Source organism: Nocardioides ginkgobilobae (assembly GCF_054781275.1).
This window is the reverse complement of the sequence record NZ_BAAGUS010000001.1, coordinates 276,520-334,190: the sequence shown is the minus strand read 5'-3', so window position 1 is coordinate 334,190 and position 57,671 is coordinate 276,520. Positions and strand designations below refer to the sequence as shown.

Sequence of the window (57,671 nt, the reverse complement as noted above, 5' to 3'; positions counted from 1 at the left end):
CTCTGCCCAGGACGTGGTGGTGGAGGGGTTGCGCCGGCTGGAGTACCGCGGGTACGACTCCGCGGGGGTCGCGCTGGTGGCCGGGGACCGGGTGGAGTGGCGCAAGCGCGCCGGCAAGCTGGCCAACCTGGAGAAGCTGATCGGCGAGGAGCCGCTGCCCGAGGTCACGATCGGGATCGGTCACACGCGGTGGGCCACCCACGGTGCGCCGAACGACGTCAACGCGCACCCGCACCTGGGCAACCGGCGGCGGGTGGCGGTGGTGCACAACGGGATCATCGAGAACTTCGACGACCTGCGTGCCCGGCTGGAGGAGGACGACCACCAGCTGTCCTCGGAGACCGACACCGAGGTGGCGGCCCACCTGCTGGAGCTGCAGGTGGAGTCGGGGGTGGACCTGACGACGGCGATGCAGCGGGTGTGCCAGGCGCTGGAGGGTGCGTTCACCCTGGTGGCGGTCGACGCCGAGGACCCGGACCGGGTGGTCGCCGCGCGTCGGAACTCGCCGTTGGTGGTGGGTGTGGGCGAGGGGGAGAACTTCCTCGGCTCGGACGTGGCGGCGTTCATCGAGCACACCCGTGAGGCGTTGGAGCTGGGTCAGGACCAGGTCGTGACGATCACCCGTGACGGGGTCGAGGTGACCGACTTCCACGGTGCGCCAGTGACCCCGAAGGCCTACCACGTGGACTGGGACCTGTCGGCGGCGGAGAAGGACGGCCACGACTGGTTCATGCGCAAGGAGATCTTCGAGCAGCCGCACGCGGTGGCGGACTCGCTGCTGGGGCGTCGTACCCGCACGGGGGCGTTGCAGCTGGACGAGATGCGCCTGTCGGACCAGGAGCTGCGCGACATCGACAAGATCATCATCATCGCGGCCGGGACGTCGTTCTACGCCGGGATGGTGGCCAAGTACGCCATCGAGCACTGGACCCGGATCCCGGTCGAGGTCGAGCTCTCCTCGGAGTTCCGCTACCGCGACCCGATCCTGGACTACTCCACGCTGGTGGTCGCGATCAGCCAGTCCGGGGAGACCGCCGACACCCTCCAGGCGATCCGCCACGCGCGGACCCAGCGCTCCAAGGTGCTGGCGATCTGCAACACCAACGGCTCGACCATCCCGCGTGAGTCGGATGCGGTGATCTACACCCACGCCGGTCCCGAGATCGGGGTCGCCTCGACTAAGGGGTTCGTGACCCAGCTGGTGGCCTGCTACCTGCTCGCGCTCTACCTCGCGCAGGTCAAGGGCACCAGGTACGGCGACGAGATCGCCGATGTCCTGCACCAGCTCGAGGCCATCCCCGCCCACATCGAGACCGTCCTGTCCCGCGCCGATGCGGTCTACGACCTCGCACGCGCGCACGTGGACGAGCCCACCGTGCTGTTCCTGGGCCGCCACGCCGGCTACCCCGTGGCACTGGAGGGGGCGTTGAAGCTCAAGGAGCTGGCCTACATCCACGCCGAGGGCTTCGCCGGCGGCGAGCTCAAGCACGGCCCGATCGCGCTGATCGACGAGGGTCAACCGGTGCTGTGCGTCGTCCCGCCGCGCGGGCGTGACCAGCTGCACGGGAAGATGCTCTCTGCGATCCAGGAGGTCCGCGCCCGCGGCGCCCGCACCATCTGCCTGGCAGAAGAGGGCGACACCGCCGTCGCCGCGATCGCCGACACCGTCATCGAGCTGCCCCGCGTCCCGGTGCTGCTGCAGCCCCTGCTCGCCGTCGTACCCCTGCAGCTGTTCGCCTGCGAGCTCGCCACCGCCAAGGGCCACGACGTTGACCAGCCCCGCAACCTCGCCAAGTCCGTCACCGTCGAGTAGCTGCCCCCGCGCCGCCCCGGCCGGTCGCGCGCGGTCGTCGTCCCGAGGAGGAGTGAGCGTGCCGGTCATCGGCGTCGGCATCGACGTGTGCGACATCGAGCGCTTCGGGCTGTCCCTCGAGCGCACCCCCGGGCTGCGCGACCGTCTCTTCACCGAGAGCGAGGCGACCCGGCCCCTCGCCTCCCTGGCTGCTCGGTTCGCCGCCAAGGAGGCCCTGGCCAAGGCGCTGGGTGCCCCGAACGGCATGTCGTGGCACGACGCCGAGATCGTCTCCGAGTCCAGCGGGCGACCGCGCTTCGAGCTGCGCGGCACCGTCGCTGCCCAGGTCGAGGCGGTCGGGGCCACGTCGGTGCACGTGTCCCTCTCCCACGATGCCGGGATCGCCTCGGCCGTGGTGGTCCTCGAGTCGTGACCGACCAGGTGTGCCCCGCCGGCAGCGGATTCGGGGTCGAGGCCCGAGTTGAGGTGCGGGTCGAGGCCTGAGCACGCGCTATGCCGCGCGATCCGGACCACGACTCGCACCTCGAGCCACACCTCGACCCGGGAGGGTCGGGACCCCGAGCCGGGCCAGGTCCTGGGCGAGCTGCTCCGGCTCGTGGCGCAGCTCCCACGACGTGCAGCTGACGACGTGACGGCCGCGCGTCGTGAGCCGGCGCGTCCGCTTCTTGTCCGCTGCCCAGTGCTGGACGTCCATGTGGAACGTGCCCTCCACCTCGAGCACCAGCACCTCGTCGACAGGTAGGTCCCACTCGCAGTCGGTGTAGCGCTGCTGGCCACGGGAGTCGAGCCGAGGTGTCTGGCGACGCGGCAGCTGCAGGCCGCCGAGTCGACACATCCGGGCCACGTCCGCCTCGCTCACGGAGCGGACACCGCCCGCGATCTCGGCCACCGCGGCGCGGAAGTGCGCCGCACGCCGGAGCGGCCGCAGCTGGTCGACCCACTGCAGCAGTCGCTCTGGTGTCGTACGACCTTGCTGCACCGCAGCGGCGAGACACCCGAACGCGTGCCGCCACGGCGCCTCGTAGGCGCCCCACAGCAGAAGGGCGGGCTCCAACCTGGCGGTCGGGGGGTCGCCCGGCCCCTGGAGCAGGTCGAGGGGCCGACGCGTGCGGAAGAACCGGATGCCGTCGACGGGCTCGTCGTGGAGGGGGTCGGTGACCCAGATCGTCACGTCGTCGCGGTCCCATCCGCGCAGGCCGAGGTCGCGTGCCGCGGTCAGGGACCCGACCATGGCGCCGGGCCCTGCGTGGAGGACTCCGAGCCAGCGGCGCTGCTGCGCGTCCATCCCGCCCGTGAAGGTGCTGACGACCCGCGATGAGCGATGAGCCCAGCGGCGGGCCTGCACCTGGTTGCGGACCCGGTCCGCGTCGATGCCGAAGGTCAGGAGCTGCCGCCGCGCGAGCATGCCGTGCTGTCGCGCTGCCAGTTCCTCGAGGTCCATGCGGAGCAGGGTGGTCCAGATGAGCCGGCCGGTCGAACGTCTCTCCACAGGCACCTGGCTGTCTTGCGTGTCCGCCCGAGTCGAGGTGTGGGTCGAGGCCTGAGCACGCGGTGGGGCGCGTCCTCGGGCCTCGACCCGGGCCTCGACCCGGGCCTCGACTCGCACCTCGACCCGGGCCTCGATCCCGGCCTGGACCAGGACAGCCAGAGGACCACGGCGTCTAGGGTCGGCGCATGAGGCGGGCGCACACGGTCGAGCAGGTGCGGGCGGCGGAGGCGGCGCTGATGGCGCGGCTGCCGGAGGGCACGCTGATGCAGCGGGCGGCCCAGGGGCTGGGCGTCGCGGTGGCGGACCTGCTCGGCTCGACGTACGGCAGGCGGGTCCTGCTGCTGGTGGGCTCGGGCGACAACGGCGGCGACGCGTTGTACGCCGGCGCCTGGCTTGCCCGTCGGGGCGCCGGTGTCGAGGCGTGGCTGGTCAGCGGGTCGGCGCACGAGGGCGGGCTGGCGGCGCTCGCGGCCGCCGGTGGCCGTGCCGGTGCGCCGCGGGTGCTGCGCGAGCGCCCGGATGTGGTGGTCGACGGCATCGTCGGGATCGGCGGCAAGCCGGGGCTCCGCGAGGAGGCAGCGCGCGCCCTAGCCCTGGCCGCGGCCGAGGACGTGCCGGTCGTCGCGGTCGACACCCCGAGCGGCGTCGACGTCGACACCGGCGAGACGCCCGAGCCGCACGTGCGCGCGGCGCTCACCGTCACCTTCGGCACCCACAAGCCCTGCCACCTCGTCGACCCCGCTGCCCAGGCGTGCGGCGCCGTGCACCTGGTCGACATCGGCCTGGACCCGGACCTGCCGGACGCGCCGGTCGAGAGCCTGCGACCGGGCGACGTCGCGGCGCTGCTGCGCCCGCCGGGGCCGGACGACCACAAGTACACCCGGGGCGTCGTCGGGGTGCGGGCCGGCTCCGCGACGTACCCGGGCGCCGGCCTGCTCTCCGTCGCCGGCGCCGCGTGCGGGCTGGCAGGGATGGTCCGGTACGTGGGTGACACCGCGGTCGCGGACCGGGTCCGCGAGGCGCACCCCGAGGTCGTCGGAGCCGGTCGGGTGCAGGCCTGGGTGGTCGGGTCCGGGGGCGGTGACGCCGCGGGGGAGGAGCTGGCGGCGGCGCTGGCCGACGGCGTACCCACCGTCGTGGACGCCGACGCCCTCGCCCACCTCGACCCCGACCAGGGACGCCCCGACCTGGTCCTGACGCCGCACGCCGGCGAGCTGGCCGCGATGCTCGGGGTGGACCGCGCCGAGGTGGAGGCGCGCCAGCTGCACCACGCCCGGATGGCGGCGCAGCGTTGGGGTTGCGTCGTCGTGCTCAAGGGGCGGCACACGCTCGTGACCCGACCCGACGGGCGCACCCGCGTCACCACGACCGGCACACCCTGGCTCGGGACCGCAGGTGCCGGTGACGTGCTCGGCGGGGTCATCGGCGCGGTGCTGGCCACCGGGCTGGACCCCTGGGACGCCGCCGCGGTGGGGTCCTGGCTGCACGGCGCCGCCGCGACACTGGTCGCCGGGGGTGGGCCGATCGTCGCCGGGCAGGTCGCGGGCGGGGTCGCTGAGGTCGTGCGGGACCTGCTTGCCGCCGACTCCTGAGGGTCTCCGACCGGGGCGGTCCGAGCGCGGGGCGTCCTGCAGCAGGGGTCGAGGCCGGAGTCGAGGTGCGGGTCGAGGCCCGAGGACGCGCTGGGACGCGCCTCCAGGCCTCGACTCGCAGCTCGACCCGCACCTCGACCCGCACCTCGACCCGCACCTCGACCCGCACCTCGACCCGCACCTCGACCCGCACCTCGACCCCGGCGCGAGCGCGGCCACAGCCGACCCCCGGCGCGGGTCGACCCGGGGGTGGGGATGCGGGGTGGGAGGATGGCGCCGATGTCCCCCGAGCCGGCGGTGCGTGCGGAGATCGTCGTCGACCTGGCGGCGGTCCGGCACAACGTGCGCGCACTGGCCGCTCACACCGGGACCGCCGTGATGGTGGTGGTCAAGGCCGACGGCTACGGCCACGGGATGCTCCCGGTCGCCCGGGCCGCCCGCGAGGCAGGCGCCCAGTGGCTCGGAGCCGCCACGCTGGAGGAGGCGTTGGCGCTGCGGGAGGCCGGGGACACCGGCCGCATCCTGACCTGGCTCTCGGTGCCCGGCGAGGCCGGTCTGACCGAGGCGGTCGCCGCGGGGATCGACGTGACTGCGCACGGCGAGGACGGCCTGGCCGCGGTCGCGGACGCCGTACGACGGTGCGGGACCCCGGCCCGCCTCCAGCTCAAGGTCGACACCGGCCTGCACCGCAACGGCTGCCTCCCGGCGGACTGGCCGGGGCTGGTCGCAGCCGCCCGGCGCGGCGAGGTCGAGGGGCTCTGGACCGTCACGGGGGTCTGGTCGCACCTCGCGTGCGCCGACGAGCCCGGTCACCCGGCGACCCCTGCCCAGCAGGCGGCGTTCGAGCTCGCGCTGGCGCAGGCGGCCGACGCAGGGCTGCACCCGGAGGTGCGGCACCTGGCCAACTCCGCCGGCGCGATCCTGCACCCCGGGACCCACCACGACCTCGTGCGCGTCGGCCTCGCGGCGTACGGCCTGCACCCCGCGCCCGGCCACGGCCCCGCCCTGGACCTGCGCCCGGCCATGACGGCGCGCGCGAGGCTCGCGATGGTCAAGCGGGTCGAGCCGGGAGCGGGGGTGTCCTACGGCCACACCTGGATCGCCGAGCGGCCGACGACCCTGGGGCTGGTGCCGGTCGGCTACGGCGACGGGGTCCCGCGGCACGCCGGCAACCGTGCCGAGGTCTCGGTCGCGGGCGTGCGCGCGCCGGTCCGCGGCCGCGTCTGCATGGACCAGGTCGTCGCGGAGGTGCCCGACCACGCACGGGCCGGCGACGAGGTGGTGCTGTTCGGCGCAGCCCCGCACCCCACCGCGCAGGACTGGGCCGAGGCGTGCGAGACCATCAGCTACGAGATCGTGACCCGGGTCGGTGGCCGCTTCGCGCGCCGCTGGGTGGGCGAGCAGCACGAGCAGGAGGACACGTGAGCCGGGGCAGGGACTGGGGCCGGGTCTGGGGCCAGGACAGGGGCAGGCTGTGGCAGGCCGCCGGCGCGGCGGCCGGGGTGCTGGCGCTGGGCGCCGGCTTCGAGGTGGCGCGCCGCCGCCGGGTCGTGGCCGCCCGCACGGGCGCGGGCGACCTCAGCCCGTTCGGGTCCCTGCGCTCCTCTCCCCGCACGGTCGTCACCCCCGACGGCGTGCCGCTGCACGTCGAGGTCGACGAGCGCGAGGAGCCGGCCGGCGGCCCGCGGCCGAAGGGGCCGGAGCTGACGGTCGTCTTCGTGCACGGCTACGCCCTCAACCTCGACTGCTGGCACTTCCAGCGCGCCGGCTACCGCGGCCTGGTGCGCACGGTCTTCTACGACCAGCGCTCCCACGGCCGCTCCGGCCGTGCGCACCACCACCACGCCACCATCGACCAGCTCGGCCTCGACCTGGCGCAGGTCATCGAGGAGGTCGCCCCCGACGGTCCCGTCGTGGTGGTGGGCCACTCCATGGGCGGGATGACGATCGTCGCGCTGGCCGAGCAGCGCCCGCACCTGTTCGGCGAGAAGATCGTCGGCGTCGGGCTGGTCTCCACCACCGCGGGCGGCCTCGACATCGGCCGGATCCTGCTGCCGGTGGCGCCCGCCAAGCTGGGCGGCCCGCTGACCGCCCGGGCCATGCGGACCCTGCGACCCGGGCACCGCGGCGTCGACGCCGTGCGCCGGATGGGCGCCCACGTGGCGGAGGTCCTCACCGACCTCTTCGCCTTCGGCGACGACGTGCCGGCCTCCTACATCCGCTTCGTCGACTCGATGCTCTCCCAGACCCCGTTCGAGGTGCTCTCGGAGTTCTTCCCGAGCCTGCACGGACTCGACAAGTTCCACGCCGTCGAGGCCCTCTCCCAGGTGCCGACGGCCATCATCTGCGGCACCGCCGACCGGCTCACCTCGATCGGGCACTCCCGCAAGCTGCACAGCCGGATCGACGGCTCGGTCCTCACCGAGGCCGAGGGCGCCGGGCACATGGTGATCATGGAGCGGCACGAGCAGGTCAACGCCGCGCTCGACCAGTTGCTGGCCGCGGCCGCGGAGCGGGTGGCGCGCCGATGACCCAGGCCGAGGACCAGCAGGTCGAGACCCAGGAGCGCCCGCGCGTCGTCGTACGCCGGATCGGGCCGGAGTCCGCGGCCGCGGTGCTGTCCGTGGTGCAGGCGGCGTTCGGGGCCCGGCCCGACATGGACCCGCGGCCCGCCGCGCTCGACGAGACCGAGGAGTCGATCGCGGCGAAGCTGGCCGCCGGCGGCGGGCTGCTCGCCGAGCTCGACGGGGAGCCCGTGGGCACGCTTGTCCTCGACCCGATCGGCTCCACCACCTACCTCCGTCGTTTCGGCGTCGTCCCCGGCCACCAGGGCCACGGCATCGCGGGCGCGCTGATCGAGGCGACGGTCGACGCGGTCCTGGAGTCCGGCACCGGCACCGACGACCTCACCGTCGTCGCGCGCGAGGAGCTGCCGGCGACCATCCGCTTCTGGGACCGGCAGGGCTTCCGCGAGATCTCCCGCAGCTCGCCGCTGGTGGAGATGCGGCGGCCCCTGCGCACGGCGGTCTTCCACGCCCCGACGGCCGAGGCGATGCGCGGCATCGGACGCTCGCTGGCCGGTCAGCTGACCCGGGGCGACCTGATCGTCCTCACCGGCGACCTTGGTGCAGGCAAGACGACCTTCACGCAGGGCCTCGGGGCCGGGCTGGGCGTGCGCGGGCAGGTCACCTCGCCGACCTTCGTCATCGCCCGCGTGCACCCCTCGACCGTCGACGGTCCCGAGCTGGTGCACGTCGACGCCTACCGCCTCGACGGGCTCGAGGAGCTCGACGACCTCGACCTCGACACCTCGCTCGACGACGCCGTCACCGTCGTGGAGTGGGGTGAGGACCTCGCCGAGGGGCTCGCGGAGTCGCGGCTGGAGGTGCGGATCGTGCGCGAGGCCGAGGTCGGTCCCGACGCCTCCCTCGACCCCCGGCGGGTCGAGATCACGCCCGTCGGGCCGCGCTGGCACGCGCTGTCCTTCCGCGGGCTGGGGTAGCGCCCGTGGACGACCCTGCGCCCGACCCCGGGCCCGGTGCGGAGACCAGTGCGCGACGCGAGCCGCGCACCCGGTTGGTCCTGGTCGTCGCCGGCACGCTCGTCCTCGTCGGGCTGCTCCTGGCCTGGGTCGACCAACAGGCGCGCAGCCGCGAGGACCGCGACCTCGCTGCCTGCGGGGACCAGGCGTACGCCGCGGCCGTCCGCGCCGACCAGGTGCTCGGCTCGATGGCGGAGTACATCCGGCCCTCCCTCGCGGTGCGCACCGGCCTCTGGGACCTCATGTCCGGGGCCGCCGAGCGCGCGCGGCCCGGCATCGACGCCGCGCTCGCCCGCTGCCGCGACGTCGAGGTGCTGGGCCTGCACCGCACCCACGTGCGCGAGCGGGCGGCGTACGTCGACTACCTCGCCGCCCGGGCCGCCCAGCTCGACGCGATCGAGGCCGACGGGCGCGCGGCAGGGGAGTCCGACCCCGATCTCGGTCGGCTGCGGGAGGCGGCCTTCGGCGACCGCCCCTGAGCCGGCCCCTCACGCCGCCCGCGACCGCCCCGAGCCTGGCCCCGACCGCCCCGAGCCTCCTCCCGACGCCCCTCGGGGCACGCCCCGCACAGCGACGGACCTCACCCGCCCGCACGGGGTTGCTGTCGGCGGGCGGACGTACGATCGAGCCCGCACCCCCCGTCGCACGCCGACAGGGGGCTGCCGTGCTGTTCCGCTGTGCCCGTGCCGTGCCCCAGGAGTGAGATGTCCACCGACCTCGCCGGTCCCGTCCTCGCCGCCCCGACCCTCGCCGCGGCGCTGGAGGACGCGCACGACGGACGGCTGCGCGCCCTGGACCTCACCGGGCCCGAGGCGCTGCGGCCCTTCGTGGTGGCCGGTCTCGTGCGGGCGGGACGCAGCGTCCTGGCGGTGACGGCGACGGCGCGGGAGGCGGAGGACCTCGTCGAGCACCTCGGCGACCTGCTCGACCGCGACCGCGTGGCCTACTACCCGAGCTGGGAGACGTTGCCGCACGAGCGGCTGAGCCCGCGCAGCGACACCGTGGGTCGCCGGCTGGCGGTGCTGCGGCGGCTGCTCCACCCCGGGGTCTCGACGGGCTCGACCAACAGTGGGGCCAACGGGCCGCTCGACGTCGTCGTCGCCCCGGTCCGCTCGGTCCTGCAGCCGCAGGTCAAGGGCCTGGGCGACCTGGCGCCGGTCGAGCTGGTCGCCGGTGACAGCGCGCCGCTCGACGACCTGGTCCAGCGCCTGGCCGACGCCGCCTACAGCCGGGTCGACCTGGTGGAGAAGCGCGGTGAGTTCGCGGTCCGCGGTGGCATCGTCGACGTCTTCCCGCCCACCGAGGAGCACCCCCTGCGCGTGGAGCTGTGGGGCGACGAGGTCGAGGAGATCCGGGCCTTCTCGGTCGCCGACCAGCGCACGCTGGAGCCGGTCGAGCGGCTCTGGGCGCCGCCGTGCCGCGAGCTGCTGCTGACCCCCGAGGTCCGCGCCCGGGCCGCCGAGCTCGGCCGCCAGCACCCCCAGCTGCTCGAGCTCACCGACAAGATCAGCAACGGCATCGCCGTCGAGGGCATGGAGTCCCTCGCGCCGGTGCTCGTCGACGAGATGGAGCTGCTCCTCGACCTGATGCCCGCCAGCACCCACGTGCTGGTGCTCGACCCCGAGCGCGTCCGCGCCCGGGCCCACGACCTGGTGGCGACGAGCGAGGAGTTCCTGGGCGCCTCCTGGGCGGCCGCGGCGGGCGGCGGCACCGCCCCCATCGACCTCGGCGCGGCGTCGTACCGCAGCCTGGCGGAGGTGCGCGAGCACGCCCTCGACGGCCACCGGCCCTGGTGGACGGTCAGCCCCTTCGGGCTCGACCCCGGCGCCCGCGAGGAGACCGGTGCCGCTGCGATCGACCTCGACGTGAGCGTCGGCGCGGTGCCCACCCGGGCGCTGCCCGCGGTCCCGGTCGACGCCTACCGCGGCGACGTCGAGCGGGCGATGAAGGACCTGGAGTCCTGGCGCTCCGACGGCTACCGCGTCGTGGTCGTCCACGCCGGTCACGGCCCGGCGCAGCGGATGGTCGAGGCGCTGGGCGAGGCCGAGGTGCCCGCGCGCCTGGTCGAGCCGCAGGACGGCGACCTGTGGCAGGTCGGCGTCGTCACCGTCACCTGCGGCGCCCTGACCCAGGGCTTCGTCGACGAGGCCAACAAGCTGGTCCTGCTCACCGGCGAGGACGTCTCCGGGCAGAAGTCCTCCACCCGCGACATGCGCAAGATGCCCGCGCGCCGCAAGAAGCAGATCGACCCGCTCGAGCTCAAGACCGGCGACTACGTCGTGCACGAGCAGCACGGCGTCGGTCGCTTCATCGAGATGAAGCAGCGTGAGGTCGGCGGGGCGACCCGGGAGTACCTCGTCCTGGAGTACGGCGCGTCCAAGCGCGGCGCCCCGCCGGACCGGCTCTACGTCCCGGCCGACGCGCTCGACCAGGTCACGCGGTACGTCGGTGGCGAGCAGCCCAGCCTCGACCGGCTCGGCGGCGCCGACTGGGCCAAGCGCAAGGGCCGTGCCCGCAAGGCGGTGCGGGAGATCGCCGCCGAGCTGATCAAGCTGTACGCCGCCCGGCAGGCCACCAAGGGCTACGCCTTCGGCCCCGACACCCCCTGGCAGCGCGAGCTCGAGGACGCCTTCCCGTTCACCGAGACCCCCGACCAGCTCTCGACGGTCGAGGAGGTCAAGGCCGACATGCGCCAGGTCGTGCCGATGGACCGGCTGGTGTGCGGCGACGTCGGCTACGGCAAGACCGAGATCGCGGTCCGCGCGGCCTTCAAGGCCGTGCAGGACGGCAAGCAGGTAGCGGTGCTGGTGCCGACCACGCTGCTCGTGACCCAGCACCTCTCGACCTTCGCCGAGCGGATGAGCGGCTTCCCGGTCGTCCTCAAGGCCCTGAGCCGCTTCCAGACCGACAAGGAGGCGGCCGAGGTGATGCGGATGATGGCCGAGGGCTCGGTCGACATCGTGGTGGGTACCCACCGCCTGCTCAACCCCGACGTCCGGTTCAAGGACCTCGGGCTGATCATCGTCGACGAGGAGCAGCGCTTCGGCGTCGAGCACAAGGAGCAGCTCAAGCGGATGCGCACGGCCGTCGACGTGCTGTCGATGTCGGCCACCCCGATCCCGCGCACGCTGGAGATGGCGATCACCGGCATCCGCGAGATGTCCACGATCACCACCCCGCCCGAGGAGCGGCACCCGGTGCTGACCTACGTCGGTGCCTATGAGGACCGCCAGGTCGTCGCCGCGGTCCGCCGCGAGCTGCTGCGCGAGGGCCAGGTCTTCTACATCCACAACCGGGTGCAGTCGATCGAGAAGGCCGCGGCGAAGATCCGTGAGCTGGTGCCGGAGGCGCGCGTGGCCACGGCGCACGGGCAGATGAACGAGAAGCAGCTCGAGCAGGTGATGCTCGACTTCTGGGAGAAGCGCTTCGACGTGCTGGTGTGCACGACGCTGGTCGAGTCGGGCCTGGACGTCTCCAACGCCAACACGATGATCATCGAGCGCGCCGACACTCTCGGCCTCTCCCAGCTGCACCAGCTGCGCGGCCGCGTGGGCCGCTCGCGCGAGCGGGCCTACGCCTACTTCCTCTACCCCGGCGAGAAGCCGCTGACCGAGACCGCCCACGAGCGGCTCGCGACGCTGGCCCAGCACTCCGACCTGGGCGGCGGCATGGCGATCGCGATGAAGGACCTGGAGATCCGCGGCGCGGGCAACCTGCTCGGCGGCGAGCAGTCCGGCCACATCGCCGACGTCGGCTTCGACCTCTACGTCCGGCTGGTCGGCGAGGCCGTCTCGGAGTTCAAGGGCGAGGGCGAGCCGGAGCTCCAGGAGGTCCGCATCGAGCTGCCCGTCGACGCGCACCTGCCGCACGACTACATCGGCTCCGAGCGGCTGCGCCTGGAGATCTACAAGCGGCTCGCCGAGGTGCGCTCCGACGAGGACGTCGACGCGATCGAGGAGGAGCTCAAGGACCGGTACGGCGACCCGCCGATCGTCGTGGTCTCGCTGCTGCTCGTGGCGCGGTTCCGTGCGCGGGCGCGGGCCGCGGGCATCGGCGAGGTCACCATCGCGGGCAGGAACGTCCGGTTCGCGCCGGTGTCCCTGCCCGACTCCAAGGTGGTGCGCCTGCAGCGGCTCTACCCCAAGTCGCTGGTCAAGCCGCAGACCGACACCATCCTCGTGCCGCGCCCTCAGACCGCCGTGGTCGGCGGGCGTCCGCTGGACGGGATCGCGCTGCTGGAGTGGGCCAAGGGCGTCATCGACCAGGTGGTCGACCCGCCGACCTGATCGCGTGCGCGCGGCTGGTTCAATGGGCGGCGCAGGTCACACCACCCCACAGGAGCTCCCCGTGCGCCTCTCCCGTCCCCTCGCCGGTCTCGCCGCGGTTGCCGTGCTCGCCACGGGCGCCCTCAGCGGGTGCGGTGTCTCCGACGCCGAGATCCGGCCCGGTGTGGCCGCCGACGTCGAGGGCGCCGAGATCAGCCTCGACCAGGTCGCCGAGGCGGTGGCCGACACCTGCGAGGTGCTGCAGGGCTCGCCCGAGCTGCTCCAGGGTGGCTTCACCGGCGCCGAGCTGCGCGGCATCGTGGTCCAGCAGCTGGTCGTCACCGAGGTCGCCACCGCGATCGCGGAGGAGAACGGCCTGGACGCCGACGTGCTGCGCCGTGAGGCCGAGCGCCAGGCCCGCAACAGCTTCGGCTTCACCGCCGACGAGGCCGACGACGCCTCCATCCCGGTCTTTGCCGCCAGCGCCTACCTCAGCAGCGTGATCAGCGAGGTCGTGGACCCGACGCTGAGCGAGGAGGAGCTGGTCGAGCCGGGTCCGGCCTACCAGGCCTACCTGGAGCAGTGGCAGGCCGAGAACGACATCGACGTCAACCCGCTCTTCGACCAGGTCGACTTCACCGAGGCCGCCTCTGGCGCCCTCCTCTCCGACACCTCCACCGCCGTCTCCGAGGCCGCGACGCTGCGCGCGCAGGCCGACGAGCTGCGCAACCGCGCCGCCCAGGGCGACCCGGCGGCCCAGGCCGAGCTCACGACGCTGGTCTCCTCGCTGCCGCAGTCGCAGGCGTGCGCCGCGGAGGAGGACGCTCCCGAGCCGGCCCAGGCGCCCCCGATCCCGCTGGAGAACCCGAACGGCGGCCAGGGCTGAGCCCATGACCCCCGAGCAGCCCCCGCAGCCCGAGCCGCTGCTGGAGCTGCGCGCGGTGATGGCCAGGCTCCGCGCGGAGTGCGCCTGGAAGCGCGGCCAGACCCACACCTCGCTGCTGCCCTACCTGGCCGAGGAGGCGGCGGAGGTCGCCGAGGCGGTGCACGAGGGGGACCCCGCCCACCTGTGCGAGGAGCTGGGAGACCTGCTGCTCCAGGTCTACTTCCACGCCGCGGTCGCCGCGGAGGCCGGTCAGTTCACGATCGACGACGTCGCCGACGGCATCGTGGCCAAGATGCGCCGACGCAACCCGCACGTCTTCGGCACCCCGGAGCAGCGTGCCGAGGCCGCCGGGCTCAGCGCCGAGGAGATCGACCGGCGCTGGGAGCAGATCAAGCGCGCCGGCGGCTGACCCGGCGTACGCCGCCGCGCCGACGGTCCCCGGGGTGCGGACCTGGCGGGTCGATGGTTCGGAACTGACGGGTCGGCGGTTCGAAACTGACGGCTCGGCGGGGCCGGCGCGTCGGCGGGGGCGGGTGGGTCAGAGCGGCGGGCGGCGGTCCCACCAGGGGGCGGCCTGCTCGAGCTGGGCGGCCACCCGCAGCAGCAGCCCGTCGCTGCCCAGCCGACCCACGAGCTGCGAGCCGATCGGCAGGCCCTCAGGGGTCCAGTGCAGCGGCACGCTCATCGCCGGGCGGCCGGTGAGGTTGGCGAGCTGGGTGTAGGGCACCCACCCGAGGTTCTGGCTGATCATCTGGTCCACGAGCGGGGTGAAGCGCAGCACCCCGCCGGCCTTGGCCGTCAGCAGCGCCCGCTGGACGAGCGCGACGGGCGCGGGCAGGTCGAAGGCGCCGATGCGCGGCGGCGGCGTGGCCGTGGTCGGGGTCAGCAGCAGGTCGTGGTCGGCGTGGAAGGCCGCGAGGCGTCGTACGTGCTGGTGCCGGCCCTCGACCGCGCGGACGTAGTCGAGCGCGCTGGTCGCGCGGCCCAGGGCCGCCATGACGCGGGTGTCGGGCTCGAAGTGGTCCTCGCCGACGCCGGCGGCCTCCATGGCCTCGGCGACCGAGGCCGCGCAGTGGACGAACCACGTGGTGAGGAAGTCCTTGGCCAGCTGGGCGTCGTCGACCGGCGTCGGCACCTCCACCACCTCGTGCCCCAGGTCGCTGAGCAGGTCGGCGGCCCGGCGCGCGGCCGCGACCGCCTCGGGGTGGGGGTCGGCGTTGATGGAGCTGGCCCAGGTGACCCCGATCCGCAGCCGGCCGGGGTCCTGCCCGACCTCCGCGGCGAACCCGCCCTGCGGCAGCCCGCCGGGGAGGTACGCCGAGGTGTCGCTGGGTCCGGCCAGCACGTCGAGCATCGCGGCGGAGTCGCGGACGCTGCGGGAGATCACGCCGTCGGTGGCGGTGCCGCCGATCGGCTCGCCGTGGGCGGGGCCGTGGGGCAGGGTGCCGCGGCTGGGCTTGAGGCCGAAGAGGCCGCAGGCCGAGGCCGGGATACGGATCGAGCCACCACCGTCGCTGGCGGCCGCGCAGGGGACGACACCGGCCGCGACCGCGGCGGCGCTGCCGCCCGAGGAGCCGCCCGGGGTGTGGTCGGTGTCCCAGGGGTTGCGGGCGGGTCCGAAGACGTGCGGCTCGGTGAGGGCCTTCGCGCCGAACTCCGGGGTGTTGGTCTTGCCGAAGACGACCAGCCCTGCCTCGATCCAGCGCTCGACCGTGGTGGCGGTCTCGGCCGCCGGCACGTCGCGCAGGGCCCGGCTGCCGTTGCTGGTCGGCACCCCGGCCAGGTCCTGGTGCAGGTCCTTGAGCAGGAACGGGACCCCGGCGAACGGCCGGCCGCCCTCGGGCTCGGGGCCGGTCGGCGCCGGCGGGTGGACGTCGCGCACGACGGCGTTGAGGACGGGGTTGACCTCCGCCAGGCGGGCGCGGGCCGTGGCGAGCAGCTCGGCGGAGGTGGTCCCACCGGTGCGCACCAGCTCGGCGAGGGAGACGGCGTCGTGGTCGCGGTAGTCCTGCACGTCCTCCACCGTAGTGGGGCCGGAAGCGGGACCGGACGCACGACGGGCGGCGCTGCGCGTGGCTCGCGCAGCGCCGCCCGTGACGGTGGTCGGCCGGTCAGGCCGTGGTGGGGCGGGTCAGCGCCGGCGCACCCGGACGACCACGGGCTCGGACTCCGAGGCCCCGGCGGTGGGCCCGCCGGTGAAGCGGGCCACCAGCTCGTGGCGCCCGGCCTCGCGGATCCGCAGGCTGAGCGCGGTGCGCCGGCCGGTGACGTCCGTGGAGGCCGCGCGCTCACCGTCGACCAGCACGACGACGCGACCCCGGGCGGCAGCGCCGGGGGCGACGGTCACCACGACCCGGAACGGCTGGTCGGCCGAGCGCGTGCGGCCCTTGACCCGCAGCCGGGTGGTGGTGCCGGTGGCGTCGTCGAAGACGTCGGTGACGCGACCGAGCGAGAGCAGCTGGGTCTCACCGGTGGCGTCGTCGACCCCGTCGTTGTCGGTGACGGCGTACACCTCGCCGCGGGTCGTGACGCCGAGGCCCTCGAGCTTCTCCTGGGTCCAGCCGTTGCGCTCCTTGAGCAGCGGCAGCACGTCCAGGGCGAGGCTCTTCTCCACCGGGGTCACGGCCGTGGCCGAGCCGGCGGGCAGGTCGACGGTGTAGACGCGCTTCACCGCGGCTCGGGTGCCGACCTGCTTGTCCCGCTCGATGACCGCGAGGGTGTCGTGGTCGACGACGGTGATCTCCGAGAGGCCGATCCAGTCGTTCTCGGTCGTGGTGGTCTCCAGCGGGTAGCCGAACCAGGTCCAGGTGCCGCTGGCGACGTCCAGGCGGCCGATCCGTGCGGTCGCCTCCCCGGTCAGCTCGCGCTGCAGCGCGACGTACACCGTCTCCGCGGCGCCGGAGCCGCGGACGGCCACGCCCTCCAGGCCCCACTGCTTGAGCCCGGCGGCCACCTCGGCCGGGAGCGCCACCCGCTCCTGCACCGCGCCGTCGTCGTCGACGCGCACCAGCGCGTTCTCCGGACCCGTGGCGCCCTCGGCGGCGAGCCAGAAGCCGCCCTGGGCGCGGGCGGCGATGCCCTCGACGTCCAGGTCGACCGGTGTGCCGTCCTCGGTGACCTCGACGACCCGGTCGATCACGGCCGGCTGCGAGGAGACGTCCACGCGGTAGAGCCGGGCCGGCGAGTACGCCGCGTCGCTGGCGGTCCACAGGGCCTGCGGGTCCGACAGGTCGCCGGTCAGCGCACCGAGGGCACCCCAGCCGATCGGGCGGGTGCGGCCGTCGGCGGGCAGCGAGACCAGGTCGGGCCACACGTGGCCCTCGGCGCCGAGCTCGAAGAGCGCCACGGTCGCGCGGACCCCGGCCTCGGCGTCGTCCTCCTCCGAGGAGACGACGAGCAGGTCGCGCGAGGGCACCGGCAGCAGGCCCTCGGGGCCGTTGGTCGTCGGCAGCGCCTGGACGAAGGCGGGCTCGGTGGGGTCGGTCATGTCGTAGACGGCGACCAGGTTGGAACGCTCGGACCCGACGAAGGCGTACGGCGTGCCGCCGACCTCCGCGAAGGCCAGCCCCTCCGGCTCGGCTCCCTTGTTGTCGGCCCGGCCGTCGTTGAAGCTGCCGTGGGCGACCACGAGGTCCTCGAAGGAGGTCCCGGCGTCCCAGACGACCTCGCCCGTGGTGGTGTCGAAGACGCTCCAGCCCCGGCTGCCGCCCTTCCAGTCGCCCTCGTTGGCGGTGGCGACCAGGTCCTCGCCGACCCACTGGACCGAGTCCGGCTCGCGCGGCACCTCGATGGTGTCGGTGGCGTTGAAGACGCCGTCGTCGGTGGTGTCGACGCCCTCGAGGCGCGCGGACCCGGCGCCGAACGCACGGACGACCTCGCGGGTGGCGAGGTCGATGACGACCAGACCGTTGTTCTCCTGCAGCGTGAGGATCAGCTCGTCGTCCTCGTTGATGTCGACGTACTCCGGCTCGGCGTCCTCGGGGGTGTCGAGCCCGGCGAGGTCCGCGGCGTCCAGGACGACCGGCTCCGGGACCCAGGTGGTCGGGTCTCCGGCCAGGTCCAGGACCTGCACGAAGCCGGCCGGAGCCTGCGGGAGGTCGCCCTCCTCGGCGTCCGGGCCGGCGCCGTCGGGGAGGACGTCCTCGTCGCGCTGGTTCTCGATCGCGATCGCGGCCACCTCGCCCGAGGGGCTGACGGCGATGGAGTCCGGCTGGCCGCCGAGGTCGTGGCTGGCGACGCGGGTGCGGGTGGCGAGGTCGATGACGTCGAGGCGGCCCGAGGGGTCGGTGAAGCTGGTGGAGGTGTCGACGGCGACGAGGACGTGCGGGCCGACGACGGCGACCGAGGTCGGGGAGTCCGAGGCGGCACCGAGCGCGGCGATGTCCAGCGTCCCGGCACCCACCGGCGCGGACGGGTCGGTGATGTCGAGGAAGCCGATCCGGCGGCCCTCGGCGTCGGTGTAGACGACCGTCCGGCCGTCCTCGCTGACGTCGGAGATCTCCGCGACGGTCGTGTCGGCGGGGTCGACGCCTTCGGGCACGTTGCGGAAGACGGGGTACGTCGCGGTGCGGACGAACCAGTCACCGGCTGCGTGCGAGGCCGCGGTGGTGGCGCGGGCGTCGACCTCGCCGGTCGGGTCGACGGAGGCACCGGCCACCGCCACGCCCGTCCCGAGGGCGGCGACGAGCCCGGAGGTGAGGAGCGCGGCGACCGCGGTCGTCGCGGGGCGGGGGCGCACCGTCGTACGGAGCGAGGTGCGGTCGCGGCGGTGGGTGGGCCGGTGGGGAGCAGGGTGCGGCACGTCAGGAGCCTTCCGGGGTGGGGGACAAACCCCCCGACCCCACCGCGCGCCGCGGACGCCCGCGTGACGCCGGACGGTCGGGTCGGTGAACACCGGCGGTCGCATCGGGGCGGCCCCGGCCGCGCGGGGCGTCCGCCGCGACGTCCGGCCCGGCGACCCGCGGCGGGGACGGGCCGCGCGAGGCCCTAGGCTCGTGGGCCGACGTACGGGCTCGTCGCGAGCCTGCCCCCAGGCACCCAGGAGAAGCACCGTGGCATCCATCGAAGCAGTCGGCGCCCGCGAGATCCTCGACTCGCGCGGCAACCCCACCGTCGAGGTCGAGGTCCTGCTCGACGACGGGACCTTCGCCCGTGCCGCCGTGCCCTCGGGCGCCTCGACCGGCGCCTTCGAGGCCGTGGAGCTGCGCGACGGCGGCGACCGCTACCTCGGCAAGGGTGTCGAGAAGGCCGTCGACGCGGTGGTGCAGACCCTCGGTCCCGCCATCGAGGGCCTCGACGCCGACGACCAGCGCCTGGTCGACCAGGCGATGCTCGACGCCGACGGCACGCCCAACAAGGCCACCATCGGCGCCAACGCGATCCTCGGCGTCTCGCTGGCCGTGGCCCGCGCCGCCGCGGACTCCGCCGGCCTGCCGCTCTACCGCTACGTCGGTGGCCCCAACGCCCACGTCCTGCCCGTGCCGATGATGAACATCCTCAACGGCGGCGCGCACGCCGACACCAACGTCGACATCCAGGAGTTCATGATCGCCCCGATCGGGGCGCCCTCGTTCCGCGAGGCGCTGCGCTCGGGCGCGGAGGTCTACCACGCGCTCAAGTCGGTGCTGAAGTCCCGCGGCCTGGCCACCGGCGTCGGCGACGAGGGCGGCTTCGCCCCGGATCTGGAGTCCAACCGCGCCGCGCTCGACCTGATCGCCGAGGCGGTCGACAAGGCCGGCTACGAGCTGGGCAAGGACATCGTGCTCGCGCTCGACGTGGCCGCCACCGAGTTCTGCACCGACGGCTCCTACGCCTTCGAGGGCCAGCAGAAGTCCGCGGCCGAGATGACCGCCTACTACACGAGCCTGGTCGACGCCTACCCGATCGTCTCCATCGAGGACCCGCTCGACGAGGACGACTGGGAGGGCTGGCGCACCATCACCGAGCAGCTCGGTGCCCGCACCCAGCTGGTCGGCGACGACCTCTTCGTCACCAACGTCGAGCGGCTCCAGCGCGGCATCAGCGGCGGCCAGGCCAACGCCCTGCTGGTCAAGGTCAACCAGATCGGCTCGCTCACCGAGACCCTGGATTCCGTGGACCTCGCGCACCGCAACGGCTACCGCTGCATGATGAGCCACCGCTCCGGCGAGACCGAGGACACCACCATCGCCGACCTCGCCGTGGCCACCAACTGCGGCCAGATCAAGACCGGCGCCCCCGCGCGCTCCGAGCGGGTCGCGAAGTACAACCAGCTCCTGCGGATCGAGGACGAGCTCGGCGACGCGGCACGGTACGCCGGTGTGTCGGCGTTCCCGCGCTACTCCTCCTGAGCGACCCTAGGACCATGCCGGCCGATCGTCGTACGTCCTCGCGCGCCTCGGGGCCGCGAGGCCGCACCGGCCCCGGCCGGACCTCGCGCCCGACGGCGCGCCCCGCGCGGGCGGCCGTCGGGACGGGCGCCCCCGGGCGCAGGCGACCGCGGCTCACGAGCCGTGCCACGGTGCTGGTGCTGGTCCTCGCGGTGCTGGTGGTCTCCTACGCCTCCTCAGCGCGGGCCTACCTCCAGCAGCGCGGCGAGCTCGACGCCCTGCGCGCCGAGATCGCCGAGCGCGAGGCGGCCATCGACCAGCTGGAGCGGGAGATGCGCCGCTGGGACGACCCGGCCTACGTCCAGCAGGAGGCCCGCGAGCTGGGCTACGTCCTGCCCGGGGAGACCTCCTACGTCGTGCTCGACGAGGACGGCGAGCCGCTGGAGAGCGCCGCCGAGCTCGCCGACCCCGACGAGGTCGGCGACCAGGAGGAGCCCGCGGTCTGGGAGGACGCCTGGGACTCCATCGTCCTGGCCGGCCGGCCCCCCGTCGACGAGGGCACGCCCCCGTTGACCGAGATCGACGGCTCCCAGGAGAGCGGGACGGAGGACGGGGATGGCTGAGTCCCCCGAGCAGGCCGGCGAGGAGTCGATCGAGCAGGCGACGGGCTGGCCGGCCGAGCCTTTCTCCGAGGCCGACGCCGCCGCCGTCGAGGCCCAGCTGGGCCGCGAGTCCCGCGGCGTCCACGGCGTCGGGCACCGCTGCCCCTGCGGCCACCCCGACGTGGTCGCCACGCAGCCCCGGCTGCCGAACGGCACCCCGTTCCCCACCACCTTCTACCTCACCTGCCCGCGCGCGGCGTCCCGGATCGGCACCCTCGAGGGCTCCGGCCTGATGCGCGAGATGCAGGACCGGCTCGGCACCGACCCCGAGCTGGCCGCGGCGTACGCCGCCGCGCACGAGCGCTACCTCGAGGTCCGCGGCGCCATCGCCGCCGAGCACGGCCTGGACGTCCCCGAGATCGAGGGGATCTCCGCCGGCGGCATGCCCGACCGGGTCAAGTGCCTGCACGTCCTGGCCGGGCAGTCCCTGGCCATGGGCCGCGGGGTCAACCCGCTCGGCGACGAGGTGCTCGACCTGCTCGGCCCGTGGTGGGAGCCCGGCCCGTGCGTGGGTGACCCCACCAGCGGTGCGGACGCCGGTCCTGACGCAGGGGAGCACGCCTAGTGCGGGTCGCGGCCATCGACTGCGGCACCAACACCATCAAGCTGCTCGTCCTCGACGAGCATGGTGCCGACCTCGAGCGGGAGATGCGGATCGTCCGGCTCGGCCAGGACGTCGACCGCACCGGCCGGCTCGCCGACGAGGCGCTGGCCCGCACCTTCGCCGCGGTGGAGGAGTACGCCGCACTGGTGGCCCGCCACGGCGTCGACCGGATCCGCTTCTGCGCCACCTCCGCCACCCGTGACTCCGCCAACGCCGCCGACTTCGCCGCGGGGGTGCTCGCCCGGCTGGGCGTCGAGCCCGAGGTGCTGACCGGGCCTGCGGAGGCAGCCCTGGCCTGGGCGGGCGCCACCGGCGGGCTGCCCGGCATCGACCCCGCCGCCGACGGTCCGCTGCTCGTGCTCGACATCGGCGGGGGCTCCACCGAGCTCGTCCTCGGCGCCGGCGCCAGCCCGGACGCCGCGCACTCGATGGACATCGGCTCGGTGCGGATGACAGAGCGCCACCTGGTGCCCGCCGTCGCGGGTCAGCCCCCGACCCGCGAGCAGGTCGCCGCCTGCGTGGCCGACGTCGACGCCGCGCTGGACGCCTGCCCGGTCGACCCGGCGGCAGCCCGCACGGTCGTGGGCGTGGCCGGCACCGTGACGACACTGGCGATGGGGGTGCTCGGCCTGTCGGCGTACGACCGCGGCGCCACGCACGGCGCCCGCCTCCCCGTCGCCGACGTCCACGCCCTCTGCGACCGCCTCCTCGGCTCGACCGCCGCCGAGCGCGCCGACCTCGCCTGGCTGCACCCCGGCCGCGCCGACGTCATCGCCGCCGGTGCCCTCGTCCTCTCCCGCGTCCTCGCTCGCACCCGGGTCACCGAGCTGGTCGTCAGCGAGTCCGACATCCTCGACGGCATCGCTTGGTCCCTCCGCGCCTGACCGGCGACGCCCCGACACCTGCGGAGCCGGCCCGGCGCCGACGCCACAGGGCGCGCGGGGACATGGCCGACCGACGACGCCCCCGGAGGAGGGTGGATGGGCCTGGCCCCCGCCTCGTGAGGGACGAACGAGGCGGGTGGTTCCGACGAAGGGGGCGTCGTCGGGCGGCCGTGGCCCCGTGCGCCCCCACCACCTCGGCGCCGGACCGGCGGAGCCCCACGACCACCCACGCCACCCCCAGACCCACCACATCGGGTGGCGTGCGTCCGGGGACGGTCGGGAACAGTGACCGGGCAACCGATCTGGAGGAGGAGCACGAATGAGCAAGCTGACGATGCTGGCCGCGGCCGGCGTGGGGTACGTCCTGGGCGCCCGCGCGGGCCACGAGCGGTACGAGCAGATCAAGACCACGGCGCAGAAGGTCGCCCGCGACCCGCGGGTGCAGTCGGCGAAGGACAAGGCCGTCGACCAGGCCACCACGCAGGCCGAGGCCGCGATGGACGCGGCCAAGGAGAAGGTGCAGAGCGCCGTGCCGAGCGGCGGCTTCACGCAGCAGGCGACTCCCTGACCGAGCCCGCCGACGCCCTCGACCGGCTGGGGGAGCAGGTGTCGCAGTGCCGCGCCTGCCCCCGGCTGGTCGCGTGGCGCGAGCAGGTCGCGACCGAGAAGCGGGCGGCGTACGCCGACCAGACCTACTGGGGCCGGCCGGTGCCCGGCTTCGGCGACCCCGAGCCGCGCATCCTGGTCGTGGGCCTGGCGCCCGCGGCCCACGGCGCCAACCGGACCGGCCGGGTCTTCACCGGCGACCGGTCCGGCGACTGGCTGTTCGCCAGCCTGCACCGGGTGGGCCTCGCGGCCCTGCCCACCAGCACCCACCGCGACGACGGGCAGCGGCTCGACGGTGCCCGCCTCGTCTCGGCGGTGCGCTGCGCCCCGCCCGCCAACAAGCCGACCCCGGCCGAGCGCGACACCTGCGCCTCCTGGCTGGACCGGGAGCTGGCGCTGGTGCTGCCCCACGTGGAGGTCGTCGTGACGCTCGGCGCCTTCGGCTGGGCGGCGGCGCTCGCGGCGCTGGAGCGGGCCGGCCTCGGCGTACCGCGCCCGCTGCCGCGGTTCGGGCACGGGGTCGAGGTGCCGCTGGCCGATGCCGACGGACGGGTCCGGACCCTGCTCGGCTGCTACCACCCGAGCCCGCACAACACCGTCCGCGGGCGGCTCACGGAGGCGATGACGGACGAGGTGCTCGGTCGCGCACGGGCCCTTGCGAGAATGCCCGGGTGAACAGTCCCCGCAGCACGGCCCCCAGCACCCTGCACGCCGTCACCGTCCTCGGCCACGACCGCCCCGGCATCATCGCCGAGACCACGGGTCGCCTCGCCGGTCTCGGGCTGAACCTCGAGGACTCCACCATGACCCTGCTGCGGGGTCACTTCGCGATGATGCTGCTCTGCGCCGGTGCGGCCCCGGCCGTCGACATCGAGGCCGCGCTGGCCCCGCTCACCGACGACGGCACGCTGACCGTGACCGTGCGCGAGGTGCCCCAGGAGTCCGCGGCCACCGCCGCCGGCTCCTCGTGGGTGCTGACCGTGCACGGGGGCGACCGCCCCGGCATCGTCTCCGCGGTCGTCGGCCAGGTGGCCGAGGCAGGCGGCAACATCACCGACCTCACGACCCGGCTGGCGGGCGACCTGTACCTGCTGGTCGCCGAGATCGACCTGCCGGCTGACGCGGACGTCGACGCGGTCGGTGCCGCGATCCGGGCCGCCGCCAGCGACCTGGGCGTCGGCGCCACGCTGCGCCCGGCCGAGGCCGACGAGCTGTGAGCGACCCCCACAGCAACCAGGGAGACCCGCAGGGCGGGCAGCAGCCGGGCACCGGGGGCGTCCACGAGCGCGTCCTGGCCTGGAGCGAGACCGACCTGGGGGTCGAGGGACGCGTGCTCGAGGTCGTGCGCGCGCCCGCGGCCGTGCTGTCGACGGTGGGGGAGCGGGTCGACCCGACCAGCCCCGAGAGCGTCCAGCTGGCCGCCGACCTGGTCGCCACCATGCGCGTCAGCCCCGGGTGCGTCGGCCTGGCCGCCCCGCAGGTCGGGGTGGGGGCGCAGGTCTTCTGCGTCGACGTCTCCGCACACCCGAAGACCCGCGACCACCACGGGACGTTCGTGCTCTGCAACGCCGAGGTCGTCGCGGGCAGCCGCAACGAGAAGGCCCGCGAGGGCTGCATGAGCGTCCCGGACCTCACCGGGGACGTGAAGCGCGCCTCCCGCATCGTCGTGCGCGGCGAGCTGCCCGGCACCGGTGAGGAGGTCGAGCTGCACGCGAACGCCTTCGAGGCCCGCTGCCTGCAGCACGAGATCGACCACTGCCAGGGGCTGCTCTTCGTCGACCGGGTCGCCGGGGCGCACGCGATCTTCGCCCGCCAGACCTACCTCTGAGCGGCGGCCACCCGGCGGCGTACGGTCCCGGGACGTCATACGCTGCGCGGCGACGGACGTCCCCGCCGCATGACGTCCGTCGTTGCATCGGGCCCCCGTGTCCCAACCGGCAGAGGAAGGCGCCTTAAAAGCGCTGTGGTGCGGGTTCGAATCCCGCCGGGGGCACCAGCGGTCGACCGGGCCGGCCTGGCCGGCCGGGTCGACGCCGCCACGCCCGACGACGTACGACGCCGGGCGTGGCTCTCAGCGGATCCTCAGGCTCCGCGGGAACGCCACCGCCCGGGCGAGCGTTGTACGGATCAGGACCCCCTAAGGTGGGTACATCCCCTGTGGGCCGCCGCCCGGCGGCCTCCGACGGCCTCCAAGGAGAGACCATGCAGAGCAACAACCCGGTGTTCCGCCGGTCCGAGGCGTTCAGCGGAAGCGGCGCCCACGGAACCCAGTCCTACGGCAACTCCGGCTACGGCTCCGACCCCTCGCAGTGGGGCGTCGGCGCCCCCGGTGACACCCAGGGCTACGCGCCCGCCCCGCAGGCGCCCAGCGCCCCCATGACCATCGACTCGGTGGTCCAGAAGACCGGCATCACCCTCGGTGTCGTCATCGTCACCGCCCTCGCGACCTGGGTGATGCTGCCCGAGATCAACGAGGACACCGCGAGCTCGGCGATCGGCACCGTCGGCGCGGTGGCCACCTTCGGCTTCCTCGGTGCCTTCGTGCTCTCGCTGGTCAACTCGTTCAAGAAGGTCATCAGCCCGCCGCTGGTGCTCGCGTTCGCCGCCCTCGAGGGCATCGCCCTCGGCGCGATCTCGATGCTGTTCAACGTGATGTACCCCGGCGCGGTCCAGGGTGCGGTGATCGGCACCTTCGCGGCCTTCGCCGGCACGCTGGCGGCGTACAAGATCCTCGACATCAAGGTCGGCGACAAGTTCCGTAAGTTCGTCGTCGCGGCCGTCTTCGGCATGATCGGTCTCTCGCTCATGGAGCTGGTCCTGGGCCTCTTCGGCGCCCAGATCGGCCTGTTCGGCGTCAGCGGCCTGGGCATGGTCACCGCGGTGGCCGGCCTGGTGCTCGGTGTGTTCATGCTGATCATGGACTTCGACTTCGTCGAGCAGGGCATCCGGTACGGCGCCCCCGAGCGTGAGTCGTGGACCGCGGCTTTCGCGATGACCGTCTCGCTGGTCTGGATCTACACCAACCTCCTGCGCATCATGGCGTTCTTCTCGCAGGAGTGAGCTAGCGCCACAGCACGTCGCGTCCCCCCGCAAGGTCGGCGCGTCAACCACGAAGGCCCCCGGCACCAGCCGGGGGCCTTCGTGTCTCGTGGGACGCGTCCCCGGGTTTCGCCCCGCGGGTCACCGCTTCGCAGGCTCAGCGGTGCCGCTCGCTCGACCACCACCAGCGGGGCCGATGACGCGTCCCGCTCAGCCCTCGGCGACCTTGAGGTCGACGACCTCGGCCAGCGGGCCGTCGTCGTCCACGTCCTCGGCCGGGGCGGCGGCATCGGTGTCGACCTCGTCGGGTGTCTCGGCCTCGGTGTCGGGGTGGCGGCGACGGTGGCGCAGCTCGACCCACAGCCCGCGGACCCCGCGGCGCGAGCCTCCGACCTCGGTGCCGTCGAGCTCGGTGCCGGGCACCTGGACGGCACGGATGGCGGCGTCGCTGATCGGGAGCACGCCCTCGCCGCGCAGCGCCTCGAGAGCCGTCTCGTCCGGTTCGATGACCCCGACGGCGGCGAGCACCGAGGGCACCATCACGCCCGCCAGCGAGCGGTAGCCCGCGGCGGAGGGGTGGAACTGGTCGGGACCGAAGAGCAGTGCGGGCGCCGCGGCGAACTCAGGGCCGAGGATCGAGCCGAGGGAGACCGTGCGGCCGCCCTGCTCGATGACGGCGATGGTCTGGGCGGCGGCCAGGCGGCGCGACCAGGAGCGCGCGACCTGCTTCAGCGGCGGCGCGATCGGCTTGATGGTGCCCAGGTCCGGGCAGGTGCCCACGACGACCTCGACCCCGGCCTCCCGGAGGCGGCGCACGCCCTCGGCGAGGTGCCGCACGGAGGTCGAGGGCGTCAGCAGGTGGGTGACGTCGTTGGCCCCGATGAGGATCACGGCCACGTCGGGCGTGATCGGTAGGGCCCGGTCGATCTGCTCCTCGAGGTCGGAGGACTTCGCGCCCACCACGGCGAAGTCGCGCAGGTAGACCCGGCGGTCGGCGTGCTCGGCGACGGCGCTGCCCAGGATCGCGCCGGGGGTGTCCTCGACCCGCTCGACGCCGTACCCGGCCGCGCTGGAGTCACCGATGAGGGCGATCCGCAGCGCCGGGCCGGGGCGGCCGCGGCCGTACCAGCCGGTCGAGTCCGGCGGCGGGTGCTCGATCATCGGGCCGATGGTCTTGCGCGCCCAGCGGGCCTCCGTGGCGAGCACGCCGTAGAGGCCGGCACCGAGCACGGAGAGACCGCCCCCGCCGTACGCCGCGGCGGAGGCGAGCTTGCGTGCTGCCGCTGCCTTCCCCATGCCTCCACCTTAAGGACCGCTCCTCCCGGCCGTGACACCCCGTCGGGGGTCCGCGGTGGTTGCCCGCCCGTTACGGCATGTCCAGCATGTGGGCATAGGTTGGGCGGGTGCAGTACGTCGACAGCCTCCTGGACCTCATCGGACACACGCCCCTGCTGCGGCTCGGGCGCACGCTGGACGCCCCCCTGGGGCAGGGCGAGGAGGGGCCGCTGGTCCTCGCGAAGGTGGAGTACCTCAACCCCGGTGGCTCGGTGAAGGACCGGATCGCGACCCGGATGATCGAGGCCGCGGAGGCCTCGGGCGCCCTGCAGCCCGGCGGCACGATCGTCGAGCCGACCTCGGGCAACACCGGGGTCGGGCTGGCGATGGTCGCGCAGGCCAAGGGGTACAAGTGCGTCTTCGTGTGCCCCGACAAGGTCTCCGAGGACAAGCGCAACGTGCTGCGCGCCTACGGCGCCGAGGTCGTGGTCTGCCCGACGGCGGTCCCGCCGGAGCACCCCGACTCCTACTACAACGTCTCCGACCGGCTCTCCTCGCAGCCGGGCGCCTGGAAGCCCGACCAGTACTCCAACCCCCACAACCCGCGCTCCCACTACGAGACCACCGGTCCGGAGATCTGGGAGCAGACCGAGGGGCGGATCACGCACTTCGTCACCGGCATGGGCACCGGCGGCACGATCTCCGGCGTCGGGCGCTACCTCAAGGAGCAGAACCCCGACATCCAGGTCGTCGGCGCGGACCCGGCCGGCTCGGTCTACTCCGGCGGCGACGGCCGGCCCTACCTCGTCGAGGGCGTGGGCGAGGACTTCTGGCCCGACACCTACGACCGGACCGTCGCGGACCGGGTCATCGAGGTCTCCGACGCCGACGCCTTCTCCTTCACCCGCCGCCTGGCCCGCGAGGAGGCGCTGCTGGTCGGCGGGTCGTCCGGCATGGCGGCGTACGCCGCGAAGCAGCTGGCGCACGAGCTGGCCGCCGAGGGCCGCACCGACGCCGTCATCGTCGTGCTGCTGCCGGACTCCGGCCGCGGCTACCTCACGAAGATCTTCAACGACGACTGGCTGGCGCAGTACGGCTTCCCCACCGGCACCACCACCGAGACCACCGTCGGGGAGGTGCTGCGCGGCAAGTCCGGCCGGCTGCCCGACCTCGTGCACACCCACCCCGCCGAGACCATCGCCGAGGCCGTGGCGATCCTGCAGGAGTACGGCGTCTCGCAGATGCCCGTGGTGCGCGCCGAGCCCCCGATCGTGGCCGCCGAGGTCGCGGGCTCGGTGTCCGACCGCATGCTCCTGGACGCGTTGTACGCCGGGCACGCCTCGCTCACCGACAAGGTCGAGGACCACATGTCGGCCCCGCTGCCCACGATCGGCTCCTCCGAGGAGGCCACCTCGGCGGTCAGGCTGCTCGAGCACGCCGACGCCGTGCTGGTCCACGAGGACGGCAAGCCCGTCGGCGTCCTGACCCGTCAGGACCTCCTCGCGTTCCTCGCCCGCGCCTGAGGCCCCCGCTGGTCGGTCGAGCAGCGAGCGCCAGCGAGCGTCGTCGAGACCGGGTGAGGTGTCTGTGGTGGGTGACCACGCTTAGCGTGCGGGCTTCGATGGTTGGTCGAGCAGCGAGCGCCAGCGAGCGTCGTCGAGACCGGGTGAGGTGTCTGTGGTGGGTGACCACAGGCACGTTGCGGGGTCTCGACGACGGCTCGCCGGGGGCTCGCCTGCTCGACCTTCAGTCGTCGCTGGGCTCCGTCCGGTCGACGAGCGGACGGCGACAGTGGCCCCGCGCCAGCGCTGGCAGGTCGGCGAAGCGCCCGTCGATCAGCGCTTCACGCTTGGCCCGGCTCCAGTTCTGCACCTGTTTCTCCAGGTAGTACGCATCGTCGACCCGGTCGAACTGTGCAGACCAGACCAACGTGACGGGTCGGCGTCGCGCAGGTCGGGTGTAGGTCGCGCCCTCGCCGAGGTTGTGCTCGCTGATCCGCCGGTCGAGGTCGGTGGTGCTGCCGACGTAGTACGAGCCGTCCGCGCACTCGAGGATGTAGGTCCAGGCCATGTCCCCGTGCTGCCCGTCGGTGGCTGTGGGCAGTCCCACCGATCCGCTGGTTGTGGAGAACTCGGTGCATCGGTCGCGGGGTCTCGACGACGGCTCGCTGGCGCTCGCCTGCTCGACCGCCGGGGTGCGGGCAGGTCGCGGGGTCTCGACGACGGCTCGCTGGCGCTCGCCTGCTCGACCGCCGGGGTGCGGGCAGGTCGCGGGGTCTCGACGACGGCTCGCTGGCGCTCGCCTGCTCGACCGCCGGTTGCGTCGCACGTCGACCGGCGATCAGGGCTAGAGTGAGAACACGTTCTAGTTCTCGCCTGGAGGGCGCATGACTGCCACACCAGCCATCGAGGGATGGTTCACCGTCGGGGACACCCCGACGCTGCTGGGGGAGCGGTGCACGGGGTGCGCCACGACCTACTTCCCGCCGACCGCCGCGGCTGCGGGCTTCTGCCGCAACCCCGGGTGCGGGTCCGAGACCTTCGAGCGGGTGCCGCTGAGCCGCCGCGGGACGGTGTGGTCCTACACCGACGCGCAGTACCAGCCGCCGCCGCCCTACCAGGCGCCCGAGCCCTTCGTGCCGTTCGCGCTGGCGGCCGTCGAGCTGCCCGAGGGCATGGTCGTCGTCGGCCAGGTCGCGCAGGGCTACGGCACCGGCGACCTGCGGGTCGGCCAGGAGGTCGAGCTCGTGGTCGAGCCCGAGCACGCGAGCGAGCAGCTGATCTACCGCTGGAAGCCTGTGATCGAGCTGGGCGAGGAGGCCGACCAGTGAGCGGCAGCAGCACGAGCACGGTCATCGCCGGCGTCGGCATGCACCCCTGGGGCAAGTGGGGCCGCCCCTTCGTGCAGTACGGCGTGCACGCGGCCCGCGCCGCGCTGGCGGACGCCGGCATCCCCTGGACCGACGTCGACCTGGTGGTCGGCGGCGAGACGGTCCGCAACGGCTACGCCGGGTACGTCGCCGGCTCGACCTTCGCCCAGGCGCTGGGCTGGAACGGTGCGCGGATCGCGACGTCGTACGCCGCCTGCGCGACCGGGGCCCAGGCGATCGACACCGCCCGCGCCCGGATCCTCGCCGGGATGAGCGAGGTGGCCCTCGTGGTCGGTGCCGACACGACCCCCAAGGGTTTCCTGGCCCCCAACGCCGGCGAGCGCTGGGAGGACCCGGACTGGCTGCGGTTCCGGCTGCTCGGGATGACCAACCCGGCCTACTTCGCGATGTACGCCCGGCGCCGGATGGACCTCTACGGGGCGACCCAGGAGGACTTCGCGCAGGTCAAGGTCAAGAACTCCCGGCACGGCCTGACCAACCCCTACGCCCGCTACCGCAAGGAGGTCGGCGTCGAGGACGTCATGTCCAGCGCCGTGGTCTCCGACCCGCTGCACCTGCTCGACATCTGCGCGACCTCCGACGGCGCGGCCGCGGTGGTGCTCGTCTCCGAGACCTACGCGCAGCGGATCGGGCTCACGGACCCGGTGCGGGTCGCGGCCGTCTCCACGGTCACGCCGACCTTCCCCAACACCGTGCTCGACATGCCGATGCTCAGCACCGACGCCGGTACGCCGGGGGACCGGACGTTCAAGCAGTCGATCGGAGCGGCGGCGTACGAGGAGGCCGGGATCGGTCCCGAGGACGTCGACGTCGCGGAGGTCTACGACCTCTCGACCGCGCTCGAGCTGGACTGGATGGAGGACCTCGGTCTCTGCAAGGAGGGCGAGGCGGAGTCGCTGCTGCGCGCGGGCGAGACCACCCTCGGCGGGCGGATCCCGGTCAACCCGTCGGGTGGCCTGGCGTGCTTCGGCGAGGCCGTCCCGGCCCAGGCGCTGGCGCAGGTCTGCGAGCTCACCTGGCAGCTGCGCGGGCAGGCCGAGGGGCGGCAGGTCGAGGGCGCCCGGGTCGGCATCACCGCCAACCAGGGGCTCTTCGGTCACGGCTCGTCGGTGATCGTCACGCGGTAGCGGCACGGGGTCTCGTGGCTCGCTGCGCTCGCACCTCGACCACCGGTGGTCGAGGTGCGAGGAGCGTCAGCGACGAGCCACGACACACCCGTCAACTCCGTGGGACCTAGGTCCCCCGGACGCGGTCCGAGAGTCGCTCGGGTCGGGTACCTCCGGCCGTGCCGGTGACCCCGGGCCGCACCCGAGGGTGGGGGGGCGTGGACCTCGACGCCCTCGACATCGCCCGCTGGCAGTTCGCCATCACGACCGTCTACCACTTCCTCTTCGTCCCGATCACGATCGGTCTGTCCGCGATGATCGCGGGCTACCAGACGGCGTGGCTGCGGACGGGCAACGAGCAGTGGCTGCGGCTGACGAAGTTCTTCGGGAAGCTCTTCCTCATCAACTTCGCGCTCGGCCTCGTGACCGGGATCGTGCAGGAGTTCCAGTTCGGGATGAACTGGTCGGACTACTCCCGCTTCGTCGGTGACGTCTTCGGCGCCCCGCTGGCGATCGAGGGACTGCTCGCCTTCTTCCTGGAGTCGACCTTCCTCGGGCTGTGGATCTTCGGCTGGGACCGGTTGCCGCGGCTGCTGCACGCGAGCTGCATGTGGCTGGTCCACCTCGGGACGCTCTTCTCGGCGTACTTCATCCTCGCCGCCAACTCCTTCATGCAGAACCCGGTCGGCTACGAGTACAACCCCGAGACCGGACGCGCGGAGCTGACCGACTTCCTCGCCGTGATGACCAACAAGGTCCAGCTCGTGACCTTCCCGCACGTCATCGCTGCGGCGTACATGACCGCCGGTGCGTTCGTCGTCGGGGTCGCGCTGTGGCAGCTGGTGCGGGCCAAGGGTCGCGAGGGGGAGGCCGACCGGCCGATGTACCGCACGGCGGCCCGTTCCGGCGCCTGGGTGCTGCTGGCCGCCGGCCTGGCCGTGACCGTCTCGGGCGACGTGCAGGGCAAGATCATGACCGAGGTCCAGCCGATGAAGATGGCCGCGGCCGAGGCGCTCTACGAGACCGAGCAGCCGGCGGCGTTCTCGGTGTTCACGATCGGGACGCCGGACGGGAGGACCGAGAAGTTCTCCGTCACCATCCCGAACCTCCTCTCCTTCCTCGCCACGGGCGACCCCGACGGCGAGGTGCAGGGCATCAACCCGCTGCGCGAGCAGTACGTCGCGACGTACGGCCAGGACCCGGGCGCGAGCTACTACAGCGCCGGCGACTACACGCCGTACATCCCGCTGACCTACTGGTCCTTCCGCTTCATGATGGGCCTGGGCTTCGCCGGCATGGCGGGCGGTCTGGCGGTGCTGTGGGCGACCCGGCGCGGCCGCGCCCCGACCGGGCAGCGCTGGACGTGGGTGGCCGTCGGGCTCCCGCTGATGCCGCTGCTGGCCAACTCCTTCGGCTGGATCTTCACCGAGATCGGCCGCCAGCCGTGGGCGGTCTTCGGGCTGATGACGACCGAGCAGTCGGTCTCCCCGGGGGTCAGCGCCACCGAGATGCTGGTCTCGCTGCTCACGCTCACCGCCCTGTACGGCGTGCTGGCGGTCGTCGAGCTGAAGCTGCTGCTCGGGGCGATCGCCAAGGGCGCGGACCCCTACGTCGAGCCGGTGCTGCGCGACGACGACAACGACCCCGACCGGCCGCTGGCCTTCGCGTACTGAGCGACTGAGGAGACAACGACACCATGGAGCTCACGACCGTCTGGTTCTGCCTGATCGCCGTCCTGTGGATCGGCTACTTCGCCCTCGAGGGCTTCGACTTCGGGGTCGGCATCCTCATGCCGGTGCTCGGCCGCGACGAGCGCCGCCGCCGGGTGCTGCTCAACACCATCGGGCCCGTCTGGGACGGCAACGAGGTGTGGGTGCTGGTCGCCGGCGGCGCGACCTTCGCCGCGTTCCCCGAGTGGTACGCCACGCTCTTCAGCGGCTTCTACCTGCCGCTGCTGCTCATCCTGGTCGCGCTGATCGTGCGCGGGATGGCCATCGAGTACCGCCACAAGCGCGACGACGCCACCTGGCGCGCCCGCTGGGACCGGGCGCTGTTCTGGGGCTCGCTGGTGCCGGCGGTGCTGTGGGGCGTGGCCTTCGGCAACATCGTCGGCGGCGTGCCGATCGACGCCGACCTGGAGTACGCCGGCGGCTTCCTGACCCTGCTCAACCCCTACGCCCTGCTGGGCGGGCTGACCACCCTGTCGCTGTTCGTCACCCACGGCGCGATGTTCGTGGCGCTGAAGACCGACGGTCCGGTCCGGCACGACGCACGGGTCCTGGCGACCCGGTCGGGGCTGGTGGCCGCCGTCCTCGCCGTCGTCTTCCTCTCCTGGACCCAGATGGACACCGGCTCGGTCGCCTCGGCGCTGCTCTTCGTCCTCGCCGCGGTCGCGCTGCTGGCCGGGGTCGCCGCAGCCGGTGCCGGTCGCGAGGGCTGGGCCTTCCTCGGCACGTTCGTCACGATCGCCCTCGCGGTCGCGGGGCTCTTCGTCGCGCTCTTCCCCGACGTCATGCCGACCACGCTGGTCGGCGGCACGTCGCTCACGACGACCAACGCCGCCGCCACGGCCTACACGTTGAAGATCATGACCGTCGTCGCGGTCGTCTTCACCCCGGTCGTGCTGGCCTACCAGGGCTGGACCTACTGGGTCTTCCGCAAGCGGATCGCCGTGCACCACATCCCCGAGCCGGTGCTGGCCGGCGATCGGCCGGAGGACCGGCCCGCCAGCGGCCGCGCCGACGCCGCCCGATGAGCGGCCCGAGCTCCTCCGGGTCGTCCGCCTCGTCCGGCCCGTCGGGCTCCATGCGGCCGACCGACCCGCGCCTGCTCCGCATGCTCGCCCCCGGGCGGGGTGCGCTGGCCGGTGTCGTCGTCGCCGGGGTGGTCGGCGCGCTGCTCGTGGTCGCGCAGGCCTTCGCGGTGACCGGGCTGGTCGTGGCGGCGGTCGAGGGCCGGTTCTCCCCGGGCTGGGCCGTCCTGGTCGCCGGCCTGCTGGTGGCCCGCGGGCTGGTCGGCTGGGTCTCCGACGCGGCCGCGAGCCGGGCCGCGGCCGCGGTCGGCTCCGACGTACGACGGCGGCTGACCGCGTCCGTGCTGGCCCGGCCCGGGCGGGACTCGTCTGCCGACGCGGTGCTGGTGACCCGGGGCGTGGCCGCGCTGGAGCCGTACCTCACGCGCTACCTGCCGGCCCTCGTGCTCGCCGCGGTGCTGCCCGGGCTGACCGTCCTGGCGATCCTCAGCCAGGACTGGATCGCGGCGCTGATCGTGGTGTGCACGCTGCCCCTGGTGCCGGTCTTCGGCGCGCTGGTGGGCCTCGCCACCCGTGACCACGCCGAGCGGCAGTGGCGCGCCCTGTCGTCGCTGTCGGGGCACTTCCTCGACGTCGTGCGGGGTCTGCCCACGCTGGTGGCGTTCCGCCGGGCCCGGGCGCAGTCGGCACGGATCGCCGAGGTCACCGACGCCTACCGGCGCTCGACCCTGCAGACCCTGCGCGTGGCCTTCCTGTCCTCGGGCGTGCTCGAGCTGGTCGCGACCATCTCGGTCGCGCTGGTCGCCGTCGTCGTGGGCCTGCGGCTGGCCGAGGGCGGGCTGGACCTGCGCACCGCCCTGGTCGTGCTGCTGCTGGCTCCAGAGGCGTACTGGCCGCTGCGCCGCGTCGGGGCGGAGTTCCACGCCGCTGCCGAGGGCGTCGCCGTGGTCGAGCAGGTGAGCGCGCTCCTGGACGGGACCGGACCCGGCGGTCGAGCAGGCGAGCGCCAGCGAGCCGTCGTCGAGACCCCGGCTCTCCCTGCTCGAGGTGCGAGCGCAGCGAGCCACGAGACCCCGGCCCGTCGCGGACCCCTCACCGCCCACGACCTGACCGTCGTCCGCCCCGGCCGCACCACCCCCGTCCTGGACGCCCTGAGCCTCACCATCGAGCCGACCGGCGTCACGGCCCTCACCGGCCCCAGCGGCTGCGGCAAGTCGACCCTGCTCGCCGTGCTCGCCGGTCTGCTCGAGCCCACGTCGGGGGAGGTCGAGGTGCCGCCCGCAGCGGACGTCGCCTGGCTGCCCCAGCGGCCGGGGTTCGTGGAGGGGACGGTCGCCGACAACCTGCGCCTCGCGGACCCGCACGCCAGCGAGGCGCGGCTCTGGGCAGCGCTGGAGCAGGTCGCGCTGGCCGAGCGGGTCCGGGCGCTGCCCGAGGGCCTGGACACCCCCGTCGGCGAGGACGCGGCACGGTTCTCCGCAGGCGAGCGGGCCCGGCTGGCGATGGCCCGCGCGGTCGTCTCCGACCGGCCGTGGGTGCTGCTCGACGAGCCGACCGCCCACCTGGACCCGGTCACCACCCGGGTCCTCACCGACACCATCGCCGAGCTCGGCCGCACACGGGGGGTCGTCGTGGTCGCCCACGACCCCGCCGTCGTGGCCGTCGCGGACCGGGAGCTGCGGCTGCCGGCGCGAGGTGCGGGTCGTGTGGCCCAGGACGCGAGGGAGCGCGTCGTGGGGCCTCGACCCGCACCTCGACCCGAGTCCCGACGCTCTGACGTGGCTGAGGGGGTCGGCGGTTCCACCCCGGGCACCACCACCGGCCGCGGCCTGGCGCTGGCCACCCTCCTCGGCACCCTGGCCAGCCTGGCGGGGGTCGCGCTGACCGCGACGGCCGGCTGGCTGATCGTGCAGTCCTCCACGCACCCGCCGGTGCTGACGCTGATGGTGGCCATCGTGGGGGTGCGGACCTTCGGCCTGGCGCGGCCGGTGCTGCGGTACGCCGAGCGGCTGCGGTCCCACGACACGGTGCTGCGGCTGCTGGCGAGCCGGCGGGTGGCGGTGTACGACGCGCTGGTGCCACTCGTCCCCGGACGACTGGACCGTCGCCGCGGCGACCTGCTCACCGCGCTGGTCGACGACGTGGACGCCGGGCTGGACCGCGAGCTGCGGGTGCGGATGCCGGTCCGGACCGCGGTGGCCGTCCTCGCGGTCGCGGCCGCGGTCACGACCGCCTGGGCGGCCCCGGCCGGCCTCGGTGTCGCGCTCGTGGGGCTCGGCGGTGCTGCGGCGTACCTTCTCGCGCGGACGGGTGCCGCCCGTGCCGAGCGCGAGCAGGTCGCGCTGCGCGCCCGGCTGGCCGAGCGCGTGGTGGCCACGACCCGGCTGGCCGAGGAGCTGACCATGTGGCAGGCCGTCGACCGCGCTGTCGCGGAAGTGGGGGAGAGCTCCGACGCGCTCGGGGCCTGGTCGCGGCGCTCGGCCCGGTGGCTGGGCGCGGCCCGGGCGCTGGTGCTCGCCGCCACCGGCCTCGGGATGGTCGCGGTGGCCGCGCTGGTCGGGCCGGGCGCGGTGAGCGCGCCCGTGCTCGCGCTGCTGGTGCTCGTGCCGCTCGCGCTGGCCGACGTGGTGCTGCCGCTCGCGGACGCCGGGGCGCTCTCGGCCCGCACGGCCGCGGCCGCGGCTCGGGTGGACGCGCTGCTCGCGGGGGCCCCGGGACCGGTCGATCCCGAGGAGCCGCACGGCCCGGAGGGTGCCGAGGTGCGGCTCGTCGACGTGGGTGCGGGATGGGGTGCGACGCCCGCGTTCGAGGGACTCGACCTGCGGCTGGCCGAGGGCGCCCGGGTCGCGCTCGTCGGACCCAGCGGCTGCGGCAAGAGCACGGTCGCCGCGCTGCTGCTGCGGTTCCTGGAGGCGCGGGCGGGCACGGTCGCCCTGGGCGGGGTGCCGCTGCCGGCGCTCGCGGCCGACGACGTACGCCGTCGGGTCGGGCTGGTCGACGACGACCCGCACCTGTTCTCGACGACGCTCGTCGAGAACGTGCGGCTCGCGCGCCCAGAGGCCGCCGACCACGAGGTCGAGCGCGCGCTGCGGCAGGCGTGCCTCGGGGACTGGCTCGACCAGCTGCCCGAGGGGCTCGGGACCTGGCTCGGCGAGGGGCACGACGGGGTCTCCGGGGGTGAGCGGGCGCGGATCGCGATCGCCCGGTCGCTGCTCGCCGACCAGCCGGTGCTGGTGCTCGACGAGCCGACCGCGCACCTGGACGAGGCGACCGCGCAGGACCTCGCCGAGGAGGTGCTCGGCGACCCCGGTCGCAGCGTCCTGTGGATCACCCACGGCACGGCCGGCCTCGACCTGGTGCAGGAGGTGGTAGAGATGGCGGGACGACCGACGTCCCCGTCACGAGGAGCCACCGCATGTCCGAGAGCGCCGATCGCCTGATCCGGGTGTTCCTCCTCGACGACCACGAGGTCGTGCGGGAGGGGCTGCGCGCCCTGCTCGAGAGCACCGGCACGATCGAGGTCGTGGGGGAGGCCGGCACCGCCGCCGAGGCGACCGCCCGCATCCCCGCGCTGCACCCCGACGTCGCCGTGCTCGACGCGCGCCTGCCCGACGGCTCTGGCATCGAGGTGTGCCGCGGGGTCCGCGCGGTCGACCCGTCCATCCGGGCGTTGATCCTGACGTCGTACGACGACGACGAGGCGCTGTTCGCCGCGATCATGGCCGGCGCCGCGGGCTACGTCCTCAAGGACGTCAAGGGCCTGGACCTGGTCGCCGCCATCAAGCAGGTCGCCGACGGCAACTCCCTCATCGACCCCGCGCTCACGGCCCGGGTCCTGGAGCGCGTCCGCAACGGCCCGGCCACCGCCCCCGAGCTCGCCGACCTCACCGAGCAGGAGCTCAAGCTGCTCGCGCTCATCGCCGAGGGCCTCACCAACCGTCAGATCGGCGAGCGGATGTTCCTGGCCGAGAAGACGGTCAAGAACTACGTCTCCTCGATCCTGGCCAAGCTCGGCCTCGAGCGCCGCACCCAGGCCGCCGTCCTCGCCTCCAAGCTGCTCGGCCCCGACGGCCGCCCCCGCTGACCCGCCGCGTCTTCGGTGGTGACCCGTCGCGTCTTCGGTGGTGAGCCGCCGCGTCCTCGTCCGGGCTGGAGGTTGGGGCGGGTCGGCCCCGAAGATGGGGCGGGTCAGCGCGGGCCCCGGGAGTCAGTCGCGGAGCGGGACCCGCCAGGTGAAGACCGAGCCGCCCCCCTCGCGGCGGGCCAGCGAGGAGGTGCCGCCGAGGCCGGCGGCGCGGCCGCGGGCGTTGCGCAGCCCGCTGTGGGAGGCGCCCTCGGTGGGGCCGACGCCGTCGTCGGCGACCTCGAGCAACAGCTCCCCGTCGACGGCGTGCACCAGCACGTGCGCCGACGTGGCCTCGGCGTGGCGGGAGAGGTTGGACAGTGCCTCGCGCAGGACCGGGACGAGGTGCTCCCGCACGTGGTCGGGTACGGCGGTGTCGACCGGCCCCTCGACCCGGACGACCGGGGTCCAGGCCAGCACCCGGGCGTACTCCCGCACGAGGCCCCGCACCTCCGCCTGCAGCGACGCTCCGCCGGTGTGGCGCAGCTCGAAGATCGTGCCGCGGATGTCACGGACCACCTGGTCGAGGTCGTCCACGGCCTTGCCGATCCGCGCGGTGAGGCCCGGGTCCGCGACGCCGCTGGAGACCGCCTGCAGGGTCAGCCCGGTCGCGAAGAGGCGCTGGATCACGGTGTCGTGGAGGTCGCGGGCGATCCGTTCGCGGTCGGAGATGACCGCGAGCTCGGCGCGGTCCGCGACGGCCTGGGCGCGGTCGAGCGCGAGCGCGGCCTGGTCCGCGAAGGAGATGAGCAGCTCGCGCTCCTCGAGCTCCAGCACGTTGTGCTCGTCGCCGAAGAAGGTGATGAGCGCGGTTGGGTCGGTCAGGTGCGCTCGCAGCGGCACGACGAGGGCGCGTTGCCGACCCGTGTCGACGTCGACCGGCTCCTCGACACCCGCGCCCACACGCTCGAGCACCGTGACGATCTCCTCGCGCAGGACCTCGGGGTCCGAGCCCGCCGCCGCCAGCACGGCACTGTCGGCGGCCGCGGCCGGCTCGCCCGAGGTGTGCACGACGGCGGTCCCGCGGGCCCGACCGACCGAGAGCGCAGCGTGCGCGATCCGCTGCAGCGCGACGCGGGTGTCCAGCGGCGGCTGGAGGTCGTCGACGAGCTCGGCGGTGGCCTGCAGCCACTGCCGCCGGCGCTCGCTGAGGGTGTAGGCACGGGCGTTCTCGATGACGAAGCCGGCCGCCGAGGCCAGCGCCTCGACGAGCAGGGTGTCACCCTCGTCGAACTGCCCGTGTGCCTTCTCGGTCAGGTAGAGGTTGCCGAAGACGGTGCCGCGGATCCGCACGGGCACGCCCAGGAAGGAGCGCATCGGCGGGTGGTCGGCCGGGAAGCCGTAGCTCTCGGGGTGGCGGGTGAGGTCCTCCAGCCGGAGCGGCTCGGGGTGCTTGATGAGCAGGCCGAGGATGCCGCGGCCGTGCGGCGGGGCGCCGATCGCCTCGCGCTCGTGCGGGTCCAGGCCGTGGGTGATGAACTCGACCAGGTTGCCGTCGGGACCGATGACCCCCACCGCGCCGTACCTCGCGTCGGTCAGCTGGCAGGCGGCCTCCACGATGCGCGAGAGCACGCTCGTGAGGTCCAGGTCGCTGGCGATCGCCACGACGGCGTCGAGCAGCGCCTGCGCTGAGTCGGAGAGCTCCGGGCTGCGGAAGGGCACCCGCCCAGTCTGGGGCACGAGGCGCTCCGCCGGGTGCGGACCGACCAGCGCGTTCACACGACGCGGCGGCAGGGCACCTCGTGCAGCGGCTCCCAGCCGTTGCCGAGGCGGCGTCCGGAGACCTCCTCGAGGCGGATGCCGAGGTGGAGCGTCCGCGAGCCCGAGGCCCACGGCCGCGGCTGCCACGTGCGGCGGATCTGCTCCAGCGCCTCCGGGTCGGAGATGACCTCGGCCCGCCCGCGGACCACCACGCTCCAGCCGCGCTGGCGCTCGTGGTCGATCACGTCGGTCTCGAAGGCCACCGTGGTGCCGTGCGCGTGGGTGCCGAGCAGCGAGTACGGCGAGGTGCGGATGACCACGCAGTCCCCGACGACGGAGTAGTTGACCGGAAGGATGTGCGGCCCCTTGGGCGTGGAGACGGCGACCCGACCGGTGACCCCGGAGCGCAGCAGCGCCTCGGCCTCGGAGACGGAGAGCTCGACGGGTTCCAGCACGGCAGGTCCTCGGTTCGACGGTTCGGGATGGCGGGTCGGTCCGTCCATCGTCGCCGCGGCACCCCTCCTGGAAGGAGGGACGAAGGTCCCCAGACGGAAGGACCTCGGGAACCGGCTGGCTCAGGGAGTGTCCGGCGCGGCCTCGACGTACATCCACCGCCCCGCGCGCTGCGCGAAGAGGCTGTGCTCGTGCTGCACCCCCGCGGTCCCGTCGAGCCGGGCGTAGTGGGCGTCGAACTCCACCCAGTCCGCACCGTGGCCGAGCACCTCCAACCGGGTCCAGGTGCGGTCGGTGTCCAGGCCGTCCTCGACCAGCCGCGGCGGGCGGGTGCGCGGGTGCCACGTCCGGAACAGGTGGTCCAGCCCCTCGCGGCCGCCGACGGCGAAGGCGGTGTAGCGGCTGCGCATCAGCTCCAGCGGCGTCGCGGCCAGCCGCGCCCCGGCGAGCAGCGGCCCGCAGCACGCGTCGTACGACGCCCCCGACCCGCAGGGGCAGGTGACGGGTCGCCCGGGCGACCCGAGCGGGCCGGGCCCGACGGGCCGGCCGAGGGGGCCGCTCACGTCTCGACCACCAGGCGCCACAGGGGGTGCTCCCCGGGCAGCCCCTTGAGCTCGACGGTGCCGGCGTCCTCGAAGCGCATCCGGCGGTCCCCGGAGTCGGCGGTGCCCTCGCGGACCGCCTCGGTGACCAGCACCTCCCCGCCGTCGGCGAGCCCGGCGACCCGGGCGGCCATGGCCACGTTGCGGCCGAAGTAGTCGCCGTCGCGGCTGATGGCGGTGCCGGTGTGGACCCCGATCCGCACCCGGACGGGGGTCAGGCGCAGCCGCGGGTCGAGGGTGCGGGCCAGCGCGCGCTGGACGCCGCGAGCGGCGAGCACGGCCGAGACGGGGTCGCGGAAGGCCACCATGAAGCCGTCGCCGGCCAACTTCACGACCCGTCCGCGGCGCTTGTCGACCGCGGCCCGCACGAGGGCGTCGTGGGCGGCGAGCACCCGGACCCAGGCCTTGTCGCCGAGCCGGTCGTTGAGGGCGGTGGAGTCCTCGATGTCGGAGAAGAGCAGCGTGACCGTGCCGTCGGGGGCGGCGATCGAGAGGATGTCCTCGCTGGGCTGGTCGGCCGCCCACGCGGCGAGGTCCTCCAGGGAGTCGCTGACGGCCCCGGCGACGCCACGCTCGCGCACCCGCGCGGCGGTGCCGACCAGCGCGCGCATGGCCCGCTCGGCCGGCGAGACCGGCGGACGGGGCCGCAGCGCCGTGTCGAGGTCGGCCTCCAGCTGGCGGACCATCGCCTCGGACAGCGCCAGCCGCCGACGCAGCCGGCCCACCGTCGTGGCCAGGGCCAGCACCGCCACGACCAGCAGTGCGCAGAGCACGGCGAGGGTCGCGGTCACGGGCGCAGCCTAGTGGGAGCAGCGCGGTCGGACCGTCCGCGGACCAGGGTCGGGCCCGGGCCCGAGGACCCCGGGCCGCGGGACCTCCGGCCGTGCGTGGCCCCGCGACCGATGGGACATGATGACGCCATGAGCGAGACCCTCACCCCTGTCCCGGACGGTTCGATCGTCGTCGGAGTCGACGGCTCGGAGGGCGCCCGGCTGGCGCTGGAGTGGGCCGTCGCCCACGCCGGGCTGACCAACCGCCCGGTCGCGCTGGTCCACGGCTGGGACAGCATCCCCTCGGTGTGGCTGGACCAGGCGGGTGTCGACCACGCGGCGCTGCAGGCCGAGATCAAGGCCGCCGCCGCCGAGGTCGTGGCCGCCGCCGCGGCCCGGGCTGCCGAGCTCGACCCCGAGGTCGAGGTCCTCCAGGTGGTGCGGCACGAGGACGCACGCGCCCTGCTGGCCGGCTTCTCCGCTGACGCCGCGGTGACCGTGCTCGGCTCGCGCGGACGGGGTCCGATCAGCGCGCTCATGCTCGGCTCGGTCAGCAGCGCCGTGGCCCGTCACGGCAGGGGCCCGGTCGTCGTGGTCCGCCCCGGCGGCCCGGAGCCCGGCGAGGGCACGGGCGTGCTCGTCGCCATCGACGGCCACGACGGCACCGCCCCGGTCGTCGCCGCGGCCTTCGAGAACGCCTCGCTGCGCGGGCTGCCGCTCACCGTCCTGCACTGCACCTTCGACGCCCGGGTCGCCGTCGGCGGCCGGGTCACCGCCGAGCTGCGCGACCAGGCTGAGGAGGAGGCCGAGCTCGTCATCGCCGAGGCCACCAGCGGTCTGTCGGAGCGCTACCCCGACGTCCAGGTCACCCCGCGTGCCGTCTTCGGCCACGTCGAGGAGGAGCTCCTCGAGGCCGCCGACGGCGCCGACCTCGTCGTGGTGGGCCACCGCCAGCGCAACCCCATCGCCTCCGCGCTCCTGGGCTCGATCAGCCGCAGCTTCCTGGAGCAGGCGCGCGGCGCGGTCATGGTCGTCCCCGAGGACTGAGGGACCGGCCCGGGTCGAGGCCTGGGTCGAGGCCTGGGTCGAGGCCTGGAGACGCGCTCCTCCGCGTCCTCGCACCTCGACCCGCACCTCGACTCGCACCTCGACCCGCGAGGGCAGCCGCCCCGGACCGGCTCGTGCCTCGCAGGCCCAGCCCGCCGCCGTACGTCGGACGGGCCCTCGGCCGTTGGGTCCCCGGCGTAGCGTGATCGCGTGAGCGCCACCTCCTCCGCCCCCCAGTCCCGCCCGCAGCCCACCATCTCCACCCTCGGCGAGCTGCGCGCCTCGGGGCACGAGCTGAAGACCCTGCGCGCTGAGATGCGTGACAACCTCCTCGCCGCCCTGCGCGAGGGCCGCGACCCGTGGCCCGGCCTGCACGGATTCGAGGACACGGTGATCCCGCAGCTGGAGCGGGCGCTGATCGCCGGGCACGACATCGTGCTGCTCGGCGAGCGCGGCCAGGGCAAGACCCGGCTGCTGCGCACGATGGTGGGCCTGCTCGACGAGTGGTCGCCGGTGATCTCCGGGTCCGAGATCGGCGAGCACCCCTACGAGCCGATCACCGTGCAGTCCCAGCAGGCGGTGGCCGCGCACGGCGACGCGCTGCGGATCTCCTGGCGCCACCGCGACGAGCGGTACGCCGAGAAGCTGGCCACCCCCGACACCTCCGTCGCCGACCTGATCGGCGACGTCGACCCGATGAAGGTCGCCGAGGGCCGCTCGCTCGGTGACCTGGAGACCATCCACTTCGGGCTGATCCCGCGCAGCCACCGCGGCATCGTGGCCATCAACGAGCTGCCCGACCTCGCCGAGCGGATCCAGGTGGCGATGCTCAACGTGATGGAGGAGCGCGACATCCAGATCCGCGGCTACGTCCTGCGGCTGCCGCTGGACGTGCTCGTCGTGGCGAGCGCCAACCCCGAGGACTACACCAACCGCGGCCGGATCATCACCCCGCTCAAGGACCGCTTCGGCGCCGAGATCCGCACCCACTACCCGACCGAGCTCGCCGACGAGGTGGCCGTCATCCAGCAGGAGGCCGAGCTCGTCGCCGACGTCCCGCCGCACCTGCTGGAGATCCTGGCCCGCTTCACCCGCAACCTCCGCGGGTCCAGCGCGGTCGACCAGCGCTCGGGCGTCTCGGCCCGCTTCGCCATCGCCGGCGCGGAGACGATCGCCGCGGCCGCGCTGCACCGCGCGACCGTCCAGGGCGAGCCGCAGGCCGTCGCCCGGGTGGTCGACCTCGAGACCGCCGTCGACGTGCTCGGCGGCAAGATCGAGTTCGAGTCCGGCGAGGAGGGCCGTGAGGCCGAGATCCTCACCCACCTGCTGCGCACCGCGGTCGCCGAGACCGTGCGCGAGGTCTTCCGCGGTCTCGACATGGGCCTGCTCGTGGAGGCCATCGAGGCCGGCCAGATGGTCACCACCGGCGAGCAGGTCACCGCGCTCGACTTCCTGTCCGGGCTCCCGCGACTGGGCGAGTCCGACCTCTACGACCAGATCTGCGACCGGCTGGGGGCGAGCGACGACGGCCAGCGCGCCGGCGCGATCGAGCTGGCCCTCGAGGGGCTCTACCTCGCCCGCAAGGTGAGCAAGGAGTCCGGCCGCGGCGAGACGGTCTACGGATGACGAGCCGTGGCTGACGTCTGGTCCCAGCGCCGCGCCTCCCGCTACGGCCGGTACGACGGCGGGCCGGACCCGCTCGCCCCCCCGGTCGACCTGTCCGAGGCCCTCGACGCCATCGGCGAGGACGTCATGGCCGGCTACAGCCCCGAGCGGGCGCTGCGGGAGTTCCTGCGCCGCGGCGGTCGCGACCAGGCGGGCCTGGACGACCTGGCTCGCCGCGTCGCAGAGCGGCGCCGCGAGCTCGCCAGCAGGCACAACCTGGACGGCACGCTCCAGGAGGTCCGCGAGCTGCTCGACCGCGCCCTGCTCGAGGAGCGCAAGCAGCTGGCCCGCGACGCGATGATGGACGACGGCGACCGGGCGCTGCGCGAGATGACGCTGGACAGCGTGTCCCCGAACCCGGCCGCTGCGGTGAGCGAGCTGGCGTCGTACGACTGGCAGAGCCGGGAGGCGCGCGAGGCATACGAGCAGATCAAGGACCTGCTGGGCCGCGAGCTGCTCGAACAGCGGTTCCAGGGCATGAAGCAGGCGCTGGAGAACGCCACCGACGAGGACCGGGCCGCGATCGCGGAGATGCTCTCCGACCTCAACGAGCTGCTGGAGAAGCGGCAGCGCGGCGAGGACACGCAGGAGGACTTCGAGGAGTTCATGGCCAAGCACGGCCAGCACTTCCCCGAGGGACCCGAGAACCTCGACGAGCTGCTGGACGCGATGGCTGCGCGCGCGGCCGCGGCCCAGCGGATGATGAACTCGATGAGCCCCGAGCAGCGCCAGCAGCTCATGGAGCTCTCGGCCGAGGCGTTCGGCTCACCGGCTCTGATGGACGCGCTGTCGCGCCTGGACGGCAACCTGCAGCAGCTGCGGCCGGGCGAGGACTGGTTCGGCTCGGAGCGGATGGAGGGCTCCGAGGGCCTCGGCCTCGGTGACGGCACCGGCGTCTTCCAGGACCTCGCCGAGCTCGACGCGCTGTCCGACCAGCTGTCGCAGTCCTACGGCGGCGCGCGGATGGACGACCTCGACCTCGACGCGCTGGCCCGCCAGCTCGGCGACGAGGCCGCCGTGGACGCGCGCACCCTGCAGCAGCTGGAGAAGGCGCTGCGCGAGAACGGCACGCTCCAGCGCGGGTCGGACGGTCAGCTCCGGCTGACCCCCAAGGCGATGCGCCAGCTGGGCAAGGCGCTGCTGCGCGACGCCGCCGACCGGCTGTCGGGCCGCCAGGGCCAGCGCCAGTCGCGCCAGGCCGGCGCCGCTGGGGAGCGCTCGGGCTCCACCCGCGCCTGGGCCTTCGGCGACACCGAGCCCTGGGACGTCACGCGCACGCTCACCAACGCGATCGTCCGCACCGCCGGGGAGCCGCGCACTGGTCCGGGGATCCGGCTGTCGATCGACGACGTCGAGGTCCAGGAGCCCGAGGAGCGCACCCAGGCCGCCGTCGCGCTGCTGGTCGACACCTCGTTCTCGATGGCGATGGACGGGCGCTGGGTGCCGATGAAGCGCACGGCACTCGCGCTGCACACGCTCATCAGGTCGCGCTTCCGCGGCGACCACCTGCAGCTGATCGCCTTCGGCCGGCACGCGCAGCCGATGGACATCGAGGAGCTCACTGCCCTCGACGCGATGTACGACAAGGGCACCAACCTCCACCACGGGCTGCTGCTGGCCAACCGGCACTTCCGCAAGCACCCCAACGCCCAGCCGGTGCTGCTGATCGTCACCGACGGCGAGCCCACCAGCCACCTCGAACCCGACGGCGAGGTCTTCTTCACCTACCCGCCGCACCCGCTGACGGTCGCCTACGCCGTCCGCGAGCTGGACAACGCCCGCCGCCTCGGCGCCCAGACCACCTTCTTCCGCCTCGGCGAGGACCCGGGCCTGGCGCGCTTCATCGACCAGATGGCCTCCCGGGTCGACGGCCGCGTCGTTGCGCCCGAGCTCGACGATCTCGGCGCCGCGGTGGTCGGCTCCTACCTGGGCGACCGCGCCGGCTTCGGCCGGTCGGGGCTCGGGGGCGGTGGCTACGGCGGGTGGTTCGGCAACCGCGGCTTCTGGGTGGGGGACTGACCGCCGCCTGAGCCACATCCGGCAACGGTTGCTCCACACGAGGGGAACAACTGGGTAGGACCCCTCGCCCTGCGCCCCCCGGACGGTGTTCCCTGTCCGAGAGGGACGTCGCTGGTGGGGCAGTGGCATCGCGCGACCGAGCGTCCGGGGGGGCGCCTCGTACAGAGAGGCAGGCGACGATGTCGTCGTACGACCGCGCGCGCACGCGCGCCGACGTCAGCGACCGCACCACGCGGGGGCGGAGGACGGCTCCGAGGGCCGGTTGGCGTCGTCGAGGCCGGGGGCTGCTGGCGCTGCTGCTCGGCGCCACCGGTCTGGCCTTGATGCCCGCTGCCCCGGCGGCGGCGGTCTTCGCCAGCTTCAGCTGCACCTCCAACACCGTGTACGCGCTCGAGAGCGGCACCGGCGTGGTGGTCAAGGTGACCTCCACGTCGGGGGCGTCGAACGCCACCTCCAACGCCGACTTCGGCTCCGGAAACTACAACGCGCTGGCGCTCGCGGGTGCCGGCACGGAGATCTGGGCCTTCGACCGGAGCAACAACAAGGTCAAGGTCGCGCGCGTGGACCACACCGACCAGACGTGGAACATGCCGAACAACTCCCTGGCCGGCAACGTCGTGGCCGGGGCGATCAACCCCGCCTCGGGCATCTACTACTACGCCGCCGGCGGCTCGACCTGGACCGTCTTCGCCTTCAACACCCTCACCAAGACCTCGATCGGCCAGGTCGCCACCATCAGCGGCACCGGCCTCGGCGGCAACGGCGACTTCGCCTTCGACGCCACCGGCAACCTGTTCGTCGTCAGCAGCGACGGCGGCAGCTCCGCCGGCACGCTCGCCCGTGTGAACGGAGCACTCCCGACCACGGCGGGCTCGACCGCCCTGGGCCTGTCGGTGCTCACGGCCACCCCGGCCAACAACGGGACCTACCACTCGATGGCCTTCGACTCCAGCGGCCACATCGTCATCGGCACCAGCACCCCGAAGATCATCCGGGTCAACCCGACCACGGGCGCGATCGTCGACAGCAGTGCCATGGGCTTCGGCTTCGTCGACCTCGCCTCCTGCGCGTCGCCGAGCACAGCGCAGGCGCAGGTCGACCTGCCCGACGGCAGGCACACGACGGGCGACCAGTTCACCGTGACCGTCACGGGCAACGGCCTGACGTCGGGCAACACCGGGACCACCGCCGGCACCGACGTCGGCCTCCAGGGCGACGCCGCCGAGAAGGCCGGGCCGGCCGTCGTCCTGCCCGGTCAGACCTACACGATCACCCAGACCGCGGCGGGCACCACCACGCTCGCGAACTACGCGACGACCTGGAGCTGCGTCAACGGCTCCGGGACGGTCATCGCCAGCGGAACCGGCCAGACGGGGACGTTCACCGTGCCGGCGAGCTCCGGTTCCGCGGTGACCTGCACCTTCACCAACACCCCGCTGCGCCCGGCGATCACGCTCGACAAGACCGCCTCGGCCGTCGCGCTGGGCGCGAACGGCCGCCCCGACCCGGGTGACACGATCAGCTACGGCTTCACGGTCACGAACGCCGGCAACATCCCGCTCAGCGCGGTCACGGTCCACGACCCGCTGCTGTCCGGGGCGAGCCCCAACATCACCTGCCCGGCCACCAGCCTGGCGGTCGGCGCGTCCATGACCTGCACGAGCCGGACCTACGCCCTGACGCAGTCCGACATCGACGGCGGGGGAGTGTCCAACACCGCCACCGCCAACGGCACCGGCAGCAACGGGGTGAAGGTGATCTCGACGGACTCGACGACCACCGCGCTCGGCTCGTTCCCCGGGCTCTCGCTCGACAAGACGGCTTCGGCCGTCAACGACCTCGACGGCAACGGCCACGACGTCGGCGACACCATCACCTACGGGTTCGTCGTCTCCAACACCGGAAACGTCTCGCTCAGCCCGGTCGTGGTGCACGACCCGCGCCTGGGCGGTGCCTCGCCCAACGTCACCTGCCCGACCGGCTCGCTGGCACCGGGGGCCTCGCGCACCTGCACGTCGGCGACCTACGCCTTGACCCAGGCCGACGTGGACAGTGGTGGTGTCGTGAACACCGCGACCGCCACGGGCACGCGCCCGGGTGGTGGGACCAGCACGGCCACCGACACCACGACCACACCGGTCACGCGCACCGCTGCCATCCGGCTGGACAAGACGGTCTCCGCGATCAGCGACCTCGACGCCAACGGCGCCGACGCCGGGGACCGCGTCACCTACGGCTTCAAGGTCACCAACACCGGCAACGTCACGCTCAACCCCGTGACCGTGCACGACCCGCTGCTGTCCGGGGCCGACCCGAACATCACCTGTCCGAGCGGCGCCCTGGCGCCTGGTTCCTCGCGCACCTGCACCAGCCGCGACTACACGCTCACGCAGGCTGACGTGGACGCCGGCAAGCGGGACAACGCCGCGACCGCGACCGGCACCGGTCCCACGGGCGCGAAGGTCGCCGACACCGCCACGACCACCAGCCCGATCCCCGCCGGCCCGGCGATCAGCCTGGTCAAGAGCGCCGGGTCCCTGGTCGACGTGGACGGCAACGGCGCCGACGCCGGCGACACCCTGACCTACGGCTTCACCGTGACCAACACCGGGACGGTGACGCTCCACCCGGTCACGGTGCACGACCCGCTCTTCGGCGGTGCCAGCCCGACCATCACCTGCCCGACCGGCCCGCTGGCCCCGGGGGCCTCGCGCAGCTGCACGCCGCGCACCTACACCCTCACCCAGGCCGATGCCGACGCGGGCGTGGTGACCAACACCGCGACCGCCACCGGCACTACCCCCGGTGGTGCCGCGGTCACCGCCACCGACTCGACCACCAGCACCGTGGTGGCGGCGCGATCGGTCCAGCTGGACAAGACCGCCTCGACCATCGAGGACCTCGACGGCAACGGCGCCGACGCGGGCGACCGGGTCGCCTACTCCTTCACGGTGACCAACACGGGCGCGGCGACGCTGAACCCGGTCACGGTGCACGACCCGCGGCTCGGCGGAGCCTCGCCCAACGTGACCTGCCCGCCCGGCCCGCTGGCGCCCGGCGCGTCGCGCAGCTGCACGACGGCGTCGTACACCCTCACCCAGGGCGACGTGGACGCGGGCGTCGTGGTCAACACCGCCACCGCCACGGGCAAGGCCCCAGGTGGCGTGGACGTCACCTCGTCCGACACCACGACGACCACGATCGCCCCGCTGCCGGCCGTCCGGCTCACCAAGACCGCCTCGGCGATCGACGACGTGGACGGCAACGGCCCCGACGCCGGCGACACCCTCACCTACAGCTTCGTGGTCCACAACACCGGCACCGTGAAGCTGACCTCGGTCACGGTCTCCGACCCGCTGCTGGGCGGTGCCCCGATCACCTGTGGCAGTGGTGACCTGGCGGTCGGCGCGAGCGTCACCTGCCCGACGCGCACCTACACGCTCACGCAGGCCGACCTGGACGCCGGTGAGCGGGGCAACACCGCGACCGCGACCGGCACCGCTCCGGGCGGAGCCACCGCGGTCGACGACGACTCGGTGGTCGTGCCGATCGCCGGCGCGCCCGGGATCGAGCTCACCAAGACCGCCTCGGCGATCGACGACGTCGACGGCAACGGCGCGGACGCCGGGGACGAGATCACCTACGGCTTCCGCGTCCGCAACACCGGGACCGTGGTGCTGGACCCGGTCGTGGTGGCCGACCCGCTCTTCGCCGACCCGCTGGTGTCCTGCGGGGGCGCGCCGTTGGCCCCGGGCGCGGCCCGTGACTGCGACCCGGTGGTCTACGTCCTGACCACCTCCGACCTCGACAACGGCTCGGTGGACAACACCGCGACCGCGACGGGCACGGCGCCCGGGGGAGCGACGGTGAGCGACAGCGACTCCACGAGCACCCCCGTGGCGGCCGCTCCCGTCGACCTCGTGGTCGTCAAGGACGTCGACGTCGCCCAGCCCTACGCCGGTCAGCAGGTCACCTACACCGTGACCGTCCGCAACGACGGCGGGGGGAGCGCGGCGGGCGTCGTGCTCACCGACGTGCTGCCCGACGGCGTCACCTTCGTCTCCGCCGGTGCCCCGTGCGCCGAGGCGGCTGGCACGGTGACCTGCTCGTGGCCGACCCTCGCGGGGGGCGAGTCGCGGACCGTCGAGATCACGGCGAGCGTCGATCCGCTCGCCGGTGACGGCCCCGACCACGACCACTGGCTCGACGTCCAGAAGGCCGAGGTGCAGCTCGACCTCGAGCCCGGCCAGGAGCGCACGCTCTCGGTGACCTGCCCGAGCGGGTACGTCGCCACCGACGGGTCCGGACGCGTCGACCACGTGGACCAGGGCACCGGGACCCTCGGGGCGGTCGGCGTGAGCGAGTCGCGTGCCCTCGGCCTCGACGCGTGGCAGGTCACCGCGCGCAACGACGCGACCGGCCGGGCCCAGGCCAAGGTGTTCACGGTCTGTGTGAAGGGGACGACTGAGGTCGTCGACGGCCACGCGCACCCGCTGCTGCCCGGTGACGTCGTCACCGCGGACGTCGACCTCTCCTCCGGCACCGGCACCGCCACGCTGCAGTGCGCCCCGGGCACCACCCCGGTGCGTCCGGGCTACGTGCTGGACGGCGTGGCGACCAGCCGCACGTCGTACCCGTCGGGGAGCGGAGGCTGGACCTTCGCCTTCGCGGTCGGCACCGGCGACGCCACCTCGGGCGAGGTGTCGGTGACCTGCCTGCCGACCGAGCTCGGCGAGGCCGCCGGGCACCGCCACCAGCTCGACCTGGACGCCGTGCTCCGCACGGTGACCGTCGCGCCCGGCGAGGTCCTCGAGGTCACCCTGACCTGTGCCGACGGCGCCAAGGGCGTCGTCGCCGGCTGGGACCTCGACCCGGGCCTGGTGAACCTCGGCAACGACCCGCGCCCGATCATCCGCGTGTTCAAGCTCTACAACCCGACCTCGGGACCGCTCTCGGCGGACCTGTGGCTGGGCTGCCTCGGCACGCGCACCGCGGTCGCGGACTCCACGCCGACCATCACCAACACCGCCTCGGCCACCACGACGAGCACGGAGTCCGGCACCGGCAACAACGCCGACTCCGCGTCGATCACGGTCCGCCCCGGCGCGGCGCCCGCGGTCCCGGTGAGCCCGCGGCTCACGGTCGGCCGGTCCACGGTCACCGCCAGCCTGGCGTGCGAGGCCACGGCGGAGTGCGGCGGGCAGGCCAGGTTGGTCGCGCTGCGCTCCCAGAAGGTGAAGGGCTCCCAGGTCCGCAAGGGCCAGGTCCTGGCCGTCGGTCGCTACGCGGTCGAGGCCGGCGAGCGGGGCAGGGTCGTGCTCGAGGCCACCCGGGCCGGGAAGAAGGTCCTCGGTCGCATCGGCAAGGCCCAGCTGCGGCTCGGTGGACAGGGCACTACCGTCACCCTGCGCTGAGCTGCCCCGTCGGCCGACGGCGGTCCCCGACCCCGACCGTCGGTCCTCCCACCCGGGCCGGCCCCCCTCCTCCTAGGGGGAAGGGGTGTCGGCCCGGACCTGGTCCAGGCGGGCCAGTACGGAGCGCAGGTCCGCCACGCCGTCGACCACCCGCGGGCCCGGCCTGGCCCAGTGCCCGTCGGCGTCCACGGCGTACGTCGGCACGCCGGGCGGCAGCACACCAGCCGCCTCCAGGGCGTCGGCCTGCGCCCGCGCACCCGCGCGGTCGAAGCCGCACGGCGCGACGACCACGAGGTCGGGCCGGGCCGCGGCGACGTCCTGCCACGTCACGCGCACCGACCTCTGGCCGGCGGTGCCGAGCACGCAGCGTCCGCCCGCCGCCTCGACCATCTCCGGGATCCAGTGCCCCGGGGCGTAGGGCGGGTCGGTCCACTCGAGCACCATCACGCGCGGGGCGTCCTCCGCCGGCCCGGCGGGACCGGGTTGCAGCGCCTCGACGGTCGCGGCCAGGTCACCGGCCGCCTGCTCGCGGCCGACGCGTCTCCCGATGGTGCGGATCGACTCCGCGATCTCGGCAAGGGTGTGCGGGTCGAAGGAGAGCACGTCGGCATTGCAGCCCAGGTGCCTCAGGGCCGCGTCGACGGTGTCCACGTCGATCGCGCAGACCGCGCAGAGGTCCTGGGTGAGCACGAGATCGGCGTCGAGGTCGGCCAGGGCGCCGGCGTCGAGGGTGTAGAGGTCCTCCCCGGCTGCGGTCGCCGAGGAGACCCACGCGTCGATCCCGGCCGGGTCGAGCCCCTCCGGCATCGTCGTGCCGGAGACGACCCGACGGGTGCGGGCCTCCTCGGGGTGGTCGCACTCGAAGGTCACCCCGACGACGTCGTCGCCCGCCCCGAGGGCGAAGAGGATCTCGGTGGTCGAGGGCAGCAGGGAGACGATCCGCACGACGCCACCGTAGGCGGCGGGCCCAGCCCGGTCGTGGTGCGACCGGCCACCGGCCGGATCCCCGCACCACCTAGGGTCGTGCGACGTGGAGGACCCGACGACGACCGTGCTCCTCCTCCTGGCGCTCGCGGGCCTGGCGGCCGGCTTCGTGGACGCGGTGGTCGGCGGCGGCGGGCTGATCCAGCTGCCCGCACTCCTGCTCGGGCTGCCCCAGGCGGCGCCGGTGCAGGTGCTGGCCACCAACAAGCTGGCCTCGATCTGTGGCACGACGGTCAGCTCCGCGACGTACTTCCGGAGGGTCCGGCCCGACCCCCGCACCTTCCTGCCGCTGATGGCGCTGGCCTTCGTCGGGTCGGCGCTGGGCGCGCTGGTCGCTTCCCAGGTACCACGCGAGGCGTTCGAGCCGATCGTGCTGGTGGCGCTGGTCCTCGTGGGCTCCTACGTCGCGCTGCGGCCGCAGCTGGGGGAGTCGACCGCCTTGCGCTTCACCGGCCACCGGCACACGGCCGCCGCGCTGGTCACCGGGCTCGTCGTGGGCTTCTACGACGGCGTGCTCGGTCCGGGGACCGGCTCGTTCTTCGTGGTCGCGCTCGTGGCGCTGCTGGGCTACGGCTTCCTCGAGGCCTCGGCCAAGGCCAGGATGGCCAACTGGGCCACCAACCTCGCGGCACTGGCGGTCTTCGTGCCGCAGGGCGCGGTGCTGTGGAAGGTCGGGCTGCTCATGGGCGCGGCCAACCTCGTCGGCGGCTACGTCGGCGCCCGCACCGCGGTGGCGCGCGGCTCCTCCTTCGTCCGGGTCTTCTTCCTGCTGGTGGTCGCGGCGTTCGTCGTGCGGCTCGGCGGCGAGGTCGCGGGCCTGTGGTGACCTGCGTCGGCGTCGGGCTGCGCTCAGCGGGGCGCGGCTCACCACGCGCGACGCACCCGCTCCCAGACCCGGCACGGCCGGGTGGAGTCCATCCGGGCGACGCCCGCGCACGGTGGTGGTCGGTCCGGCGGCTCCAGCTCGTCGGTGTCCAGGTCTCGCACCAGGTGCTCGCGCGCCAACCCGTAACCGTTGAGGAACACCTCGCAGTCGCAGAACCCGCCGACCCGACGCATCCGTTCCTCCAGCCCGGTGGCCCGCGGTGACCGTAGCGCCCGGAAGCGCCCGACCCAGCGCAGCGTCTCGTCGCACCCGTGCTCCTCGAGCATCCGCGCGGCGTAGCAGAGCACGCACTCCCGCGGGTGGGGTGCCAGCACCTCCCAGACGACCTCCTGGAGGTACTCCTCCGCGTCCCTGATCACCCGTCCCGTGTCCATCGCGCCCCTTCCGTCCCGGCTGCTCCACCGGCCCGTCCCCGTGCCGTCGTCCCTTCCTACGCACACCCACCGACAGCCCCGGACCAGCCGGCGCGACGGCTGTGGACAACTACGCTGCGGCCATGAGCATCCCGGTGGAGCTGGACTCGATCGCCGTACAGCTGGAGCGGTTCGCGACGGCGTACCTGCTCACCACCTCTGGGGAGAAGGTCAAGGCGGTCGCTGCCGCGCCCGTGCTCGAGGACGGGCGGCTGCGGGTGGGCGGCCCGGGCCGCGGCTCGCTCGCCAACGCCGGCGCGCACCCCGACGTGACACTGATGTGGCCGCCGACCGACCGCACCGAGCCGGCCGGCTTCACGCTGCTGGTCGACGGCACGGCCGTGGCCGACGGCGAGGACCTGCTCGTGACCCCCACGTGGGCGGTGCTGCACCGGCCCGCGGGCTCCGACCACGGCCCGGCCGTCCCGGGCGGCTGCGGCTGAGGCCACGCGCCGCGGCGTCGTACGCCGTCGTCGAGCGCCGCGGACACCGCCCCGGCTAGGTTCGACCGATGAGCACCCCGGTCCCCGTGGACGCCGACGAGGTCACCACGCTGCGCGCCTTCCTCGACCAGTTCCGCGACACCCTGCGCCGCCAGTGCGCCGGCGTCGGCGCCGACGGACTGGCGTGGACCCTGCAGCCGTCGACGATGACGCTGGGCGGGATGCTCAAGCACCTCGCCTTCGTCGAGCAGTGGTGGTTCTCGATCGTGCTGCACGGACACGAGGCGAGCGGCATCTGGGCCGACGTCGACTGGGCGGCCGACGAGGACTGGGACTGGCACTCCGCCGCCCACGACAGCCCCGACCAGCTCCGCACGTGGCTGGACGAGGAGATCGCCGCCTCCGACGCCTGGATCGACGAGGCGCTCGCGCGAGGGGAGGGCCTGGACACCCGGGCCGTACGGGAGCGGCACGGCTCGGCGCCGACGCTGCGCTGGATCCTCGTGCACATGGTCGAGGAGTACGCCCGGCACTGCGGCCACGCCGACCTCATCCGCGAGTCGATCGACGGCCGCACCGGTCTCTAGGCCGGGCTGCGGAGCACCTCAGTCGAGGGTGAACCCCGGCACGTGGTCGATGAGCATCTGCTGGAACGGCGCCTCGGCCTCGAGCTGCGACAGGATGCCCAGCCCGCCGAGCCACGTGCGGTGGATCAGCAGGTACGACGGCGGCAGGTTCAGCTTGAGGCCGATCGTGAACGCGGGGTTCCTCGGGTCGTTGATCCGCGCGAACACCCCACGCATCCACTCGCGGGAGAACTGGAACCGCTCGACCAGCGCCGGCTCGATGAACGGGAAGAGGTACTCCCGCACCAGCTCGGGGTCGACCTGGACCTTCTCCTTGATGAACCCCTCCTCCCGCATCGCGGCGACGAGCTCGGCGCCGGTGCGGGTGGCGGTGAGGCTCAGCAACCGGCCCATGGCGGGCGGGAAGCCGCCCTCGAGCCGGGCGACCGCGCCGAAGTCGAGGACGCCGAGCCGCTCGGGGCCGCCGTCGACACCCGGCACGACCCGGAAGTTGCCCGGGTGCGGGTCGGCGTGGAGCAGGCCGGTGCGGGCCGGGGCCGCGACGAGGAACAGGGTGAACAGCCGGCCGAAGTGGTCGCGCTGCTCCTGGGTGCCGTCGGCGATCACCGCCGCGAGGGAGGACGTGGACTCCAGCCACTCCGTGACCAGGACGGTCGGGCCGTGGGCGACGGCGTCCGGGATGACGATCTCCGGGTCGCCCCGGAAGGCCTCGTGGAACGTGTGCTGGCTGCGCGCCTCGAGGGTGTAGTCGAGCTCCTCGACCGCGCGCGCCTGGAGCTCCGCCACGAGCGGCTTGACGTCGATGCCGGGGATCAGCGGCGCGACCGTGCGGCCCAGGCGGGAGAGCTGCTTGAGGTCGGCCTGGATCGCGTCGCCGGCACCGGGGTACTGCACCTTGACCGCGACGTCCTTCTCGACGCCGTCCTCGTCGCGCCACCGACCACGGTGCACCTGGCCGATCGACGCGGCCGCGGTCGGACCTCCGTCCAGCCACACGAGATGGGTCTTCCAGTCCGCCCCGAGGTCCTGCGCCAGGACCTCCCGCACGGTGCTGGTCGGCATCGGCGGAGCGGCGTCCTGCAGCTTGGTCAGCTGGTCGCGGTAGGGCCCGACCATCTCCTCGGGCAGCGCCGCCTCCAGCACCGACAGCGCCTGGCCGAACTTCATCGCGCCGCCCTTGAGCTCGCCCAGCGTGCGGAAGACCTGCTCGGCGGTCCGCTGCTGGATGTCGCTCATCACGGCCTCGGCGGGCTTGCCGCCGATCCGCTTGCCCAGGCCCACGGCCTGGCGCCCGGCGTACCCCAGGGGGAGGCCGGCCAGCCGGGCGGTGCGCGCCATCGCCTTGCGGGGCATCTCGGTCACCCGTCCATCATCCGGGTGGCCACAAGGGACGCCCGGGTGAGGGCGTCAGATGCGCCGTCCCCGTAGCCGGACGGTCATACCGGGTGTCGACGGGCGCGACCCAGGCTCACCGGGCTGCGCGATCGAGCGGTGAAGCCGCGGTATGACCGTCCGAGTACGGGCGCTGGCGCGCTGACCCGTGCTCGGGCCACTGCTCAGGCGGGGAAGGGCACCCCGGTGTCGGCCAGTAACGTCAGCGGACCCGAACCCTCAGCCTCACGGGGTCGCTGATCCCTGCCTCGTTCTCCGAGGCGATGAAGAACGTGTACTTCCCGGGCTTCAGCTTGCGGACGACGAGCTTGGTCGTGCCGGCAGGCAGGGTCTTCTCGTAGCCCTTGTTGCTGGCGACCCGGTAGCCGGTCGGGGCATCGCCGGCCTCAGGCGCACTCCACGCGAGAACGACATTGCGCTTCTTCACCTTTGCCTTGGCGTCCGTGGGGGCAGCCGGGGCCGTCACCGGCTCGGGCTCCGGCTCGGGCTCCGCCGGCGCCGAGGGGGTGACCACGTTCGAGGGTGCGGAGGCGGGGCTGGTGCCGGTGGCGTTGGTGGCGGCCACGGTGAAGGTGTAGCTGGTGCCGTTGGTGAGGCCGGTGATGGTGGCGGTGGGCTGGTCGCCGGTGACGGTCTTGGTGATGCCGCCGGGGGTGGAGGTGATGGTGTAGCCGGTGATCGGTGAGCCGCCGTTGTCGGTGGGTGCGGTCCAGGACACGGTGGCGGACTTGTCGGCCTTGGCCGCGGACACACTCGTGGGCGCCCCAGGCGCGGCAGAGGGGATCACGGCGTTGGAGGGGGTGCTGGCGGGGCTGGTGCCGGTGGCGTTGGTGGCGGCCACGGTGAAGGTGTAGCTGGTGCCGTTGGTGAGGCCGGTGATGGTGGCGGTGGTCTGGTCGCCGGTGACGGTCTTGGTGATGCCGCCGGGGGTGGAGGTGATGGTGTAGCCGGTGATCGGTGAGCCGCCGTTGTCGGTGGGTGCGGTCCAGGACACGGTGGCGGACTTGTCGGCCTTGGCCGCGGACACACTCGTGGGCGCCCCAGGCGCGGCAGAGGGGATCACGGCGTTGGAGGGGGTGCTGGCGGGGCTGGTGCCGGTGGCGTTGGTGGCGACGACGGTGAAGGTGTAGCTGGTGCCGTTGGTGAGGCCGGTGATGGTGGCGGTGGTCTGGTCGCCGGTGACGGTCTTGGTGATGCCACCGGGGCTGGAGGTGACGGTGTAGCTGGTGATCGGGGTGCCGCCGTCGGTGGTGGGTGCGCTCCAGGACACGGTCGCGGACTTGTCGCCCTTGGTTGCCGTCACTGCGGTGGGCTCGAGGGGAGTTTCCTCGCCGTTGGTGACGGTGAGCTTGGTGGGGTGGTCGCGGAAGGTGGAGTCGCTGTTCCCGAGGGTGTCCTCGGTGGGGTAGAGCGTGACGTCCCAGGTGCCGGGTGCGGCGGTGGTGGGGATGGTGACGGTG

At 73.9% G+C, this 57,671-nt stretch carries 46 protein-coding genes and 1 tRNA gene (1 of these 47 running past the window's edge); 34 read left to right on the top strand and 13 right to left on the bottom strand.

The features are described from left to right. A protein-coding gene (gene glmS, locus ACYVID_RS01640) for a glutamine--fructose-6-phosphate transaminase (isomerizing) (RefSeq protein ID WP_460733794.1) crosses the window boundary here: on the top strand, positions 1-1,813 show its 3' portion. 32 nt of this gene lie to the left of the window's left edge; 1,813 of the gene's 1,845 nt are visible here — the last part of the coding sequence; its start codon lies beyond the left edge, outside the window; it ends in the stop codon at positions 1,811-1,813. Between the two features lie 58 nt (positions 1,814-1,871). Continuing rightward, entirely contained in the window at positions 1,872-2,225 is a 354-nt protein-coding gene (locus ACYVID_RS01635) for a holo-ACP synthase (protein ID WP_460734027.1), read from the top strand. A gap of 78 nt (positions 2,226-2,303) precedes the next feature. Here the strand turns inward: ACYVID_RS01635 and ACYVID_RS01630 are convergent, their stop codons facing one another. Next, on the bottom strand, positions 2,304-3,254 hold the full coding sequence (locus tag ACYVID_RS01630; RefSeq protein ID WP_460733792.1) for a hypothetical protein: 951 nt from the start codon (positions 3,252-3,254) through the stop codon (positions 2,304-2,306). Positions 3,255-3,487: 233 nt separating this feature from the next. Between ACYVID_RS01630 and ACYVID_RS01625 the strand changes: the two genes are divergently transcribed. The 8 genes from ACYVID_RS01625 to ACYVID_RS01590 all read left to right on the top strand — a co-directional run bounded on the left by ACYVID_RS01625 (position 3,488) and on the right by ACYVID_RS01590 (position 13,995). After that, positions 3,488-4,894, top strand: coding sequence for an NAD(P)H-hydrate epimerase (locus ACYVID_RS01625; protein WP_460733790.1), 1,407 nt, complete (start codon positions 3,488-3,490; stop codon positions 4,892-4,894). Between the two features lie 279 nt (positions 4,895-5,173). Continuing rightward, positions 5,174-6,319, top strand: a complete 1,146-nt coding sequence (gene alr, locus ACYVID_RS01620; protein ID WP_460733788.1) for an alanine racemase — start codon at positions 5,174-5,176, stop codon at positions 6,317-6,319. Then, a complete protein-coding gene (locus tag ACYVID_RS01615; RefSeq protein WP_460733786.1) occupies positions 6,316-7,425 on the top strand; it encodes an alpha/beta fold hydrolase in 1,110 nt (369 codons plus the stop codon). Before alr ends, ACYVID_RS01615 begins: the two co-directional genes overlap by 4 nt. Further along, positions 7,422-8,396, top strand: a complete 975-nt coding sequence (gene tsaE, locus ACYVID_RS01610) for a tRNA (adenosine(37)-N6)-threonylcarbamoyltransferase complex ATPase subunit type 1 TsaE (RefSeq protein WP_460733784.1) — start codon at positions 7,422-7,424, stop codon at positions 8,394-8,396. The genes ACYVID_RS01615 and tsaE overlap by 4 nt, the downstream gene beginning before the upstream one ends. Positions 8,397-8,401: 5 nt before the next feature. Continuing rightward, on the top strand, positions 8,402-8,914 hold the full coding sequence (locus tag ACYVID_RS01605; protein WP_460733782.1) for a hypothetical protein: 513 nt from the start codon (positions 8,402-8,404) through the stop codon (positions 8,912-8,914). Positions 8,915-9,139: 225 nt separating this feature from the next. Then, positions 9,140-12,721 carry a transcription-repair coupling factor gene (gene mfd, locus ACYVID_RS01600; protein WP_460733780.1) on the top strand — a complete coding sequence of 1,194 codons (3,582 nt, stop codon included), beginning with the start codon at positions 9,140-9,142 and terminating at the stop codon, positions 12,719-12,721. Positions 12,722-12,782: 61 nt separating this feature from the next. Then, positions 12,783-13,586 (top strand): hypothetical protein, encoded by an 804-nt coding sequence (locus ACYVID_RS01595; RefSeq protein WP_460733778.1) that lies wholly within the window; start codon positions 12,783-12,785, stop codon positions 13,584-13,586. Positions 13,587-13,590: 4 nt separating this feature from the next. Next, entirely contained in the window at positions 13,591-13,995 is a 405-nt protein-coding gene (locus ACYVID_RS01590; protein ID WP_460733776.1) for a MazG nucleotide pyrophosphohydrolase domain-containing protein, read from the top strand. A gap of 129 nt (positions 13,996-14,124) precedes the next feature. Here the strand turns inward: ACYVID_RS01590 and ACYVID_RS01585 are convergent, their stop codons facing one another. Both ACYVID_RS01585 and ACYVID_RS01580 read right to left on the bottom strand, forming a co-directional pair. Next, a complete protein-coding gene (locus tag ACYVID_RS01585; protein ID WP_460733774.1) occupies positions 14,125-15,600 on the bottom strand; it encodes an amidase in 1,476 nt (491 codons plus the stop codon). A 117-nt stretch (positions 15,601-15,717) separates the two neighbouring features. Beyond that, the gene (locus ACYVID_RS01580; RefSeq protein WP_460733772.1) at positions 15,718-18,387 is read right to left on the bottom strand and encodes an esterase-like activity of phytase family protein; all 2,670 of its coding nucleotides are present in this window, start codon (positions 18,385-18,387) and stop codon (positions 15,718-15,720) included. Between the two features lie 250 nt (positions 18,388-18,637). On the opposite strand from ACYVID_RS01580, the gene eno reads away from it, so the two are divergent. The 10 genes from eno (at position 18,638) to ACYVID_RS01530 (ending at position 25,710) form a co-directional block, all read left to right on the top strand. Continuing rightward, positions 18,638-19,915, top strand: a complete 1,278-nt coding sequence (gene eno / locus ACYVID_RS01575) for a phosphopyruvate hydratase (RefSeq protein WP_460733770.1) — start codon at positions 18,638-18,640, stop codon at positions 19,913-19,915. Between the two features lie 170 nt (positions 19,916-20,085). Then, positions 20,086-20,517, top strand: coding sequence for an FtsB family cell division protein (locus ACYVID_RS01570; protein ID WP_460733768.1), 432 nt, complete (start codon positions 20,086-20,088; stop codon positions 20,515-20,517). Continuing rightward, positions 20,510-21,121: a DUF501 domain-containing protein gene (locus ACYVID_RS01565; protein ID WP_460733766.1), complete on the top strand. Its 612-nt coding sequence runs from the start codon at positions 20,510-20,512 to the stop codon at positions 21,119-21,121. The genes ACYVID_RS01570 and ACYVID_RS01565 overlap by 8 nt, the downstream gene beginning before the upstream one ends. Beyond that, the gene (locus ACYVID_RS01560) at positions 21,121-22,044 is read left to right on the top strand and encodes a Ppx/GppA phosphatase family protein (protein ID WP_460733764.1); all 924 of its coding nucleotides are present in this window, start codon (positions 21,121-21,123) and stop codon (positions 22,042-22,044) included. Before ACYVID_RS01565 ends, ACYVID_RS01560 begins: the two co-directional genes overlap by 1 nt. Positions 22,045-22,363: 319 nt before the next feature. Further along, positions 22,364-22,612 (top strand): hypothetical protein, encoded by a 249-nt coding sequence (locus ACYVID_RS01555; protein WP_460733762.1) that lies wholly within the window; start codon positions 22,364-22,366, stop codon positions 22,610-22,612. Between the two features lie 38 nt (positions 22,613-22,650). After that, positions 22,651-23,325, top strand: coding sequence for a uracil-DNA glycosylase (locus tag ACYVID_RS01550; protein ID WP_460733760.1), 675 nt, complete (start codon positions 22,651-22,653; stop codon positions 23,323-23,325). Continuing rightward, positions 23,322-23,867, top strand: a complete 546-nt coding sequence (locus ACYVID_RS01545; RefSeq protein ID WP_460733758.1) for a glycine cleavage system transcriptional repressor — start codon at positions 23,322-23,324, stop codon at positions 23,865-23,867. The genes ACYVID_RS01550 and ACYVID_RS01545 overlap by 4 nt, the downstream gene beginning before the upstream one ends. After that, positions 23,864-24,478 (top strand): peptide deformylase, encoded by a 615-nt coding sequence (gene def, locus ACYVID_RS01540; protein WP_460733756.1) that lies wholly within the window; start codon positions 23,864-23,866, stop codon positions 24,476-24,478. The genes ACYVID_RS01545 and def overlap by 4 nt, the downstream gene beginning before the upstream one ends. Before the next feature lie 91 nt (positions 24,479-24,569). Further along, positions 24,570-24,646, top strand: a tRNA-Leu gene (locus ACYVID_RS01535). Positions 24,647-24,852: 206 nt separating this feature from the next. Further along, positions 24,853-25,710: a Bax inhibitor-1/YccA family protein gene (locus tag ACYVID_RS01530; RefSeq protein ID WP_460733754.1), complete on the top strand. Its 858-nt coding sequence runs from the start codon at positions 24,853-24,855 to the stop codon at positions 25,708-25,710. Between the two features lie 189 nt (positions 25,711-25,899). On the opposite strand, the gene ACYVID_RS01525 is transcribed toward ACYVID_RS01530, so the two are convergent. Beyond that, positions 25,900-26,985 (bottom strand): SGNH/GDSL hydrolase family protein, encoded by a 1,086-nt coding sequence (locus ACYVID_RS01525; RefSeq protein ID WP_460733752.1) that lies wholly within the window; start codon positions 26,983-26,985, stop codon positions 25,900-25,902. Between the two features lie 107 nt (positions 26,986-27,092). Between ACYVID_RS01525 and ACYVID_RS01520 the strand changes: the two genes are divergently transcribed. Next, complete coding sequence (locus ACYVID_RS01520) at positions 27,093-28,487, top strand: cystathionine beta-synthase (RefSeq protein ID WP_460733750.1); 1,395 nt, start codon at positions 27,093-27,095, stop codon at positions 28,485-28,487. 223 nt (positions 28,488-28,710) lie between these two features. Here the strand turns inward: ACYVID_RS01520 and ACYVID_RS01515 are convergent, their stop codons facing one another. Then, entirely contained in the window at positions 28,711-29,073 is a 363-nt protein-coding gene (locus ACYVID_RS01515) for a GIY-YIG nuclease family protein (protein WP_460733748.1), read from the bottom strand. Positions 29,074-29,350: 277 nt separating this feature from the next. Between ACYVID_RS01515 and ACYVID_RS01510 the strand changes: the two genes are divergently transcribed. From ACYVID_RS01510 to ACYVID_RS01485, 6 genes are all read left to right on the top strand, one after another. Then, positions 29,351-29,794 carry a Zn-ribbon domain-containing OB-fold protein gene (locus tag ACYVID_RS01510; RefSeq protein ID WP_460733746.1) on the top strand — a complete coding sequence of 148 codons (444 nt, stop codon included), beginning with the start codon at positions 29,351-29,353 and terminating at the stop codon, positions 29,792-29,794. Beyond that, positions 29,791-30,981 (top strand): lipid-transfer protein, encoded by a 1,191-nt coding sequence (locus ACYVID_RS01505; protein WP_460733744.1) that lies wholly within the window; start codon positions 29,791-29,793, stop codon positions 30,979-30,981. Before ACYVID_RS01510 ends, ACYVID_RS01505 begins: the two co-directional genes overlap by 4 nt. A gap of 197 nt (positions 30,982-31,178) precedes the next feature. Continuing rightward, the gene (locus ACYVID_RS01500; RefSeq protein ID WP_460733742.1) at positions 31,179-32,633 is read left to right on the top strand and encodes a cytochrome ubiquinol oxidase subunit I; all 1,455 of its coding nucleotides are present in this window, start codon (positions 31,179-31,181) and stop codon (positions 32,631-32,633) included. Positions 32,634-32,656: 23 nt separating this feature from the next. Beyond that, positions 32,657-33,715, top strand: coding sequence for a cytochrome d ubiquinol oxidase subunit II (cydB, locus tag ACYVID_RS01495; RefSeq protein WP_460733740.1), 1,059 nt, complete (start codon positions 32,657-32,659; stop codon positions 33,713-33,715). Next, positions 33,712-37,152, top strand: a complete 3,441-nt coding sequence (gene cydD, locus ACYVID_RS01490) for a thiol reductant ABC exporter subunit CydD (RefSeq protein WP_460733738.1) — start codon at positions 33,712-33,714, stop codon at positions 37,150-37,152. The genes cydB and cydD overlap by 4 nt, the downstream gene beginning before the upstream one ends. Further along, positions 37,128-37,796, top strand: coding sequence for a response regulator (locus ACYVID_RS01485; protein ID WP_460733736.1), 669 nt, complete (start codon positions 37,128-37,130; stop codon positions 37,794-37,796). The genes cydD and ACYVID_RS01485 overlap by 25 nt, the downstream gene beginning before the upstream one ends. 123 nt (positions 37,797-37,919) lie before the next feature. Here ACYVID_RS01485 and ACYVID_RS01480 read toward each other — a convergent pair whose 3' ends face one another. The 4 genes from ACYVID_RS01480 to ACYVID_RS01465 all read right to left on the bottom strand — a co-directional run bounded on the left by ACYVID_RS01480 (position 37,920) and on the right by ACYVID_RS01465 (position 41,382). Further along, the gene (locus ACYVID_RS01480) at positions 37,920-39,497 is read right to left on the bottom strand and encodes a GAF domain-containing sensor histidine kinase (RefSeq protein ID WP_460733734.1); all 1,578 of its coding nucleotides are present in this window, start codon (positions 39,495-39,497) and stop codon (positions 37,920-37,922) included. 53 nt (positions 39,498-39,550) lie between these two features. After that, positions 39,551-39,991 (bottom strand): pyridoxamine 5'-phosphate oxidase family protein, encoded by a 441-nt coding sequence (locus ACYVID_RS01475; protein ID WP_300640649.1) that lies wholly within the window; start codon positions 39,989-39,991, stop codon positions 39,551-39,553. A 120-nt stretch (positions 39,992-40,111) separates the two neighbouring features. Then, entirely contained in the window at positions 40,112-40,552 is a 441-nt protein-coding gene (locus ACYVID_RS01470; RefSeq protein WP_460733731.1) for a YchJ family protein, read from the bottom strand. Continuing rightward, positions 40,549-41,382, bottom strand: a complete 834-nt coding sequence (locus ACYVID_RS01465) for an adenylate/guanylate cyclase domain-containing protein (RefSeq protein WP_460733729.1) — start codon at positions 41,380-41,382, stop codon at positions 40,549-40,551. Before ACYVID_RS01465 ends, ACYVID_RS01470 begins: the two co-directional genes overlap by 4 nt. Positions 41,383-41,511: 129 nt before the next feature. Between ACYVID_RS01465 and ACYVID_RS01460 the strand changes: the two genes are divergently transcribed. The 4 genes from ACYVID_RS01460 to ACYVID_RS01445 all read left to right on the top strand — a co-directional run bounded on the left by ACYVID_RS01460 (position 41,512) and on the right by ACYVID_RS01445 (position 51,506). Continuing rightward, on the top strand, positions 41,512-42,408 hold the full coding sequence (locus tag ACYVID_RS01460; RefSeq protein WP_460733727.1) for a universal stress protein: 897 nt from the start codon (positions 41,512-41,514) through the stop codon (positions 42,406-42,408). A 210-nt stretch (positions 42,409-42,618) separates the two neighbouring features. Further along, positions 42,619-44,034: a magnesium chelatase gene (locus tag ACYVID_RS01455; protein ID WP_460733725.1), complete on the top strand. Its 1,416-nt coding sequence runs from the start codon at positions 42,619-42,621 to the stop codon at positions 44,032-44,034. 6 nt (positions 44,035-44,040) lie between these two features. After that, the gene (locus tag ACYVID_RS01450; protein ID WP_460733723.1) at positions 44,041-46,092 is read left to right on the top strand and encodes a vWA domain-containing protein; all 2,052 of its coding nucleotides are present in this window, start codon (positions 44,041-44,043) and stop codon (positions 46,090-46,092) included. Between the two features lie 179 nt (positions 46,093-46,271). Beyond that, positions 46,272-51,506, top strand: coding sequence for a beta strand repeat-containing protein (locus tag ACYVID_RS01445; RefSeq protein ID WP_460733721.1), 5,235 nt, complete (start codon positions 46,272-46,274; stop codon positions 51,504-51,506). A gap of 72 nt (positions 51,507-51,578) precedes the next feature. Here ACYVID_RS01445 and ACYVID_RS01440 read toward each other — a convergent pair whose 3' ends face one another. Then, entirely contained in the window at positions 51,579-52,451 is an 873-nt protein-coding gene (locus ACYVID_RS01440) for an ABC transporter substrate-binding protein (RefSeq protein WP_460733719.1), read from the bottom strand. A gap of 85 nt (positions 52,452-52,536) precedes the next feature. Between ACYVID_RS01440 and ACYVID_RS01435 the strand changes: the two genes are divergently transcribed. Further along, positions 52,537-53,316 carry a TSUP family transporter gene (locus tag ACYVID_RS01435; protein WP_460733717.1) on the top strand — a complete coding sequence of 260 codons (780 nt, stop codon included), beginning with the start codon at positions 52,537-52,539 and terminating at the stop codon, positions 53,314-53,316. A gap of 38 nt (positions 53,317-53,354) precedes the next feature. Here ACYVID_RS01435 and ACYVID_RS01430 read toward each other — a convergent pair whose 3' ends face one another. Next, positions 53,355-53,750 carry a DUF2695 domain-containing protein gene (locus ACYVID_RS01430; protein ID WP_460733715.1) on the bottom strand — a complete coding sequence of 132 codons (396 nt, stop codon included), beginning with the start codon at positions 53,748-53,750 and terminating at the stop codon, positions 53,355-53,357. A 122-nt stretch (positions 53,751-53,872) separates the two neighbouring features. On the opposite strand from ACYVID_RS01430, the gene ACYVID_RS01425 reads away from it, so the two are divergent. After that, the gene (locus tag ACYVID_RS01425) at positions 53,873-54,232 is read left to right on the top strand and encodes a pyridoxamine 5'-phosphate oxidase (RefSeq protein WP_460733713.1); all 360 of its coding nucleotides are present in this window, start codon (positions 53,873-53,875) and stop codon (positions 54,230-54,232) included. Positions 54,233-54,300: 68 nt separating this feature from the next. After that, positions 54,301-54,819, top strand: a complete 519-nt coding sequence (locus ACYVID_RS01420; protein ID WP_460733711.1) for a DinB family protein — start codon at positions 54,301-54,303, stop codon at positions 54,817-54,819. A gap of 18 nt (positions 54,820-54,837) precedes the next feature. On the opposite strand, the gene ACYVID_RS01415 is transcribed toward ACYVID_RS01420, so the two are convergent. Then, the gene (locus ACYVID_RS01415; protein ID WP_460734025.1) at positions 54,838-56,172 is read right to left on the bottom strand and encodes an ABC1 kinase family protein; all 1,335 of its coding nucleotides are present in this window, start codon (positions 56,170-56,172) and stop codon (positions 54,838-54,840) included. A 241-nt stretch (positions 56,173-56,413) separates the two neighbouring features. Then, positions 56,414-57,671: fibronectin type III domain-containing protein (locus ACYVID_RS01410; RefSeq protein ID WP_460733709.1), on the bottom strand; the 1,258-nt coding region annotated here is incomplete at its 5' end.

What these genes read in the sequence shown, in the direction of transcription:
- ACYVID_RS01630 (WP_460733792.1), bottom strand. Translation starts at nt 3,254, where the DNA reads ATGGACCTCGAGGAACTGGCAGCGCGACAGCACGGCATGCTCGCGCGG.
- ACYVID_RS01625 (WP_460733790.1), top strand. Translation starts at nt 3,488, where the DNA reads ATGAGGCGGGCGCACACGGTCGAGCAGGTGCGGGCGGCGGAGGCGGCG.
- alr (WP_460733788.1), top strand. Translation starts at nt 5,174, where the DNA reads ATGTCCCCCGAGCCGGCGGTGCGTGCGGAGATCGTCGTCGACCTGGCG.
- tsaE (WP_460733784.1), top strand. Translation starts at nt 7,422, where the DNA reads ATGACCCAGGCCGAGGACCAGCAGGTCGAGACCCAGGAGCGCCCGCGC.
- mfd (WP_460733780.1), top strand. Translation starts at nt 9,140, where the DNA reads ATGTCCACCGACCTCGCCGGTCCCGTCCTCGCCGCCCCGACCCTCGCC.
- ACYVID_RS01590 (WP_460733776.1), top strand. Translation starts at nt 13,591, where the DNA reads ATGACCCCCGAGCAGCCCCCGCAGCCCGAGCCGCTGCTGGAGCTGCGC.
- ACYVID_RS01565 (WP_460733766.1), top strand. Translation starts at nt 20,510, where the DNA reads ATGGCTGAGTCCCCCGAGCAGGCCGGCGAGGAGTCGATCGAGCAGGCG.
- ACYVID_RS01555 (WP_460733762.1), top strand. Translation starts at nt 22,364, where the DNA reads ATGAGCAAGCTGACGATGCTGGCCGCGGCCGGCGTGGGGTACGTCCTG.
- ACYVID_RS01530 (WP_460733754.1), top strand. Translation starts at nt 24,853, where the DNA reads ATGCAGAGCAACAACCCGGTGTTCCGCCGGTCCGAGGCGTTCAGCGGA.
- ACYVID_RS01525 (WP_460733752.1), bottom strand. Translation starts at nt 26,985, where the DNA reads ATGGGGAAGGCAGCGGCAGCACGCAAGCTCGCCTCCGCCGCGGCGTAC.
- ACYVID_RS01510 (WP_460733746.1), top strand. Translation starts at nt 29,351, where the DNA reads ATGACTGCCACACCAGCCATCGAGGGATGGTTCACCGTCGGGGACACC.
- cydB (WP_460733740.1), top strand. Translation starts at nt 32,657, where the DNA reads ATGGAGCTCACGACCGTCTGGTTCTGCCTGATCGCCGTCCTGTGGATC.
- cydD (WP_460733738.1), top strand. Translation starts at nt 33,712, where the DNA reads ATGAGCGGCCCGAGCTCCTCCGGGTCGTCCGCCTCGTCCGGCCCGTCG.
- ACYVID_RS01485 (WP_460733736.1), top strand. Translation starts at nt 37,128, where the DNA reads ATGTCCGAGAGCGCCGATCGCCTGATCCGGGTGTTCCTCCTCGACGAC.
- ACYVID_RS01460 (WP_460733727.1), top strand. Translation starts at nt 41,512, where the DNA reads ATGAGCGAGACCCTCACCCCTGTCCCGGACGGTTCGATCGTCGTCGGA.
- ACYVID_RS01445 (WP_460733721.1), top strand. Translation starts at nt 46,272, where the DNA reads ATGTCGTCGTACGACCGCGCGCGCACGCGCGCCGACGTCAGCGACCGC.
- ACYVID_RS01430 (WP_460733715.1), bottom strand. Translation starts at nt 53,750, where the DNA reads ATGGACACGGGACGGGTGATCAGGGACGCGGAGGAGTACCTCCAGGAG.
- ACYVID_RS01425 (WP_460733713.1), top strand. Translation starts at nt 53,873, where the DNA reads ATGAGCATCCCGGTGGAGCTGGACTCGATCGCCGTACAGCTGGAGCGG.
- ACYVID_RS01420 (WP_460733711.1), top strand. Translation starts at nt 54,301, where the DNA reads ATGAGCACCCCGGTCCCCGTGGACGCCGACGAGGTCACCACGCTGCGC.
- ACYVID_RS01415 (WP_460734025.1), bottom strand. Translation starts at nt 56,172, where the DNA reads ATGCCCCGCAAGGCGATGGCGCGCACCGCCCGGCTGGCCGGCCTCCCC.